Origin of the sequence: Neobacillus jeddahensis (assembly GCF_000612625.1) — a bacterium.
GTDB lineage: Bacteria > Bacillota > Bacilli > Bacillales > Cytobacillaceae > Neobacillus > Neobacillus jeddahensis.
In genome coordinates this window covers 57,672-115,342 of the sequence record NZ_CCAS010000004.1, presented here as the reverse complement: position 1 = coordinate 115,342, position 57,671 = coordinate 57,672, and the positions used below count along the sequence as shown (strand labels likewise).

Below are 57,671 nucleotides of genomic sequence, written 5' to 3'. Positions count from 1 at the left end.
ATGCCAGAGGTACTCGCAGGAATTGATTTAGTCGTTTCAAGGGCAGGAGCTACAACCATTGCCGAAATAACATCACTGGGCATTCCAAGCATCCTCGTTCCAAGTCCGTATGTGACAAATAATCATCAAGAGAAAAACGCTCGGTCATTAAGTGATAATGGTGCAGCTGAATTACTTTTAGAGAAGGACTTAAATCATAAAAGCCTAGTGAACCACATTGATCGGATTCTCTTAAATCAAGACACTTTAAAGGAAATGAAAATAAAAGCAAAAAAAATAGGTGTTCCAGATTCAGCGAGCAGACTTTATTCAGTAATGAAACAGCTTATAAACGTAAAACAAAGGTAGCCCAAATGATCTTTGAGCATAAACTGAAATAAATGTATCTTGGAAAGTAAGGTGTTAAATATGGATGCAATCGTAACAGAGTTGCAAAATTTAAATATTGGGAAGGTTAAAATGTATGAGCCGCTTCTCAATCACACCACAATTAAAATTGGTGGGCCAGCGGACCTTTTTATAGAACCCTCATCAGTGGAAAATTTAAAACAAGTAATGACGATTATTGAAAAAAATGGTATAAAATGGCGTGCGATTGGGAGAGGATCTAATCTTCTAGTCTCTGACAAAGGGATTGAAGGAGTAGTTATTAAACTAAGCACTGGCCTGAATCATCTCGAGATAAAGGATACGGAGATTACCGTTGGGAGCGGCCACTCTTTGGTCAGTCTATCCACATTAATTAGTAAAAAAGGGCTTGCGGGTCTTGAATTTGCGAGTGGTATCCCTGGATCGGTAGGCGGGGCTGTCTATATGAATGCTGGTGCTCATGGCTCCGACATAAGTAAAATATTAACAAGGGCGCATATTTTATTTGATGATGGGACGATGGAATGGCTTTCGAACGAAGAAATGGAGTTTTCATACAGGACCTCTGTCCTGCAAAAAAAACGTTCAGGAATAGTGGTAGAGGCTGTTTTTCAGCTTGCTACAGGAGATCGTGAATCAATTGTTTCACAAATGCAAAAAAACAAGGATTATCGAAAAGATACACAGCCATGGAATTTTCCCTGTGCAGGTAGTATTTTCCGAAATCCACTTCCACATTTTGCGGGAAAATTGATTGAGTCCGCGGGATTAAAAGGATACAGAATTGGTGGGGCGAAAATATCCGAAATGCATGGGAATTTTATTGTGAATGCTGGTAACGCCACTGCGCAGGATGTACTATCCTTAATTCAATATGTCAAGGATACGATTTACAATCAGTATGAAGTAAAAATGGAAACAGAGGTTGAGATAATTGGAAGAAAGTAAGCAAATAGGATAAAGCTACTAAACAATAACTAGAAATTAAACTTACTTTTCTTGTCAAAAATCCCTTACGAATGACAAATATTGTGTTATAATAACTGATATTAAAATAGGTGGCAACTAGGTAGAAAATGAATGACGGCATGAATTTTCGTGCCGTTGTTTCACTTTTCATGGTATCCATAGACATGTTTTAAGGACAAGTATATTTTTGATGTTGTTTAAGGGCAACAGCTTTACAGTTTTCGAGTTTTTAATCATTGAACTTTGAAAACTGTCTAGCTTCAGCGCAAGGGCGCTTACGCTTTTCTTTTTTGGAGGAATATTGAATGGAAAAAGGTAAAATCGTTGCTCTCGAGGATCGTATCCCAAAGTTAAAGGAGCAAAGGCGGCGAAAAGCAAACAGACGGCTTGTGCTTCTGCTTATTTTGTTTTTTTCAATGATTGTAGTTGTTGCATATTCTCAATCCCCATTGAGTCATGTAAAGTACATAACCGTTAAGGGGAATGAAGTGTATTCAACTTCTGAGCTTATTAAAGTAAGTGGTATTACTGAAAATACGAATATTTGGAAGGTAAAAAAAAGTGATATTTCTTCAAAACTTCTGAAGTTATCTCAAATCAAGAAGGCTGATATTAAGATTAATTGGCCAAACACCATTCAAATTCAAGTAAAAGAACATAAACAAGTAGCATTTCTTAAACAAGATACGAATTATTTACCGATTATGGAAAACGGAAAAATAATTAGAGATAGAAAAACGGAAATAATCCCAGGTAATTCTCCGATTCTTTTCGAATTCAAAGAAGGTGCAGTTCTTAACCTAATGGTTAAAGAGTTAGAAATTCTTCCAAGTGAAATTTTAAACTCCATTTCTGAAATTCATTATTCTCCAAAAAAAACAGATCAGTATCACATTTCCTTATTTATGAATGATGGCTTTGAAGTAAGTGCCACTTTAAGAAGTTTTGCGGAAAAGATGGTCCATTATCCTTCAATCATTAGTCAACTAGACCCCAATAAAAAGGGGATTATTGACTTGGAAGTAGGATCGTATTTTAAGGCTTTTGAACCGGAAGTGGAGGAAAATGAAGTTGAAAAAGATAAAGGTGAAGGTGAAGGGTAAGAATGTTATTTTATCCCTTGTTTTCCTTGTTCTTGGATTTATGATTGCCTTCTCCTATCATTTGACCCAAATTGAAAATCAAAATGCACCACGAAACCTGTCAGGAAATCAGTATGAAAAGACTCTGGCATTAAGAAATCAGTTAATCGCACAAGAGGAGACAAATCGAAGACTACAAAAAGAATTAACTCAAAAGCAAGAAATGGTGCAAAAAAACGAAAAAAGCCTTGCCAAGGAAGCCCAAGTTTTCCTTAACGTAGCTGAGGATGCTGAAAAATACCGGATGTTCCTTGGGAAAATGAAGGTAAAGGGAAAAGGCGTTAAGATTACACTATCAGATGGTGCATACGATCCAAAAGAAGATAATGTTAACAATTATCTAGTACATGAACAGCATGTTTTTAAAGTGGTGAATGAACTATATATTTCTGGTGCTGCAGCAGTTGCCATCAATGGTCAAAGGTTGACAAGCCGTTCGTATATTGTTTGTAACGGTCCAGTCATTACGGTTGACGGGGTTCCACATCCAGCGCCGTTTATTATTACAGCCATTGGTGAACCTGATGTACTGTCCTCTTCGTTAAATCTTTCTGGAGGAGTTAAGGATCAATTAGTCAACGATAATCTAGTTTTTACACTTGAAAGAGAAAATGAAATTGTCCTAAATCCAATCTTAGGAAGCTAATCTGTGTCCACACTATGATTATATTAAAAGGTTAGGTGAAAAATGTGGACAAGAAAAAAATAAATCTAAGTTTGACATTAATCGCAATTCTGGTTGGATTTATGATTGCGATTCAATTTCAAACGATGAAAAAGCCAGTAGAGCGAGACACAAGGGATGTTTGGCAGTTACGCGAGGCCTTACTTCAAGAAAAAGAACTTCAATCTAATTTATTAAGTGAAATTCGATCAAATGAAGAAAAACTTTCAGCCTATGAATCTAAACGAAAGCAAAGTAAGGAGCAAGCTTTAAAGGATACCCTTCAGGAATTGAAGATGGAAGCTGGGTTGACTGAGATTTCAGGTCCCGGAATCACGATACAAATAGAACCAGTTATGGAAGACGTTCAATTGGGAGCCCCGCTTACGAATGTTGTTTCCCCAGAACTACTTAAGAGATTATTGAATGAATTGAATATGTATGAAGCGAAATACGTGGCAATTGATGGACAAAGGACAATTAACACCACTGTGATTAGAGATATAAATGGGGAAACAAAAATCGATGGGCACACCCTTAAAAGTTTGCCTATTGAAATTAAAGTAGGCGTTGATGATATGAAATCTGCTGAAAAATTATCAAATCAGATGAAGGTCTCAAAAGCCGGAGATGAGTTTTTTACTGAAAGCTTAAGGCTGACGGTCTCAGGACCTAATCCAACTATCATCATTCCAGCCTATGATCATTCTATTCGTATTAAATACATGGAGCCCATAAAAGAAGGGGGCGGTTCCTAATGTGGCTGCCTGTTATGGGATTAGTAATTGGAATCATTCTCGGACTATTAACAGAAATTCGAATTCCTGAAGAATACTCTAATTATTTGTCGATTGCTGTGCTTGCCGCTTTCGACACACTTTTCGGAGGAATAAGAGCATACCTGCAAAATATTTATGATGAAAAGGTGTTTGTTTCAGGATTCTTTTTTAATATTATGCTTGCTGCAAGTTTAGCTTTTCTCGGGGTTCATCTTGGTGTAGACTTGTATTTAGCGGCAGTTTTTGCGTTTGGTGTCAGGTTGTTTCAGAATATTGCCGTCATAAGACGAATATTATTGACAAAATGGACAACAAACAAAGAAAAAATAGAAAAAAGTTGATTTTTTTAAAGGGAAATATGTAGTTGTGACGAATAATTTTATTAGATGTTACTATGAAACTTATATTGGACAAATGAATTGTTGTTCGACCTAAGGAGATTATAAGGAGGTGCCAAAGAATGAACAGCAATGAAATATATGTTAGTCTTGACATCGGTACATCCAGTGTAAAAGTAATCATTGGTGAAATGGTCAATGACTCGGGGAAAGACTCGTTAAATATAATTGGTGTAGGAAATGTAGAATCGGAAGGCTTACGTAAAGGGTCGATTGTCGACATGGACGACACCGTTCATTCTATTAAGCGGGCAATTGAGCAGGCAGAAAGAATGATTGGGATGGAAATACGCGAAGTGGTAGTTGGGATTTCCGGAAACAATATCATGCTGCAGAATTGCCACGGTATTGTCGCAGTATCTAGCCAAAACCGAGAAATTACGAATGAAGATGTGGTTCGTGTGATTGAAGCCTCCCATGTGGGCTCCATTCCACCAGAAAGAGAAAATATTGGTGTCATTCGTAAGCAATTTATTTTAGATGGTAAGGATGAAATAAATGATCCACGTGGGATGATTGGGGTTCGTTTAGAAATGGATGGAACGCTTATCACAGGTTCTAAATCCGTAATCATAAACACGCTGCGCTGTGTTGAACGGGCGGGTCTTGAAATATTAGACATTATCCTACAGCCATTGGCAGCAGGAGATTTTGCCTTATCTAAGGATGAGAAGAACCTTGGTGTTGCCCTAATTGATATTGGCGGTGGTTCAACAACTATCGCAGTGTTTGAAGAAGGGTTTTTAAAAGCCACAAGCGTGATACCAGTTGGGGGAGATCTTTTAACGAATGATCTTTCCAAGGTCTTGCACACCTCTACTGATGATGCAGAAAATATAAAGGTAAGATATGGACATGCTTTCTTTGACAATGCATCAGAAGATGAATTCTTTAGCGTTCCGATCATTGGGAGTGATCAGCATCAGCAATTTAATCAGCTCTATGTTTCTGAAATTATTGAAGCTAGGATGGAGGAAATTTTTGAACTGATTGCCAATGAATTAAAACGATTGGGAGTTATGGATTTACCAGGTGGATTTGTCTTAACTGGTGGAACAGCAAAAATGCAAGGTGTTCTGGAACTTGCCCAAGATATATTTCAAAATCCAGTACGCATTGCCTCACCAGACTATATTGGTGTAAGAGAACCTCAATATACAACTGCGGTTGGCTTAATAAAATATGCTTACAAGAATGCTAGATTGCCCGGAGGAACAATTGGGTCGTCAGCAGCTATTTCTGAGCCAATCGAAAAAAGAATGCCTAAACAACATCAACCTAAACCAAAAGTAGAAAAACATCCGGAAGATAAGATGTCAACAAAAGTAAAAAAATTCCTTGGTTACTTTTTCGAATAATCGAAAATTAATCGACGAATTAGGAGGATTTGTCATGTTAGAATTTGATACAAATTTAGATTCTCTTGCAACAATAAAAGTAATTGGAGTTGGCGGTGGGGGTAATAATGCAGTAAACCGCATGATTGAACATGGCGTCCAAGGGGTAGAATTCATCGCCGTTAATACAGATGCTCAAGCTTTAAATCTATCAAAAGCAGAAGTAAAAATGCAGATTGGTGCTAAACTAACTCGTGGATTAGGGGCAGGCGCAAATCCAGAGGTAGGTAAAAAGGCAGCTGAGGAAAGTAAGGAACAAATTGAGGAAGCATTACGTGGTGCTGATATGGTATTTGTTACCGCAGGAATGGGTGGCGGAACTGGGACTGGTGCCGCACCAGTAATAGCTCAAATTGCTCGTGACCTAGGTGCCTTAACAGTTGGTGTTGTGACTCGTCCATTTACCTTTGAAGGTAAAAAGCGTTCTAACCAAGCTTCTGGCGGTATTGGATCGATGAAAGAAGCGGTGGATACACTTATTGTTATTCCAAACGATCGTCTTCTTGAAATTGTTGATAAAAGCACGCCTATGCTAGAAGCGTTTCGTGAAGCAGATAATGTCCTACGTCAAGGTGTTCAAGGTATTTCCGATTTAATTGCAACACCTGGATTAATTAACTTAGATTTCGCTGATGTAAAAACAATCATGTCTAATAAAGGTTCTGCTTTAATGGGAATCGGAATTGCAGCTGGTGAAAACCGTGCAACCGAAGCTGCCAAAAAAGCGATTAATTCACCTTTACTTGAAACCTCAATTGATGGGGCACAAGGAGTATTGATGAATATTACAGGTGGATCTAATTTGAGTCTTTATGAGGTCCAAGAAGCAGCTGATATCGTGGCAACTGCAACAGACCAAGAAGTAAATATGATTTTTGGTTCTGTTATTAATGAAGCATTTAAAGATGAAATCATTGTAACTGTGATTGCAACTGGCTTTAATGAAGAGGTGGTACAACCGAAGGTAACTCGTCCATCATTTGGTCAAGCGAAACCATCAAGTACACCTGTTAAGAGAGAACATAAGCGTGAAGAAGCACCGCAGGAGCAACCAGTTCGTAATACAAATGTATCACAAGAGGATACATTAGATATTCCAACCTTCTTACGTAATCGCAATCGTAGAAGATAATAAACATGAAAAAGGCATAGTTCCCAAATGGGAACTATGCCTTTTTCATGTTTCCATTATTAAAATATGACAAAATCCGTTGCTTATAGTGGAAATTTCTGTTTTTTTGATTACAGAAAGTGACACACTTCCGCTAGTAAGATACGTTATACTTTTTCGTAAACAGAAGAATAGAATGATGTGTGCCTTTTCGATAGTGATAAGGAGGACGCTTACTTGACTGTATATGTAGATGTAATCTGGGCTCTTAATTGGTTATTTGATAGCCTTCTCCTTTATTTAACAGCCATTATCCTAAAAAGAAGAATACAGATATGGAGATTACTCGCTGGTGGGTTTATGGGTTCATTGATTATTTTATTATCGTTTACTCCATTAAATGTCTATTCTAATCATCCTATTTCAAAACTACTCTGTTCCATCTTTATGGTATTAATTGTTTTTGGATTTAAGCGATTCACCTTTTTCCTTAAAGCGTTAATGACGCTTTATGTTGCGACGTTTTTAATTGGTGGAGCCATTATGGGTGCTCATTTTTTTATTCAGTATGATAGTGAATTGACACTGACGGCACTAAGAGGATTTGGCGATCCGATTAGTTGGCTTTTTGTATTAATTGGGTTTCCAATTGCTTGGCACTTTTCAAGAAAAAATGTTGAAAGTATGGAGATGACCAAAATTCAGTATGAGCAAATTGTCAATGTGAGGTTGACTCTGGGAAATGAAAGTCTGCTATTTAAAGGATTGGTAGATAGTGGGAATCAGTTATATGACCCTTTATCCAAAATGCCTGTCATGTTTGTTTCCATTAAGGATCAAACAGAGGCACTCCCAGAATGGATAAACATTCTCGCTGGAGATCCAGAACCACTTATTATGGGAAGTCAAGTCGTTCCCGATGAATGGCAACATAAGCTAAGAATTATCCCAACTCGGGTAGTGGGACATGAGCACCAGCTCATCGTTGCCATCAAACCTGATCTAATCTTCATTGAGCATAATGGGACTCACTATTTATGTGATAAAGGACTTGTAGCCTTTACGTTGCAGCAGCTTTCGGCAGATGATACCTTTCAATGTATTGTTCACCCGAAAATGCTGACGGGTCCAAAGCAGCAAGGAGGTTCTGTGAAGGTAAGTTAATAATACTATACTCAGAAAAGATACAATTTAGAAGGAGGAACATACATGAAAAAATGGAGACTTCGTTTATCCTACTACTGGTATAAACTTTTAATAAAATTGGGCATAAAAACGGATGAAGTTTATTATATTGGCGGAAGCGAAGCATTACCGCCTCCTTTAAGTAAAGACGAAGAAGAGATGTTATTAAAAAAACTACCTGGCGGGGATAAAGCAGCAAGATCCATCCTAATCGAACGAAATCTTCGCCTCGTGGTCTATATTGCCCGGAAATTCGAAAATACAGGCATTAATATCGAGGACCTAATCAGTATTGGTACCATTGGATTAATTAAAGCGGTTAATACCTTTAACCCTGAGAAGAAAATAAAACTTGCTACATATGCATCTAGATGTATAGAAAATGAAATTCTCATGTACTTACGCCGAAATAATAAAATACGCTCAGAGGTTTCTTTCGATGAACCATTAAACATTGATTGGGATGGAAATGAGCTATTACTGTCGGATGTTTTAGGGACAGATGATGATATCATTACAAAGGATTTAGAAGCAAGTGTGGATAGAAAGCTGCTGACAAAAGCATTACACCAGCTTACAGACCGTGAGAAGCAGATTATGGAGCTTAGATTTGGCTTAACAAATGGAGAAGAAAAAACACAAAAGGACGTTGCCGACATGCTGGGGATCTCCCAATCTTATATTTCAAGATTAGAAAAAAGAATCATAAAAAGATTACGAAAAGAATTTAACAAAATGGTTTAGAATGTTAATAAAAATTTGCTGTTTTAGGAGTTTGGGAATAAAGGTTTTTAAACGTCAATTTTTTATAAAAAAGAAAAATTTTTCCACCACAGAAAGCCTAGAAGATTCCTGATTTAATTGCATTTTTCGACATTTATGCACGTGGCCTGGTGAGAGGGCACGTGCATATTTTTCCTTCACGGGGAGATACTGTTTTTTGTACAGCAGCTCCTGTGAGGAGGGAAAAGGATTGACTCGAAATAAAGTTGAAATTTGCGGTGTTGACACATCAAAACTTCCTGTTTTAAAGAACGAAGAAATGAGAATACTCTTCAAGCAAATGCAAGAGGGCGATATATCTGCTCGTGAAAAGCTCGTCAATGGTAATTTGCGTCTTGTATTAAGCGTTATTCAGCGATTTAACAACCGTGGCGAGTTTGTAGATGACCTGTTTCAGGTTGGCTGTATTGGACTAATGAAATCAATTGATAACTTTGATTTAGGTCAAAATGTAAAGTTTTCCACTTATGCAGTACCGATGATAATAGGAGAAATACGAAGGTATTTACGTGATAATAATCCGATTCGTGTCTCTCGTTCCTTGAGGGATATCGCCTATAAGGCACTTCAAGTTAGGGAACGATTAATGAGCGAAACCTCACGTGAACCGACTGCTGAGGAAATCGCCAAAGTATTAGAAGTGCCACATGAGGAAATTGTCTTCGCTCTAGATGCAATTCAAGATCCTGTGTCCCTGTTTGAGCCAATTTACAATGATGGCGGCGACCCAATATATGTGATGGATCAGTTAAGTGATGAAAAAAACAAAGATATTCATTGGATTGAAGAAATAGCCCTTAAAGAAGGAATGAGAAGACTTAACGAACGAGAAAAGTTAATTTTAAGGAAGCGTTTTTTTCAAGGCAAGACACAAATGGAAGTGGCAGACGAAATAGGTATATCACAAGCTCAGGTTTCGCGACTTGAAAAAGCAGCCATTAGACAAATGAATAAAAACATCCAAAGTTAAAGCTGTCCAACCGGACAGCTTTATTTTTTATAGATAATATTTCATCTCGCAACATATAGTTATGATAGTAATGTAATTGGGAGTGGTGCAGGTGGTTAAGATTTCTGAATTCCAGATAAAAGATGTTGTTAATGTATCAGATGGCAAAAGGCTTGGGAATATTGGTGATATAGAGATAAACTTATCTACAGGTAAAATTGAAGCGGTGGTTATTTCAGGAAACGGCAGGGTTCTTGGCTTTTTTGGGAAGGATGAAGAAATTGTTATTCCTTGGAAAAATATCATTAAAATTGGCCAGGATGTCATTTTAGTAAGATATAAAGGCAGTTTCGAAGGAATAAATGATGAAACCTAACCTTATCTTGTCCTTATTGCGGTGACCAATTATTCTTTTCATGGTAAACTATAGAAAAACAAAAGAGGTATTGATATGGAACCCTTTGTTTTGAACCATCCGTCTCTGTTGATCATGGAGGACTGGGTTAAACAATATCCACAATTAATTGCCGGTTTCACCACTAAAAATGGCGGAACAAGCCATGGTGATTTTGAAACACTTAACATGGGCTTTCATGTTGGCGATGTGCAGACAAATGTTTGTGAAAATAGAAAAAAAGTAGCTGAATTGCTCCATTTTCCATTGGAAAAATGGGTTGGAGCTGAGCAGACACACGATATTATCGTGAAAAAGATTACAAAAGCTGATCGCGGCAAAGGGTCTAATTCCTATGACCATTCCTTTAAAGGCACAGATGGCTTTTATACCAACGAAGAGGGGATTCTGTTAACTCTTTGCTTTGCCGACTGTGTCCCACTTTTTTTTATTGCGCCAGAAAAAAAGATGATTGGAACGGCCCATGCAGGCTGGAAGGGATCTGTTGGTCAAATCGCAAAGCAGATGATTCTGGCTTGGGGAAATGAAGGGATTTCACCGGAACAAATATTTGTCACAATTGGTCCGTCTATATGTGAAAAATGTTATATTGTAGATGATCATGTCATTAACTTTGTAGAAAAATCACTAGAAGATGGTGCAGTATTACCCTATAATTTACTTAATGAAGGTCAATATTCGTTGAATTTACCGGAATTAAACAGACAAATTCTTCTTGCTTCGGGAGTACCTGATAAAAATATCCGTCTAACGGGATTTTGTTCAAGTTGCAACCAAGAGTACTTTTTTTCTCATCGCCGTGACAAAGGCAAAACAGGAAGAATGATGAGCTTTATTGGCTGGAAGGAGACTTTGAATCGTTTATGAAAGTAGTAGAAAAACTGAAGCAAATTAATAAACAAATAGATGAGGCTTGCCTAACAGTTGATCGAAAGACCGACGAGGTGAAATTGATTGCCGTTACGAAATATGTTAGTACAGAACGAGCAATGGAGGCCCTTGAGGCTGGGATTAACGATTTAGGTGAAAATCGAGACGAAGGTCTCCTTGAAAAATGGGAGGTTTTACAGGACAAGCCTAATTGGCATTATATAGGTACACTGCAAACACGAAAGGTAAAAAACATTATTGATAAAGTTTCCTATATTCATTCATTAGATCGCCACTCACTTGCTGAAGAAATCAATAAGCGAGCAAATGGTAAAATAAAATGCCTTGTTCAGGTCAATGTCTCTGGAGAAGAATCAAAACATGGTATCCCTTTTGAAGATGCCATGGCATTTATAGAATCGTTAAGACCATATGAAAATATTAGTGTAGAAGGTTTAATGACAATGGCACCGCTGACGAATGATGAACCAATTCTTCGTGCCTGTTTTCAAAAATTAAGGGAACTTCGCGATCAAGTTCAAGACTTACATTTAGATTTTGCCCCTTGCACCGAGCTGTCGATGGGAATGTCTAATGATTTTAAGATTGCCATTGAGGAAGGGGCAACAATGATTAGAATCGGCACGGCACTTGTGGGTGAAGATGGTTAGGAGAGAAAAAAATGAAGATTAAATCAAAACTAAAGACATTCTTCTTATTAGATGATGAATATGATGATATCAATGATGAGTATGTTGAAACAGTTGAACCTGTAAAACAAAAACTACAACCAGTGAAAAGCCCTAATGTGGTCAGCTTGCAAACGGTTCAGAAGTCTTCAAGTTCGTCAAATTCATCTAAATCATCAAAGGTTATCTTGGTAGAGCCTCGTACTTATTCCGAATCAACGGAGATTGCCGACCACTTAAAAAATCATCGTGCGGTTGTTGTGAATTTGCAACGAATTGATACCGAACAAGGGCGGCAAATTGTCGACTTTTTAAGCGGAGCTGTCTATGCAATCGGCGGGGATATTCAAAAAATAGGATCTAGTATTTTTCTATGTACGCCTGACAATGTGGAGGTATCCGGGAATATTTCAGACCTTATTCCTGACCACGAAAATCAAACAACAAGGTGGTAATGATATGGCTTTCGTTTTTTACCTTTTACAACAGATAATCGGAATTTATTCGTGGGCATTAATCATTTATATATTAATGTCATGGTTTCCAAATGCAAGAGAGTCTGCGATTGGCCAATTTTTAGCGAGAATCTGTGAACCATATTTAGAGCCCTTTAGAAAGATAATTCCGTCGATTGGGATGATGGATATCTCTCCTATTGTCGCCTTTCTTGTCCTCAAATTTGCCAGCAGTGGTTTACACAGTGTGTACCTGTGGCTTTCGTAAGAATTTTAATTAGTAGGTTGTGGATTTATTTATGAACATCTATCAGCATTTTAGGCCAGAAGAACGCGATTTTATTGATCAGGCCTTACGATGGAAACGCAATGTGGAGACACAATATGTTGCTAAATTAACCGATTTTTTAGATCCTCGAGAACAACATATGTTAAAAATGATCATCGGTGAAGGTGGCGATGTAAACTTCAAACTTTTTGGAGGTAGTCTTGGGCTAGAACGAAAACGGGCATTCATTTATCCAGATTACTTGACTGCAGACAGAGATGACTTCCAAATTAGTTTGTTTGAAATCAACTATCCACAAAAGTTCGTTACGATTGAACATCGACAAGTTTTAGGGACACTTATGTCATTAGGACTTACGCGTGGGAAATTTGGAGACATTTTGATAAAAAATGGCCAGGTCCAATTTTTTGCTGCAAAAGAAATTAGTAATTATATTAGAACAAACGTTGAAACAATTGGCCGTGCCGGGGTAAAACTGGTTGAAACAAATGTGGAAAATGCAATAGCAGCCAAGGAGCTATGGGATGAACAGATGCTAACATTATCTTCCTTACGGCTTGATACGATTATTTCAGGGATATACCATATATCCAGACAAAAATCGCTTGCATTGATTCAGCATGGCCTTGTCAAGGTGAATTGGACATTAATTGAGAATCCTGCCTTTTCATGTGACCTAGGTGATATGATTTCAGTCAGAGGTCAAGGAAGAGCCAAAATTATTGAGATTGATGGTAAAACAAAAAAAGAAAAATGGCGATTATTGATTGGAAAACAAAAATAATTGCGTTTGAAGCAGGATTTTCAAAAAACTTGTCGAATATTTGCTTATACATATAGATGTACAGATTGTATGGAGGTGGCATGAATGCCGTTAACGCCGTTAGATATTCATAATAAAGAGTTTAATAAGGGATTTCGTGGATATGATGAAGATGAAGTAAATGAATTTCTTGATCAAGTCATCAAAGATTATGAATTAGTATTGAGAGAAAAAAAGGAAATGGAAGAACGCTTGAATGAGATGAAAGAGCGTTTGGGCCATTTTGTAAATATTGAAGAAACACTTAACAAATCTATCGTGATCGCCCAAGAAGCTGGTGAAGATGTCAAACGTAATGCACAAAAGGAAGCAAAGCTGATTATTAAAGAAGCTGAGAAAAATGCTGATCGAATTGTAAATGAATCCTTATCTAAAGCTAGAAAAATTGCTTTAGAAATTGAGGATTTGAAAAAGCAGTCTAAAGTATTCCGAACACGCTTCAAAATGTTGATTGAAGCACAGCTAGATATGTTGAATACAGATGATTGGGATCATTTATTAGAATATGAAGTCGATGCTACCGAGTTGAAAATTCATCAAGAAGAAGACTCCTTGGCTTGACGAAAAGTGTTTTATTAGCATATAATTTCTTAATAGTTAACAACATTGAACAATGACGATGACAGGGACAGTACAATTTTTCAAAAACTTATGGAAGCGAGTCGGGGATGGTGGAAGCCCGGTAAAGTTGAAAAATTGGAATATCACCCTCGAGTTCCGGGTCGAATCCCCTATTGGGAGAGTAGGCTCAGGCGTGTGATTCACGTTACGAATGGTAAAGAGGATGGTACTTTCCGGTACTATTTATCAGGGTGGTACCGCGGGAATAAAACCTTCTCGTCCCTATTTGGGATGAGAAGGTTTTTTTGTGTAGAAAAAAGGGACCTTCCGTCGTAAGTAAATTCACTCCATGTGGTTATAGTCATTAGCGAATGCTGGTTTTTTCAGGAAAATGGTCATACTGTTCAATATAAAGATGCAGGAGGAAGAAAAAATGGAATTTAAAGATACGTTGCTTATGCCAAAAACGGAATTTCCGATGCGTGGCAATCTTCCACAAAGAGAACCTGATATTCAGGCGAAGTGGGAAGAGATGAATATTTATCAAAAGGTCCAAGAACGGACAAAAGGTCGGCCCATGTTTATTCTACATGACGGTCCTCCATATGCGAATGGCGACATCCATATGGGTCATGCGCTTAATAAAATTTTAAAGGATATGATTGTCCGTTATAAATCCATGAGTGGCTATCATGCTCCCTATGTCCCTGGTTGGGATACACATGGTCTTCCAATTGAGCAGGCCTTAACAAACAAGGGTGTTAAACGCAAAGAAATGACCGTAGCAGAGTTCCGTGAGCTGTGTACAAAATATGCCCTTGAACAGATTAATAACCAACGTAGCCAATTTAAACGTCTTGGTGTTCGTGCGGACTGGGAAAATCCATATATTACACTGAAACCCGAATATGAAGCCCAACAAATTAAAGTTTTTGGTGAAATGGCGAAAAAAGGTTATATTTACAAGGGGAAGAAGCCAGTATATTGGTCTCCGTCTAGTGAATCTGCATTAGCAGAAGCAGAAATTGAATATCAAGATAAGAAGTCCCCATCTATTTATGTAGGCTTTAAGGTTAAAGACGGGAAGGGTATCGTAGATACTGAAACAGAGATCATCATTTGGACTACAACGCCATGGACTATTCCGGCAAACCTTGGCATCTCAGTACATCCAGATCTAACTTATGTGGTTGTTGCTGTGAATGATCATAAATACTTACTGGCTGAAGCACTTTTAGAAGCAGCAACGAAAGAAATTGGCTGGGAGGATGTAACAGTCGTCCAAAAGGTAAAAGGTAGTGAATTGGAATATATGGTGGCGTCACATCCACTTTATGGCCGTGATTCTTTAGTTATGTTAGGTGAGCACGTTACTACAGATGCGGGAACAGGATGTGTTCATACTGCCCCTGGCCATGGGGAAGATGACTTTTACATTGGTCAAAAATATGGTTTGGATGTTTTATGTCCTGTCGATGATAAAGGTGTTATGACAAGTGAAGCACCTGGATTTGAAGGCGTATTTTATGATACGGCCAATAAACAAATCGTTGAAGCCTTAGAGGCAGCTGATGCATTACTGAAATTGTCCTTTATTACGCACTCCTATCCACACGATTGGAGAACGAAAAAGCCAGTTATTTACCGTGCAACGGCCCAATGGTTTGCTTCTATTAAAGACTTCCGCGATGAACTGCTAGAAGCAGTTAAGGAAACGAAATGGGTACCGGCATGGGGAGAAACAAGACTATTTAATATGGTCAGGGACCGTGGAGATTGGTGTATTTCTCGTCAGCGGGTTTGGGGCGTACCAATTCCAGTATTTTATGCAGAAAACGGCGAAGAAATCATTAATGATGAAACAATCAATCATGTGTCAAATCTTTTCCGTGAAAATGGATCAAATATTTGGTTTGAGAGAGACGCTAAGGAGTTACTTCCGGAAGGATTTACACATCCAGGAAGTCCAAATGGTATCTTTACAAAAGAAACAGATATCATGGATGTATGGTTTGACTCTGGTTCATCACATCAAGCGGTACTGCTGGAGAGAGAAGATTTAGTCCGCCCTGCTGACCTTTATCTTGAAGGTTCAGATCAATATCGTGGCTGGTTTAACTCTTCCTTGTCAACAGCAGTGGCTGTAACAGGTAAAGCCCCATATAAAGGAGTCCTAAGCCACGGCTTTGCCCTTGATGGTGAAGGTAGAAAGATGAGTAAATCATTAGGAAATACGGTTGTTCCTGCAAAAGTAATGAATCAATTAGGTGCCGATATTTTACGCCTTTGGGTGGCTTCTGTTGATTATCAAGCCGATGTCCGTGTTTCAGATCCTATCTTGAAACAAGTGGCTGAGGTGTATCGCAAAATCCGTAATACCTTCCGTTTCTTACTTGGAAATTTAGCAGACTTTGATCCAGCAGTAAATAAGGTTGCATATGAAGATTTGCGTGAAGTGGATCAATTTATGATGGTTAAATTAAATAAACTAATTAAATACGTTCGTAATGCTTATGAAAACTATGAATTTGCAGGTATTTATCATGCAGTCAATAATTTCTGTACCCTTGATTTAAGCGCCTTTTATCTTGATTTTGCAAAGGATATCCTTTATATTGAGGCTGCTGATCAACACGAACGCCGCTCTATTCAATCTGTATTATATGATTCATTGCTGGCCTTAACAAAGTTAATGTCGCCTATTCTATCTCATACTGCAGATGAAGTTTGGAAGTTTATCCCATCTGAAACTACAGAAAGTGTTCAGTTAACCGATTTACCTGAATACGAGGAATTGGCGGGTGCCGATGCTTTAGAAGAGAAATGGACAGCATTTATGAAGCTTCGTGATGATGTATTAAAAGCACTAGAAGATGCTCGTAATCAAAAAGTAATCGGTAAATCATTAACGGCAAAAGTAACCTTGTATGTGAATGAAAATTCAAAACTCCTTTTAGATTCAATTGAAGAAAATATGAAACAGTTGTTTATCGTTTCCGGATTTGAAGTAGCGGGAGTTTATGAGCAAGCACCAGAACATGCGATCAAGCTTGAAACGGCCGCAATTGTGATTACCAAAGCAGAGGGAGAAACCTGTGAGCGCTGTTGGATCGTGACACCTGAGGTTGGTCAAGATCCAGAACATAGTACCCTTTGCCCGCGTTGTGCTGAAGTGGTAAAAGAAAACTATTCCCATTTAGCATAATGAATAAGGCTCTGTGCACCATGCACAGAGCCATTTTTTTATAATATTTCCCTTTTTCGCTAATTGTTGTAGTGGTTGTCAATTGTTTTATCGTGTCAGGTGAAAGACTACGGAGATAATAAGATAAATGACGCATAACGGAGGTAATAAATGATGAATCCCTTCCTGAACAAGCTGATTTTGGAACTCCGTACAACTAGAGATGAAATAGAGAGCGCATTACAATATAAACAAAAAAATGATTGGCTAACAGTCATCTTAGAAGAAGAGCTCAATGATATAAATGAGGCGCTTCAAAAGGCTGAAGACGGAAATTTTGGCTTGTGTGAAGTTTCTGGAGAATTTATTCCGATTGATTTATTAGCCACAATCCCTACATTAAAATCTTTAAAGGATACAGATGATATAGAGATTTTTTATAAAAAGCCGATATCTCCTTCATTTTTATGAAGTAACATTGTCGTTTCGCGAAAAAGTATGCTAAAATGCAAAAGAAGTATGTCAGGTTTAATGTGGAGGTATTTCTTAGTGTATTATTACTTAATCGCAATTTTTGTTATTTTATTAGATCAGGTTACAAAATGGTTAATCGTAAACAACATGCTCTTGGGAGAAAGTATAACGGTCATTCCTAATGTCTTGTATATCACTTCACACCGCAATCGTGGAGCGGCATGGGGAATCCTTCAAGGGCAAATGTGGCTCTTTTATGTCATTACCTTAGTTGTTATCGTAGCCATTTTGTATTATCTTTACAAGGCCGCAAAGGGGAAACCATTACTAGGAGTTGCCTTAGCCTTTATGCTCGGTGGCGCAATCGGTAATTTTATTGACCGGGTTCTGCGTCAAGAAGTGGTCGACTTTATTCATACGTATATTTTTAATTATAATTTTCCTGTCTTTAATATTGCAGATTCGGCATTAGTGGTCGGAGTGATCATGCTAATGATTCAAATGCTTCTTGATGAACGAGGAACAAAGGAGAAATCTTATGGAGAAAATGGAACACACCATTCTTGAAGAACAAAAAGGTGATCGGATTGATAAGGTCATCTCAGTATTAGACGAGGAATGGTCACGGACACAGGTCCAGCAATGGATTAAAGAAGGAAATGTTTTGGTTAATGGTCTACCAATTAAATCAAATTATAAGTGTAGCTTAAATGATCGAATTGAAATTATCATTCCAGACCCTGAAGTACTGGATGTTATCCCTGAAGAAATGAATTTAGAAATTTATTATGAGGATATAGATGTGTTGGTAGTAAATAAACCGAGAGGGATGGTGGTCCATCCAGCTCCAGGCCATTTGACAGGTACACTGGTGAATGGATTAATGGCTCACTGTACGGATTTATCCGGGATTAATGGCGTTTTACGGCCAGGAATTGTCCATCGAATTGATAAGGATACATCAGGTTTATTAATGGTAGCTAAAAACGATATGTCCCACGAGAGCCTTGTCAATCAATTGGTGAAAAAAACGGTCACACGGAAATATAAAGCGATCGTTCATGGAGTGATTCCACATGATTTTGGTACGGTGGATGCCCCATTAGGCAGGGATACAAAAGATCGTCAAAGCATGGCAGTGGTCGATAACGGAAAACACGCCGTTACCCATTTTCACGTCATAGAACGTTTTAAAGATTTTACTTATGTTGAATGTCAATTAGAGACAGGTAGAACACATCAAATTCGTGTTCATATGAAATACATTGGTTACCCACTTGCCGGTGATCCTAAATATGGGCCGAAAAAAACATTGGATATCAACGGACAAGCCTTGCATGCTGGTGTTCTTGGGTTCACACATCCTAGAACAAACGAATATTTAGAATTTGAGGCACCACTTCCGGAGGATTTCGAACAATTGCTTGATCAACTTTCAAAATAATCATTGACGTCAGTCTGAAAGTAAAGTAAGATTACTATAGTTTAATAAGCCCTTTAATTCGGTCCCGTGAGGCTGAGAAGGAAACGGTTATAGTTTATAGGCTATCTATGCCTATATCTTAAAATTAACTCGTCAACCTCTCACCAAATCGGTGAGAGGTTTTATTTTTATAAAAGAAGGTGTCATATGAATCAAAAAGCAATAGTCCTTGATGAACAAGCCATTGGCAGGGCGCTGACAAGGATTGCCCACCAAATTATTGAAAAGAATAAAGGTATCGATGATTGTATACTAGTCGGCATTCGAACAAGAGGAATTTACCTTGCTGAGCGCATAGCAGCAAAGATCGAAGATATCGAAGGTAAAACTATTCCGGTTGGTGAAATCGATATTACTCTTTACCGTGATGATTTAACAAAGAAAACCGATAACCAGGAACCATTTGTGAAAGGTTCCGATATACCAGTGAGGATTAATAATAAAAAGGTCATTCTCGTCGATGATGTACTTTATACAGGTAGAACTGTGAGAGCGGGTCTTGATGCTCTGATGGATCTAGGTCGCCCATCAACCATCCAACTAGCCGTTCTCGTTGATAGAGGTCACCGAGAACTTCCAATCAGAGCGGATTACGTCGGTAAGAATGTTCCAACCTCAAGTGATGAAAAGATTGTCGTAGAACTCGTTGAAGTGGATCAAGTCGATCAAGTTAGCATTTTTGATAACTAAATAGCGCCCTTTTTAAAGGCAGTCCTGTGAGGCTGACAAAGGGGAAAAGCCGATAAATTCGGTCTTTCTTAACCCTCTTTGCATCTTCTTGGACAAAGAGGGTTTTTTTATGACTTTCAGAGGAAAATAACACTATAGAATATATGTAGGAGAGAAAATAATGAATAACAAACCAATCTTAGATGTAAATGAGATTCCAAAACCTTCTCAATGGCTTACCTTAAGTCTGCAGCATTTGTTCTCCATGTTTGGTGCTACGATCCTGGTACCATTCCTTATCGGATTGAGTCCAGCAATGGCGCTGATCTCAAGTGGACTTGGTACAATTGCCTTTTTATTAATCACTAAATTCAAGGTGCCGGCTTACCTCGGTTCATCATTTGCCTATATTATTCCGATGAAAGCAGCATATGAAATGGGCGGGCCAAGTGCAGCGATGATGGGGACCTTCGTTGCCGGACTTGTATATGGAATTGTCGCACTCATTATTAGTAAAGCGGGTCATCGTTGGATCATGAAACTACTTCCACCGATTGTAGTTGGCCCTGTAATTATCGTGATTGGCTTGGCATTATCAGGAACAGCAGTTGGAATGGCGATGAATAATCCGGCTGGAAAGTATAGCATGCTTCATTTCTCAGCAGCACTTGTTACATTAGCAGCAACCATTATCTTCTCGATTTATGCAAAAAAAATATTAAGTATTATCCCAATATTGGCTGGAATTATTGTCGGGTATATATACTCGGTCATCATTGGCATTGTCGATTTTGCACCCGTCATGAATGCTCGTTGGTTTGAAATGCCTGAATTCATCATCCCATTCGTAAGCTATAAAGTGAAGCTGTCTTGGGATTTAGTAGCACTCATGGTTCCTGTCGCGGTTGTTACCTTGTCAGAACACATTGGTCACCAGCTAGTTCTAAGTAAAGTGGTCGGGCGAGACTACATTAAAGAACCTGGATTACATCGATCCATCCTTGGTGATGGAACAGCAACGATCATTTCAGCCCTAATTGGCGGACCGCCTAAAACGACCTATGGTGAAAATATTGGCGTATTAGCCATTACGAGAGTCTATAGTGTTTATGTTATTGCTGGAGCAGCAGTATTAGCCACTATCTTAGGATTTATTGGGAAAGTTACGGCCTTAATTCAAACCATACCAAGTCCTGTCATGGGTGGAGTATCTATACTCTTGTTTGGGATTATTGCCTCATCAGGTTTACGAATGTTAGTCGATAGCAAAATCGATTTTGCTGATAAACGTAATCTTGTCATTTCATCTGTCATTCTTGTCATTGGGATTGGTGGAGCAATCGTGAAATTACCATTTCATATCGAAGTCCAAGGAATGGCTTTGGCAGCGATCATTGGCGTATTATTAAACCTCATCTTGCCAGGAAGAGCGTCCATGGACGACAATATGTTTGAAGAAAAAGAAACAACTTCAAAAAAGAAAACTGCATAATAGAAGAAACCTTTTAAAGGAAGTCCAGAGAGGCTTATAAGGGTGTAATGCTGAAATAAGGGGATGGCTACTTCAAATAATCCTTTGTTAGGCATGGTCGATTTACACCCTGATCCATTCGGTCAGGGTGTTTTATATTCAAAAAATGGAGAGGCGGAAAGATGAATGATACGTCACTTATTAACCACAAATGAATTAAAAGTGGAAGAGATTAATCAAATCTTAGCAGATGCCAATAGCTTTAAAGCCGGACGGAAGTGGAATCCAGAAGGGCAAATGTTTACTGCAAACTTGTTTTTTGAACCAAGCACGAGAACAAAAAGTAGCTTTGAGGTGGCTGAAAGACGACTAGGGTTAGAGGTCATTCCGTTTGAAGTCCAAACATCTAGTGTCCAAAAGGGTGAGACACTTTATGATACGGTGAAAACTTTAGAATCGATTGGCGTAAAAGCAATGGTCATTCGCCATGAACAAGATCGCTATTTTGATGAATTGGTTGAGAAGGTCAACATTCCAATTATTAATGGCGGGGATGGGTGTGGTCACCATCCAACTCAATCACTGCTAGATTTATTGACAATCCAACAGGAATTTAGCGGATTTAAAGGATTGAACATTTCGATTATTGGCGATATTCGTCATAGCCGCGTGGCACGTTCAAATGCTGACGTCCTAACAAGGTTAGGCGCTAACATAACCTTTTCTGGTCCACCAGAATGGTTTGATGTGCAAAGTGGCATCAGTAGGTATAAGCCGATTGAGCGAGCCATTCTAGAAGCGGATGTAGTGATGCTCCTGCGAGTTCAGCATGAGCGGCATCAACAAAAAAGCAGCTACACGGCCAATGAGTACCATCAACAATTTGGTTTAACAATTGAAAGGGAAAAAATGATGAAGCCGGGCAGTATCATTATGCATCCTGCTCCTGTAAATAGAAATGTTGAAATAGCTGATAGTTTGGTAGAGTGCCAAAGATCTAGAATCTTTAAGCAAATGGAAAATGGAGTTTATGTCAGAATGGCGGCCATTAAGCGCTCAATTGAAAGCTTAGAAGGAGGAAATGGATATGAAACTACTTATTCAGAACGCTTGTTACATAGCATCTAATGGTGAATGGATCAACAAAGATATATTAATAGAAGATGGTGAAATTTCGAAAATAGAATCTAACCTAGACGAAGCTGTCGATCGAACAGTAGATGCCAAAGGAAAAATAGTATCACCAGGTTTTATCGACCTTCATGTCCACCTCCGTGAACCAGGTGGAGAAAAAAAAGAAACCATCGCCACTGGCACACAGGCAGCTGCAAGAGGCGGATTTACTACTATTGCCAACATGCCAAACACAAGACCGGTGCCTGACACCATAAACCATATGAACGACTTGCAAAGACGCATAAAGGAGTCAGCTCGAGTGAGAGTGCTTCCGTATGCTTCGATTACCCTGAGACAGGCGGGGCAAGAGTTAACGGATTTCAAGTCGCTTAAGGAGGCTGGGGCTTTTGCTTTTACTGATGATGGGGTTGGAGTTCAGTCCGCTGATATGATGCTTGCAGCAATGCGTAAAGCTACCGATGTCAATATGGCGATTGTTGCTCATTGCGAAGAAAATACACTTATTCATAAGGGGTGCGTCCATGATGGGTCATTTGCAAAAGACCACGGTTTAAATGGAATTCCCTCCGTTTGTGAATCTGTGCAAATTGCCCGAGATGTACTGCTAGCAGAAGCAGCAGGCTGTCATTATCATGTATGTCATGTTAGTACGAAAGAATCTGTTCGGGTGATAAGAGATGCCAAACGCGCAGGTATTAAGGTTACAGCGGAAGTAACACCGCATCATTTATTGTTGACCCAAAATGATATTCCGGGATTAGATGCAAATTACAAAATGAATCCGCCACTTCGTGATACGGAAGATCGGGCAGCTCTCATTGAAGGATTACTTGATGGAACAATAGATTTTATCGCTACCGATCATGCTCCACATACAACAGAAGAAAAACAGGAAGGCATGATATTGGCGCCCTTCGGCATCGTTGGCTTAGAATCAGCCTTTCCACTTCTTTACACTGAACTGGTTCGAAAACAAATCATCACACTTGAACAATTACTTGAATGGTTAACCGTCAAGCCTGCAAATGCCTTTGCGCTTCCATACGGAAAAATTGAAGTAGGTGCACCAGCTGACTTGGTGATCTTAAACTTAGAAGAAGAACAGGTTATTAACCCTGAAGAATTTTTATCTAAAGGCAAAAATACGCCATTTGGCGGCTGGGCATGTACGGGGTGGCCAGAGCTAACCATCGCTGCAGGGAAAATAGCTTGGGAAAAAGGATGTGTACTAGCATGAAAAAACAACTGATATTAGAAGACGGTACAATTATGATCGGTAAAGGCTTTGGCGGTGACACGGAAACCATTGGAGAAATAGTTTTTAACACAGGGATGACGGGCTATCAAGAAATCCTCTCGGACCCATCCTATTGTGGACAGATTGTTACACTAACCTATCCACTAATCGGAAACTATGGAATAAATCGTGACGATTTCGAATCTATTCATCCTGCTGTGAAAGGATTTATTGTCAAGGAAGCTACGGAGTTTCCCTCTAATTGGCGCAGTGAAATGACCATCGATGAATATTTTCAAATGAAAAAAATTCCTGGCATTATGGGGATTGATACACGGAAATTAACGAGAATTATTCGTCAATACGGTACCTTAAAGGGAGCAATCTGTGGCATCGATAAAAATCCTGACGAGGTATTACGAAAATTACATAAAGCACAACTGCCTACCAACCAAGTCAAACAGGTTTCCACGAAAAATGCTTATCCAAGCCCAGGGAGAGGAAAAAGGGTAGTGTTGGTGGATTTTGGCATGAAGCATGGAATCTTACGGGAACTCAACCAACGTGACTGTGATGTCATTGTCGTTCCCTACCACACAACTGCAGCGGAAATCCTCCACTTAAGACCGGATGGAATTATGCTTTCCAATGGCCCTGGGGATCCGAAGGATGTACCGGAAGCAATCGATATGCTTAGAGAAGTGATAGGGAAAGTTCCGTTGTTTGGGATTTGTCTTGGTCATCAATTGTTTGCCCTTGCGTGCGGGGCCAATACCGAAAAAATGAAGTTTGGCCATCGTGGTTCTAACCACCCTGTGAAAGACTTGGCTACAGGTAAAATTGCGATTACATCACAAAATCATGGCTATACAGTTGAAGCTGCTTCAATTAACAATACAAGTTTATCCATCACCCATATTGCCATTAATGATGGATCAGTAGAAGGGTTGCGACATCTAGATTATCCAGCCTTCACTGTTCAGTATCATCCTGAAGCATCCCCTGGACCAGAAGATGCGAACGGTTTATTTGATCAGTTTCTTGCGCTGATGGAAGAAAACAAACTGGAGGTTTCAGCACATGCCTAAACGTACAGATATCCACTCTATTTTAGTAATCGGCTCAGGACCCATTGTCATCGGTCAGGCGGCGGAATTTGATTATGCCGGCACCCAGGCTTGTATCGCTTTAAAAGAAGAAGGGTACCGTGTCATTCTTGTAAACTCTAACCCTGCGACCATTATGACAGATACAGAGATTGCTGATCGCGTTTATATCGAGCCATTGACAGTTGAGTTTGTAAGCCAAATCATCAGGAAAGAGCGTCCTGATGCCCTGCTTGCAACGCTCGGTGGGCAAACAGGTCTTAACCTTGCTGTTGCGCTTTCAGAGTCAGGCGTTTTGGCGGAATATGGCGTTGAAATCCTTGGCACTAAACTTTCTGCTATTAAGCAAGCAGAGGACAGGGATCTCTTCCGCAGCTTAATGAATGAGTTACAGGAACCTGTTCCAGATAGTGAGATTATCCATGAACTGGCAGAAGCCCAAGCATTTGTTGACAGGATTGGCTTTCCAGTCATTGTTCGACCTGCCTATACGTTAGGTGGAACTGGCGGAGGAATTTGTCATACGGAGGAAGAGCTTACGGAAATCGTGACAAGCGGCTTAAAGCATAGCCCTGTAAATCAATGTTTACTTGAAAAAAGTATAGCTGGTTTTAAAGAGATAGAATACGAAGTCATGCGTGATAGCAATGACACGGCGATTGTAGTCTGTAATATGGAAAACATTGATCCAGTTGGCGTCCATACAGGCGATTCCATTGTGGTTGCGCCAAGTCAGACATTGAGTGATCGAGAATATCAACTGCTGCGAAATGTATCATTAAAAATTATTCGGGCCCTAGGGATTGAAGGTGGCTGTAACGTTCAACTGGCTTTGGATCCTGCAAGCTTCCAATATTATATTATCGAAGTAAATCCACGTGTAAGTCGTTCATCGGCATTGGCATCTAAAGCGACTGGTTATCCGATTGCCAAGCTCGCTGCAAAAATCGCTGTAGGGTTAACACTTGATGAAATGATGAATCCAGTAACAGGTAAAACATACGCATGCTTTGAACCTGCACTCGATTATATCGTGACGAAAATCCCAAGATGGCCGTTTGATAAATTTGAATCAGGAAATCGTTCATTAGGTACACAAATGAAAGCAACGGGCGAAATTATGGCGATAGGCAGAACCTTTGAAGAATCATTGCTTAAAGCAATACGTTCCCTCGAAGCAGGCGTTTACCATTTTGAATTAAATGGGGCGGATGAAATTGATGATGCTTTGCTCGAGAAACGGATCCGCAAGGCCGGAGATGAACGGCTCTTTTACATTGCTGAAGGGTTAAAACGGGGCTTGAAAACCGAAACAATCCATCAATGGAGTAAAATCGATCTGTTCTTTTTGAAGAAAATGGAAGGGCTTATAGACCTAGAAACAGAACTTATTGAAAAACAGTTTGATAAAGAATTGCTACTTGAAGCCAAGCAAAAGGGCTTTACAGATAAAAAACTCGCTGAGCTCTGGCAAATGAATGAGAGTGAGCTTATTTACTTCCGTAAGCAGGCTGGGATTAACCCGGTTTATAAAATGGTTGATACCTGTGCATCAGAATTTGAATCAGCTACCCCTTATTACTATGGCACTTATGAAGAGGAAAACGAGTCGATCGTAACAGCGCGAAAAAGTGTCATGGTCCTTGGATCCGGTCCAATTCGCATCGGTCAAGGGATTGAATTTGATTATGCGACCGTCCATTCAGTAAAAGCGATTAAAGAGGCTGGCTATGAAGCGATCATTATCAACAACAATCCTGAGACCGTTTCAACCGACTTCAGTATTTCAGATAAGCTTTATTTCGAACCGCTCACCATTGAGGATGTTATGAACGTTATTGAATTGGAAAAACCGATCGGGGTTATTGTCCAATTTGGCGGACAAACAGCGATTAATCTGGCGGCAGCGCTAGAAGAAAACGGAGTGAAAATTCTTGGGACCAGTCTTGAGGATTTAGACCGAGCTGAAAATAGAGATAAATTTGAACAGGCGCTCGAACAGTTAACGATTCCACAGCCACTTGGTAAAACGGCTCTTTCAGTAGATGAAGCCATCCTGATTGCAAAAGAAATCGGCTACCCTGTTCTAGTCCGACCTTCCTATGTCCTCGGCGGCAGAGCGATGGAAATTGTTTACCATGAAAATGAACTGCTTCATTATATGGAGAATGCTGTGAAAATAAATCCTGAACACCCCGTCTTAATTGATCGTTATTTAACCGGAAAGGAAATAGAAGTCGATGCCATTTGTGATGGGGAAAATGTCTTAATCCCTGGAATTATGGAACATATTGAGCGAGCAGGGGTCCATTCTGGTGACTCGATAGCTGTGTATCCCCCACAAACTCTTTCAGAGTCTGTAAAGCAGACACTGGTGGAATATACAGAGAAATTAGCAAGGGGCTTAAAGATAATTGGATTATTAAACATCCAGTATGTTCTGGCCGGAGATCAAGTATATGTTCTTGAAGTCAATCCCCGTTCAAGCCGAACGGTCCCATTCTTAAGTAAAATCACAAACATCCCAATGGCGAAGATAGCCACTAAAGCCATTCTAGGCGTGTCCATTCTCGATCAAGGCTATATTCCTGGCCTTGTAACAGAGAAAGAGGGAGTATATGTAAAGGTTCCTGTGTTTTCCTTCGCAAAGCTTAAGAGTGTAGATATTACGCTTGGACCAGAAATGAAGTCGACAGGAGAGGTTATGGGTAAAGACCATACGCTTGAAAAAGCATTATATAAAGGATTAGTCGCTTCAGGGATGAATATTAAACAATTTGGTACGGTCCTATTTACAGTCGCTAATAAAGATAAGCAAGAAGCATTAAAACTAGCGCTCCGTTTTGCAGCGAATGGGTATCGATTAATGGCAACAAGTGGGACAGCTGCTGTTTTACAAGCTGCGGGGCTTCCAGTCAAAGTTGTTGGAAAAATTGGTGCGGAAGGCCAAACGTTGTTGGATGTCATCCATCGAGGTGAGGCACAGTTTATTATTAATACGTTAACGAAAGGGAAACAGCCTGCTCGAGATGGATTTAGGATCCGCCGCGAGGCAGTAGAAAATGGGGTGCCGTGTTTAACTTCATTGGATACCGCTGATGCTATCCTTAAAGTCATTGAATCAATGAATTTCTCAACAGAAGCGATGAATACGCTCATAAAGGAGGAGGTATTTGCATGATCCAAAAAGAACTATGCAAAATCATCAGCCAGACCGAGATCGCTACGAATATTTATGAGCTTACGGTGTCAGCACAGTTAACACGTGAAATCGTTGCACCAGGGCAATTTGTTCATCTACGAGTCGCAAGCGGAGGCGATCCTCTCTTACGCAGACCGATTAGCATCTGTTCTTATGATCGAAATAAGCTGCAGTTTACTATGATTTATCGGAAAGAAGGACACGGAACGTCATTATTAACAAAAATGGTTGCAGGGATGGAGATCGATATTCTTGGGCCGTTAGGGAACGGGTTTCCAATTGAGGAAGTTAGCAGTGGGGAAACAGCTTTGCTCGTAGGTGGTGGAATCGGAGTTCCCCCACTATATGAGCTTTCCAATCAGCTTGCTGCAAACGGGGTTCACGTGATTCACGTGCTCGGCTTTCAAACAAGGGCAGCGAGCTTTTACGAGGATAAATTTTTAGAAAATGGGGAAACATACGTTGCCACTGTCGATGGAACGTATGGCAGCAAAGGCTTTGTTACCGATATTATCAAAGATATTCAATTTGATTGTCTGTATACATGCGGACCAACGTCAATGTTACAAGCTATTGCCAAACAATATCCGGATGAAAAAGTATTTCTATCACTAGAAGAAAGAATGGGCTGTGGGATTGGTGCTTGCTTCGCCTGTGTTTGTAAACAAACAGATGATCCAACAGGAGTTTCCTATAAAAAAGTATGCAGTGATGGACCAGTTTTCCGTGCTGGGGAGGTACTAATATGAGTCGTTTAAACATCGAATTACCTGGATTAACCCTTAAAAATCCGATTATGCCAGCCTCAGGATGCTTTGGATTTGGCAAGGAATATAGTCAGTTCTATGATCTTAGTACGCTTGGGGCGATTATGATAAAAGCGACAACAGTAGAACCGAGATTCGGAAATCCAACTCCACGGGTAGCAGAAACGAATGCGGGCATGCTGAATGCGATTGGATTGCAAAATCCAGGTCTCCAAAAAGTGATGGGGGAAGAGCTTCCATGGTTAGCCCAATATGATGTGCCCATTATCGCTAATGTGGCGGGGTCCGTTGAAGAGGATTATATTACGGTTGCGAAAGAAATATCGCAAGCCCCAAATGTCCATGCACTTGAATTAAATATTTCATGTCCGAATGTAAAAACGGGCGGGATTGCCTTTGGAACGATTCCAGAGGTGGCCAGGCAATTAACCAAGAAAGTAAAGGCCATATCAGCTGTGCCGGTCTATGTGAAGCTGTCACCAAATGTAACGAATATCGTTGAAATGGCGAAAGCAGTAGAAGAAGGTGGTGCTGACGGCTTAACCATGATTAATACGCTTATCGGGATGCGCCTTGACATCAAGACAGGCAAGCCCATTCTTGCCAATCGAACAGGAGGATTATCAGGACCAGCGATTAAGCCTGTAGCGATACGGATGATTTATGAAGTGAGTCAAGCAGTAAATATTCCAATCATTGGCATGGGTGGAATTCAGACGGCTGCAGATGTTCTTGAGTTCTTTTATGCAGGTGCCAGCGCCGTTGCCGTTGGTACAGCGAATTTTGTGGATCCATTTGTTTGTCCAACGATCATTGAGGAATTACCCAATATGTTAGAAACATTAGGTTTTGAACATATCAGTGAATGTCAGGGAAGGAGTTGGAAAAAACATGAACAATTCGCTTATCATCGCGCTTGATTTCGCCAATAGCAGCGAAGTATCTCGTTTTTTGCAGTCGTTTGAAGGTCGAGAGCTTTTTGTTAAAGTGGGTATGGAGCTATTTTATCAAGAGGGGCCTGCTATTATTCAGCTTTTGAAAGATAAAGGACATCATATTTTCCTAGATTTAAAGCTCCATGATATACCGAATACTGTAAAAAGTGCCATGAAGGGTTTGGCACGACTGGAATGCGATCTTGTCAATGTTCATGCAGCTGGTGGCAAAGAGATGATGCAGGCAGCATTAGAAGGTTTGGAGGCAGGGACCACCGCAGGACGAAAGCGTCCCAAGTGTATCGCCGTCACCCAATTGACAAGTACGTCACAGGAGCAGATGAATGATGAGCAACTCATCCCGGTTAGCTTAAAGAAATCTGTTCTTCATTACGCATCCATAGCCAATCAGGCTGGCTTAGATGGGGTGGTTTGTTCAGCCTGGGAATCGCAAGCTATTCACGATCAAACTAGTAACTCCTTTTTAACCGTTTGCCCAGGGATCAGAATGGAGTCAGATCAAGTTGGAGACCAAAAACGTGTGGCAACTCCTGAATTCGCAAGACAAGCAGGCGTAAATGCTATTGTGGTGGGGCGATCGATAACGCGGTCAGCCGATCCAGTGAAAAGCTATGACCAATGGATGAATATTTGGAGGGGAATCTATCAATGAAAGAGAAATTTGCTGAACTACTTTTAGAAATCAATGCAGTAGCATTAAGACCGCAAACTCCATTTACATGGACATCAGGGTTAAGGTCCCCCATATATTGTGATAATCGTTTGACACTTTCATACCCGGCGGCTAGAAGCGAAATTGCCCAAGGGTTACAAAACCTAATTCTTGAAAACTTTCCTGAAGCAGACGTTATTGCCGGAACAGCGACAGCAGGAATTCCACATGCTGCTTGGGTTAGTGACCGGATGGAATTACCCATGTGTTATGTTCGCTCAAAAGCGAAGGGTCATGGCAAAGGCAATCAAATTGAAGGAAAAGTTGAACGAGGTCAAAAGGTTGTCGTTGTGGAAGATTTGATTTCAACTGGCGGCAGTGTTATTACCGCAGTAGAGGCTTTAAGGGAATCAGGTTGTGAAGTGCTTGGAGTGGTATCAATCTTTACATACGGATTAGAAAAAGGGAAACAGCTGCTTAAGGAGGCGGCGATTACGAGTTTCTCGCTGACCGACTTTTCAACCTTAATTGAGGTAGCGATTGTAAATGAAGTTGTCAGTGCTGAGGATCAACAAAGTTTGTTGTTATGGAGGAAGGATCCGTCTTCATGGAGTAATCAGTTCGAACAACTGCTTCAAAAATAATATGATCATGGCTGATTAAGAAGATGAACAAGGGGAGCTCAAATTTTTGAGCTCCCCTTAATCATTCACTTTTTCAATTGCAACACTAGTTCCTCATCAGGGGTAACATAAACCGTTTGCTGGTTGTCATAAATGACAAAACCTGGCTTGGCCCCACTTGGCTTTTTCACATGGCGAACCTTTGTAAAGTCGACTGGTACTGAACTTGAGTTCCGTGCTTTACTGTAATAAGCAGCTAATATGGCAGCTTCCCTAATCGTTTCATCTGAAGGTTCCTTAGTGCGGATGACCACATGGGATCCGGGAATATCCTTTGTATGAAACCAAATTTCATCCCGTGCCGCCAATTTATTTGTTAAAAAGTCATTTTGCTTATTATTTTTCCCTACGATAATCTCTGTTCCATCTGATGCAACAAAATGATCTAGCACCGGTTTAGATTGCTTGCTTTTCTTATTCCCCTTTTTCTGGCGTTCACGAATATAGCCGCCCTCGACCAATTCCTCGCGAATTTCCTGAATATCTTTAGGAGAGGCAGCTTGAACCTGCTGAATTAAATTATCAAAATAGGCAACTTCCTCACGCGCCATCTCAATTTGTTCAACGACAACAGCCACAGCATTTTTCGCCTTTTGGTATTTGGAAAAATACTTTTGAGCATTCTCCGATGGCGTTTTCCTTGGATCAAGCGGAATCACCATTGTACCGCCCAATTCATCGTAATAATTAACGACTTCAATCTCCTTCATTCCTTTTTTTGCTGCATAAAGATTGGCCGTTAATAATTCCCCATTTAGCTGAAACTGCTCTGCACGTGCGGCTTCCTTTAATGTATCTTCGAGCTTAACAATCTTCTTATCATTTTTTTCTTTTTCATTACTGATCAATCGTTCAATATCATGACCTTGCTGCTTGACCCGGTCCCGTTCGGCTTTACCGAAATAAAAGCGATCTAGCAACTCACTTAGAGTGGGAAAGGACTTCTCTTCTCCCTTAATATGTCCAAGCGGGAAAAGGTAAAACGATTCCTTTCCATTGCTCGTCATGATTGAAGGGGAGATATCACCTTCTGCTATTTTTCGAATCAGCTGGACAAACATTGAGGGGACAGTGTTGCGATTGGCTAGTCCAGATTGAAAGATTACTTCTTTCGCAAATAGTGGTGAAATCCCGGCAAACTGCTCGACTAGCTGACGGTCGAGCTTGCCACCATTAAAATCAAGCTTCTTTAGTACATCCCCTTCAACTGCCGAAAAAGGATTTTGTTTATGTTGCTCTGGTGGATAAATGTAAGGCTGACCTGGTAAAATGGCTCTGTGACTGTTTACCGCAAACGAGACATGCTTAACACTGTCAAGAATCACGTTTCGTGTTTTATCAACTAATACAATATTGCTATGTCGTCCCATAATTTCAATTATTAACTGTTTATAGCTAAGATCTCCAAGCTCGTTCCGACCTTTGATTTCTAAGATGATCATTCGGTCATTATCAACTTGATATAAATCTTCTAATATATGTCCTTCAATATGCTTCCTGAGCAGCATACAAAACATTGGTGGTTCACTTGGATTGTCGTAGGCTTCATTAGTGAGTTGAACTCGTGAATAGCTAGGGTGAGCAGATAATAGGAGCTTTTGATTGCCACCGTTTGCTCGGATCGTAAGAATTACTTCATTTTTATATGGTTGATGGACTTTATTAATTCGTCCGCCTTTTAAGGAACGAATCAGTTCATCCACCATCGCTTTTGTAAATAAACCATCAAATGACATTGTAAAACATCCTTTTCTTCTAACATATAACTTCATCCGCTAGTAACGGTCCTCGGTTAGACCCTCAATGATTGAAGCCTCACTATATTATATCCTACAATTTTAAATTCTGTCTTATTTTACTCTGCATTACATGTTCAGATAGCATTTTTTTGGACGACCCTGAATATGCTTTCTTTAGAGTATGTCTATCAAAGGGGGAAGTGAGATGGTCGGATGAAATTCCACGAAATGAAGATAGATCAGGTAGAAAAGGCCTTAGAAACCGACTTTTCTTCGGGATTATCACAAGAAGAAGTAAAGCAAAGGATCAAGGTTCAAGGGTTAAATGAATTGGAGGAAGGAGAAAAGCAATCGGCTTTACTCTTATTTTTTAGCCAATTTAAAGATTTTATGGTATTAGTGCTACTTGCAGCAACGTTAATTTCAGGCCTATTAGGCGAATATATTGATGCAATTGCGATTATTGCGATCGTCATTATTAACGGTTGTCTTGGTTTTTATCAAGAAAGACGGGCGGAGAAATCTCTCCAAGCTCTAAAGGAACTATCTGCTCCACAGGTGATGGTTCTCCGCGATGGGAAGTGGGTCAAAGCTACTTCCAAAGAAATTGTGATCGGGGATATTTTAAAGTTTGCTAGTGGTGATCGAATTGGTGCCGATGTACGAATAATTGAATCTAAAAGTTTAGAAATAGAAGAGTCTGCTCTTACTGGTGAATCTGTTCCTGTTTCCAAACATATAGAGCCCTTATCCAACCCTAATCCAGGAATTGGTGATATGGAAAATATCGCTTTTATGGGGACGATGATCACAAGGGGGAGTGGGGTAGGTGTTGTCATTGCAACAGGGATGAAAACAGCGATGGGACAAATAGCGGACTTATTACAAAATGCAGAGTCGCAGGATACCCCTTTGCAGCGCCGCTTAGAGCAGTTAGGGAAAATATTAATTACCGTTGCCCTGTTGCTGACAGTTCTCGTTGTTGCTGTTGGGGTACTGCGGGGGCATGATCTGTATGAAATGTTTTTAGCAGGTGTATCCCTTGCTGTTGCAGCTATACCTGAAGGGCTGCCAGCCATCGTTACTGTGGCCTTATCCCTAGGCGTTCAAAAAATGATCAAGAAAAATGCAATAGTTAGGAAGCTCCCAGCTGTTGAAACGCTTGGCTGCGCTTCGGTCATTTGTTCTGATAAAACAGGAACGATGACGCAAAACAAAATGACTGTTACGCACCTTTGGAGTGGCGGACATACGTGGACAGTTGATGGTGTAGGGTACCAGCCACAGGGCAAGTTTTATCGGAATGAACGAAATGTGCACCCTAAAGATGAGAAAGCGTTACAGCAAATGCTTATTTTTGGGATGTTATGCAATCATTCCGAATTAGTAATAAAAGAAGATGATTACATTCTTGATGGGGATCCCACTGAAGGGGCATTACTTGTTAGTGCGATGAAAGCTGGCTTTGATCGTCCCAAATTATTAGATGAGTTTACCATAGTTAATGAATTTCCATTTGATTCAACTAGAAAAATGATGAGTATCCATGTGAAGGATAAACAGGAGCGCCATTTTATTGTGACAAAAGGAGCACCAGATGTCATTTTAGGTATTTGTGAGTCTGTCTTATGGGACGAGCGTACACAGTACTTAAATAAAGAAGCGCAAATGAAGATTCAGGATGCCATCAATGGTCTTGCCTCTCAGGCACTTCGAACGATAGCGATTGCTTTTAAGCCAATTCCAGCCAATACCATTATTTTAAGTGATCAAGAGGCAGAGAAAAAATTAACCTTTATCGGTGTTCAAGGTATGATTGACCCACCTCGACCTGAGGTAAAAGCGGCTGTAAAAGAATGTAAAGCTGCAGGGATAAAAACAGTCATGATTACGGGAGACCATGTGATCACTGCCAAAGCGATTGCTTCCCAGCTTGGAATTTTAACGAAAAAGAGCAAGGTACTTGAAGGCAGTACATTATCTGATATGTCGGTCGAAGAACTTGAAGAAGTGGTCGATGACATTTCAGTGTTTGCTCGTGTTTCGCCGGAACATAAACTAAAAATTGTTAAGGCATTACAAAATAGAGGACATATTGTCGCAATGACAGGTGATGGAGTAAATGATGCTCCTGCTATTAAGGCGGCAGATATTGGGGTGGCAATGGGAATCACTGGCACTGATGTCGCCAAAGAAGCTTCAGCACTTGTGTTATTGGATGATAATTTTGCGACAATTAAGGCTGCCATTAAAGAGGGCAGAAACATTTATGAAAATATTCGAAAATTCGTCCGTTATTTATTAGCTTCAAATGTGGGTGAAATCTTAGTTATGTTGTTTGCGATGATATTGGCTTTACCGCTCCCACTGATTCCGATCCAAATCCTTTGGGTGAATTTAGTGACTGACGGTTTACCGGCGATGGCACTTGGGCTTGATCGACCGGAGGAAAATGTGATGAAACGTGGTCCGCGCAGTCCGAATGAAGGGGTTTTTTCCAGAGGATTAGGTTGGAAGGTGGTTTCACGGGGATTCTTAATCGGCGTTGTTACCTTATTATCCTTCATGATAGTGTACCAAAACGATCAGTCTCAACTCCCCTATGCGCAAACTGTCGCCTTTGCGACACTCGTGATGGCACAGCTTATCCATGTCTTTGATTGCCGAAGTGAAAAATCAGTTCTTTCAAGAAATCCGTTTGGAAACCCATACCTAGTTTGGGCAGTTCTTTCTTCGCTAGTATTAATGCTTGTGGTTATCTATTATCCACCGTTGCAACCGATTTTCCATACTCTCCCGATTGCTGCAAAAGATTGGCTGCTAATTGTGGGACTATCGTCTATACCAACTTTTTTATTAGCAGGATCATTTTTGTTAAGAAAAACAAAATAAAGTGTGTTATAATCCAAAAGGTAATAGAATCCCTTCTATTACCTTTTGTCTGTTTTTATATAGAAAGCCGATCATTTTTCAAAGATTGGATGTGTAAGTGATGGTTATAAGTATGACAGGCTTTGGAAGAGGAAGAAAAGAATCATCCGCCTTCTCTGTAAATGTGGAAATTAAATCAGTCAATCACCGTTTTTCTGAAATGAATATCCGCATGCCAAGACAACTATTAAAAATAGAAGATAAAATAAAAAAGAAATTAAGTGAGCATATACGCCGTGGTAGAGTTGAAGTGTATGTTGGTGTTGAAGGGGAAGGGATCGTTACCCGAAAAGTCCATATAGATTGGAAACTGGTTGAGGAATATTACCAAATCATCAACGAGGTTCAAAACAAATATGGAATTGCAGGGAATATCTCACTTCAGGATTTGCTGAATCAAACAGACCTTTTACATATTGAAGAAAGTGAAGCTGGAAATGAAGAGATTGAAAAATTAGTCTTGACTGCTGCGGAAGAGGCAGTAATTTTACTGAAACAAATGCGGATGGCTGAAGGGGAAGAGCTGAAAAAAGACTTACTAGCTATTTCTTCCCAATTAGAAGTGAACGTATTTGAACTTCAGAAATATGCCCCTCTCGTTGTCCATTCCTTTAAGGAACGTCTCACCAAAAGGATGCAGGAATTTGTAAATGGACAAGTGGATGAAACAAGGATTTTAACTGAAGTCGCTGTGTTTGCTGATAAAGCGGATATTAATGAGGAAATTACACGCTTAAAAAGCCATATTCAACAATTCTTACAAACTTTACATGATCACGAACCAATAGGTAGAAAACTTGATTTTATTGTTCAAGAGATGAACAGAGAGGCGAATACGATTGGTTCAAAAGCAAATGATTCAAATATTGCTAAAACAGTGGTTGAGATCAAAAGTTTACTAGAGAAGCTAAAGGAACAGGTGCAGAATATCGAGTAGCACTTGTTTAGAAATGGACTAACACGGTCAAAATATATTATTGATGATTGGATGAGGACCATGTCGATAAAATTAATTAATATTGGATTTGGAAATATTGTTTCCGCCAATCGTATTATTTCCATTGTCAGCCCAGAATCGGCTCCAATAAAAAGGATTATTCAAGATGCTCGGGATCGAGGCTCACTCATAGACGCTACATACGGAAGACGAACGCGTGCAGTAATTGTCATGGATAGTGACCATGTTATTTTATCTGCTGTACAACCAGAAACGGTGGCTCATCGTTTAACGGATCGTGATGAAATTATTGATGAAGGGTAGGATTTTATAACATGCAGGAAAAAGGATTGCTGATAGTACTCTCAGGGCCATCCGGGGTTGGAAAAGGGACAGTTCGAAAAGAAATTTTTTCTCATCCAGAAACAGCCTTTGAATATTCCATTTCGATGACGACCCGCTCGCCACGTGAAGGCGAAATTGATGGTGTCGATTATTTCTTTAAAACAAGAGAAGAGTTTGAACAATTAATCAAACAGGGCAAGCTATTGGAGTATGCCGAATTTGTCGATAACTATTACGGAACACCAGTTGATTATGTTCGCCAAACGTTAGATGCTGGAAAAGATGTCTTTTTAGAAATTGAAGTAAAGGGCGCTCGACAGGTCCGTGAAAAATTCCCAGAAGGTTTATTTATCTTTCTTATGCCTCCAAGCTTGACTGAACTAAAGAATCGGATTGTCACAAGAGGCACGGAAACGGAAGACATTATCCAAAATAGGATGTTATCTGCCCGTGAAGAAATTGAAATGATGGAATTATATGATTATGTAGTTGAGAATGACCAGGTAAAGCGTGCCTGCGATCGTGTAAAGGCGATTGTCACTGCTGAACATTGTCGTAGAGAACGTGTAGAACATCGTTATAAAAAATTGCTGGAGGTTGAATAATATGTTATATCCATCTATTGACTCATTATTAGAAAAAATTGATTCAAAATATTCTCTTGTGTCTGTTGCTGCTAAGCGTGCACGTGTAATGTCACAAGTAAAAGACGAAAGATTACCGAAATATGTTTCTTATAAATATGTGGGAAAAGCATTAGAAGAAATTTATAGCGGCGAACTAACTTATCGAGTTTCAAAAAAGGCTGAATCGGCTTTAGACTAGTCAAATCGTAAAAAATGATAAACATGGAAGAAGGTCTGACAAGAGGGAAATCACCTGCATGTCAGCCTTTTTTATTTTTTTTCCTAAAAGGGTTGAATATTGTCGAGATCTGATAGGAAATAGATGAAAAATTATACTCTTTCTAGCATAATAAGAAGAAAGATACCGTTATGGACGAGAAGTGGGGGATTCAAAGAAGATGAAGGATACAAACATTTTATTATGTGTAACTGGGGGTATAGCCGTTTACAAGGCAGCAGCCTTAACGAGCAAGCTTGTCCAAGCTGGGGCACATGTCAAAGTCATATTAAGTGAGTCGGCTGAAAAATTTGTTACCCCTCTAACCTTTCAAGCCTTGTCTCGTAATGAAGTATTTACTGATACCTTTGATGAAAAAAATCCGCAAGTAATCGCCCATATTAATCTTGCTGATTGGGCGGACTTGATTTTAGTTGCCCCTGCAACGGCCAATACAATTGCCAAAATAGCAGGTGGCATAGCTGATAATATGATTACGACCACATTACTTGCGGCGACCGCACCTGTGTGGATTGCTCCAGCAATGAATGTCCATATGTATGATCATCCGGCTGTCAAAAAAAATCTACGTCAATTAGCGGAGTATGGCTATCAGTTTATTGAGCCCAGTGAAGGCTACTTGGCCTGTGGCTATGTTGGAAAGGGACGACTGGAAGAGCCTGAGAAAATCGTTACGTTAATTCAAAAGTTCTTTAGCGATGAATTTCAACCACAATTAAAGGGAAAAACGGTCGTGATTACAGCAGGTCCAACAAGAGAGAAAATTGACCCCGTGCGCTTTATTTCTAATCATTCAACCGGGAAAATGGGATATTCCCTTGCCGAAGAGACGTTAAAACAGGGCGCTCATGTTGTTCTCATTTCAGGACCGGTTCAAATGATTGCTCCTGCTGGGGTAGAGCTTGTAAACGTCGAGAGCGCCGAAGAAATGTATAACGCTGTATTAAAGTATTATGATAGCGCTGATGTGGTCATCAAAACGGCTGCGGTCGCCGACTATCGCCCTAAATTCAGTTATGACCAAAAGGTGAAAAAACAAGCTGGGGATACGGCAATTGAACTAGAAAGAACGAAAGACATTTTGTATGAGTTAGGACAAAGGAAAAAGAATCAAGTACTGGTTGGCTTTGCGGCCGAGACTGAAAATTTAGATGAATACGCTAGAAAAAAATTAGTAAAGAAAAATGCTGACATAATCGTTGCAAATAATGTGAAAACAATGGGAGCGGGATTTGGAACAGATACAAACATTGTCACTCTATTCAAACATACCGGAGAGGTTACCGAACTGCCCCTAATGTCAAAAAAGGATGTTGCAAGAAAAATCATCGAAGAAATTACTTCACTTTTGAAGGATATGGATAAAAATGAAAATAGCTAGTGTGATTGTGGATGTTCCGACAAAGCAAACGGACCGGGCCTTTGATTATCTAATTCCAGAACAATGGCATGGGGTTATTCAGCCAGGGATGAGAGTAGTGGTGCCATTTGGACCGAGAAATATCCAGGGGTTTGTTACGGAGCTGAAGGCAGAATCAGACTTTAAGAAATTAAGAGAAATCATCGAGCCCATGGATCTTGTGCCCGTGTTAAATGAGGAATTACTGAGACTAGCAGACTGGTTAACAGAAAATACACTTTGCTTTAAGATTTTTGCTTTTCAAGTGATGCTCCCGGCCGCTTTAAAAGCCAAATACGAAAAAAAGGTAAAGCTTGCTGCTGGGAGAGTTATTGCTGATTTACCAGAGCAGTTGCAATCCTTTTTTGAAAATGAAGGGATGCTTGACTGGGAGGAAGCATTAAAAATGGGATTGGTTTCTCTATTGCAAAGAGAATCAGCAAAGGGACTGTTAGAAGTTATTTATGTGGTAAGGGAACGTGTCAAGAAAAAACAACGGAAATTCGTACGTCCAACGGTAACTCTAGCTGAATTAGAAGTTGAAATAAACCGTATACCCGTCAAAGCTGAAAAGCAACGACAGGTATTACGCTATTTTTCCATGCACTTCAATGAAATTGAGGTTAGTAAACTGATTGCCGATGTTAAAACCTCGGCCTCAACCGTGAAGTCACTAGTTGAGAAAAACCTGTTAACTGAATTTGAAAGGGAGGTTTATCGTGATCCCTTTGAACATCGATTATTTGAGCGAACAAAACCCTTCCCGTTAACGACATCTCAGCAAACGGCAATTGCACCAATTCTTCGTGCTATTGAATTAAATCAGCACGAGGTATTTTTACTTTATGGCGTCACTGGGAGTGGTAAGACCGAAATTTACTTACAATCCATCCAGGAAGTCATTGAAAAAGGTAAGGAAGCCATCGTTTTAGTTCCGGAAATAGCTCTCACGCCACAAATGGTTCATCGGTTTAAAGGAAGGTTTGGGGACTTAGTGGCTGTTTTACACAGCGGTTTATCAGCGGGAGAAAAATATGATGAATGGCGAAAAATTCAACGTAAGGAAGTAAAAGTAGTCGTTGGAGCAAGGTCGGCCATTTTTGCCCCATTTGAAAATATCGGCATCATTATAATAGATGAGGAACATGAGACAAGTTATAAGCAGGAAGAAATGCCTCGCTATCACGCAAAAGACGTTGCGGTAGAAAGAGCGAAAAACTTTAATTGCCCGGTGGTCCTTGGCAGTGCCACTCCTTCACTTGAGTCGTTCGCTAGAGCACAAAAAAAGGTGTATCACTTATTATCACTTTCGAATCGGATGAATAATCAAAAACTGCCTTCTGTTGACATCATTGATATGCGCGAGGAACTCCGTGAGGGCAATCGCTCCATGTTCTCCCGAAAGTTATTTGACTTGTTACAAGATCGAATTGAGAAAAAGCAACAATCCGTCTTATTTTTAAATAAGCGGGGGCACTCTTCGTTTGTGATGTGCAGGGACTGTGGCTATGTCATGAATTGTCCTAATTGCGATATCTCGCTTACCTACCATCGTGTACATGAGCAAATGAAATGCCATTATTGTGGATATGAAAGTCATGTACCAAAGCAGTGTCCTGAGTGCAATAGTGACTATATTCGCTATTTTGGGACTGGAACACAAAAGGTTGAGGAGGAACTGGGTAAGCTTCTTCCCGAGGCAAGAGTGATTCGCATGGATGTAGACACAACCGGTCGAAAAGGTTCACACGAGCGACTATTAACCGATTTTAAGGATGGAAAAGCTGATATTCTATTAGGGACGCAAATGATTGCTAAGGGGCTAGATTTTCCAAACATAACGTTAGTTGGTGTGCTTTCTGCAGATACGATGCTACATTTACCTGATTTTCGTGCTTCTGAAAAAACCTTCCAGCTATTGACCCAGGTTAGTGGACGAGCAGGACGACATCAACTTCCAGGCGAGGTGATCATCCAGACCTATACACCTGAACACTATAGCGTCGAACTTGCTAGTCATCACGATTATGACCTATTTTATCAGCGAGAAATGATGATCCGCAAAGCACATCATTACCCACCCTTTTATTATTTATCCCTTATAACGATAAGTCATGAGCAATTGATTACGGTGGTATCGGCAACAGAGAAAATAGCCAATTATGTCCGCTCCCATGTTTCGAGGGAAGCGGTTGTACTAGGACCTGCGGCCTCTCCCATCCCTAGGATTAATAATAGATATCGGTACCAATGTCTGATAAAATACAAGCGGGAACCGAACTTGACAAAAACGCTCAAAATGATCCTGGATCAATACCAAAAAGATACGAAAAGTGGCTTGCAAGTTTCAATAGATGTAAATCCGTTCATTTTAATGTAAGCTTAGACGGAATTCAGTTTATAAAAAGGTTATGATTCCGGTTTTTGGGTGAAAATGATAGGTAAAGTGAATGCAATCTTCTAACAACTTACGAGCGAGAAGTCTCAATGGTCCTGCCGTGCAAGGGCGCGGATCATAAGAATATCAACAATAGAGTTTAACATAGCTAAATAATAAAAAATGATACTGCAAACTAGTATTGGCACAATGGAGGAACGGAATTGGCAATAAGAAAGATAGTCATTCATCCTGCTGAGATTCTGGAGCAATCCTGCAAGGCAGTGGTGAAATTTGATAAGAAATTAGCAAAAATACTGGATGATATGTACGACACTATGATTGAATTCGATGGGGTTGGACTCGCTGCCCCACAAATAGGGCTAGATGCACGGATTGCCATCGTGGATATCGATGATGAATTAGGGACAATTGAAATGATTAATCCGCGTATTTTAGAAATATCTGGGGAGCAAACAGGACCAGAGGGTTGTTTAAGTTTTCCTGGACTTTTTGGTGAAGTGACCCGGCCTATATATGTTAAAATTGAAGCTTTTGACCGTAAAGGAAGAAAATACACGTTAGAAGCAGAGGATTTCTTAGCAAGGGCGATCCAACATGAACTGGATCATCTTGACGGTGTTTTATTCACAACAAAAGTATCTCGATACTTAACGGAAGATGAGTTAAAAGGAGAAGAAAGTGAATGACGAAAATTATTTTTATGGGTACCCCCGATTTTTCTGTCCCTGTCTTACAGAGAATGATAAATGATGGCTTTGAAGTCATTGGGGTCGTCACCCAACCTGATCGACCGGTGGGGAGAAAAAGAGTGTTAACCCCTCCACCTGTGAAAGTAGAGGCATTGAAACATGGAATCCCCGTTTTTCAACCTGAAAAAATTCGACAAGAAGAAGAGCTAGAGAAAATCCTGTCCCTACAACCTGATTTAATAGTGACCGCTGCTTTTGGACAAATTTTACCTAGGCAATTGTTAGAAGCTCCTAAATATGGGTGTATTAATGTCCATGCATCATTATTACCAGAGCTTCGCGGCGGTGCACCTATTCATTATGCGCTTATTCAAGGGAAAAAGAAAACAGGTGTCACCATCATGTATATGGTGGAGAAATTAGACGCTGGTGATATTTTAACAAGTGTGGAAGTTGCCATTACCGAAGAAGATAATGTTGGTACACTTCATGAAAAATTAAGTGCAGCTGGTGCGGAACTGTTATCAGAAACGTTGCCACTTTTATTGGCTGGAAAGCTCACGCCCATTCCACAAAATGCTGCAGGCGTTACATTTGCTGCTAATATTAGACGAGAACAGGAAAAGATAAACTGGGAAAAAACAGGGGAAGAAATCTATAATCACATCCGTGGATTAAATCCTTGGCCAGTGGCTTTTACTAACTTGGATGGTCAAGTTTTAAAAATATGGCAGGCTAAAAAGGTTCCTGGAACAGAAGGACAAGTACCTGGGACAATCGTAAAAATAGAATCAGATGGTTTCCTTGTGAGTACTGGTAATGATACTGCTATAAAAATAATCGAACTTCAGCCTTCTGGAAAAACAAAAATGCTAAGTGAACAATTTTTACGCGGTGCGGGTTCAAAAATCATAATAGGCAGCAGGCTGGGAGAATAAAATGACATCAACGAATAAAAATGTACGTGCCATTGCGATGGATTTACTTGTCACAATAGAGAAAAACCAATCATATAGCAATTTGCTGTTAAACAATACTATCGAAAAACATCAATTATCTCCTGTTGATGTCGGCCTATTAACCGAATTAACATATGGAACGCTGCAAAGGAAAATGGTGTTAGATTACTTTTTAAATCCATTCATTAAAGAGAATAAAAAACTAGCCAATTGGATCCATCATTTATTGAGGGTGACACTTTATCAAATGGTTTACCTCGATCGAATTCCAGATCGGGCTGCTATATACGAAGCCGTTGAAATTGCGAAAAGTCGGGGCCATAAGGGAATTGCCAGTTTGGTAAATGGTGTCCTAAGAAGTATTCAAAGGCAGGGACTTCCTTCTTTGAATGATATTTCTGATCCAATCGAAAGATTATCCATTGAAACAAGTCATCCGCAATGGCTAGTCACTCGGTGGGTCAATCAATTTGGCTATGAAAAAACAAAAGAAATGTGCGAGATAAACTTAACAGCACCTTTGCAGACAGCCAGAGTCAATCTTACAAAAATTTCTCGTGATGAATGTGTCACTGTTTTGGAAGAGGATGGTTACCAAATAGAGAAGAGTCCGATCATTCCTGAGGCGATCAGGTCGCTTAAAGGAAATTTGGCCTCTACCATTGCCTTTAAGTATGGGATGTTTACGATTCAGGATGAAAGTTCGATGCTGGCAACCTATGCTTTGGGGGCAATGCCTAACGAATACGTACTAGACGCATGTGCTGCACCAGGAGGGAAAAGCACGCATATTGCAGAAAAAATGAACAATACTGGTGAAGTAATCTCGGTTGATCTACATCAGCATAAGGTAAGGTTAATCAATGAGAATGCCAAGCGCTTAGGCTTAGAAAATATCATAACAAGTGTATCTGACTCGCGACATATACAGGAAAAGTTCAAGACTGAATCCTTTGATCGAATTCTTCTTGATGCTCCATGCTCTGGACTTGGCGTCATGAGAAGAAAACCTGACATGAAGTATACAAAAACCGAGAATGATTTAGCACGTTTAAGTTCTATTCAGCAAGACCTATTAACATCGGTTACCCCATTATTGAAAAAAGGGGGTACACTTGTCTATAGTACATGCACGGTCGATAAAGAGGAAAATGAACTCACCGTTAAGACATTTTTAGAGAATCATCCAGAGTTTGTAGGAGATCCAACGTTTAAAAATAGAATGCCAGAAGCAATTCAACCATTAATTACGGGATACGATTTGCAAATATTCCCACAGGATTTTGGCTCTGACGGATTTTACATTGCTGTTTTAAAAAAAGCATAATCGCCTTGAACAGGCCTTTGAGCTAGACAATTGAAAGAAGGTGTAACAGTTGGAACAATTAAACACAACTGAGAAGAAAACAACATTAGACATAGAGAAAAGATCGATTTATTCATTGGAGCTTCACACTTTAAAGGAATGGCTGTCAGAGAATGGTGAGAAGCCTTTTAGGGCGGAGCAGATTTTTGATTGGCTTTATAAAAAAAGAGTGACCACATTTCCGGACATGAGCAATCTATCGAAAGAATTAAGAGATAAATTAGATCAACAATTTCAAATTACGACACTTAATACGGTCATTCAACAAACGTCAACGGATGGAACCATTAAATTTTTGTTTGAGTTAAAGGACGGTTACTCCATCGAAACAGTCTTAATGCGACACGATTATGGAAATTCTGTGTGTGTGACCACACAAGTGGGCTGTCGGATTGGCTGTACCTTCTGTGCTTCTACACTTGGGGGATTAAAGCGACACTTAGAAGCAGGGGAAATTGTGGCTCAAGTTGTGAAAGTACAACAGGCCCTTGATGAGACAGATGAGCGGGTAGACTCTGTGGTCATCATGGGAATTGGTGAACCGTTTGATAACTACGATAATATGTTAGCTTTTTTGAAAATCATTAATCATGATAAAGCACTTAATATCGGAGCTCGCCATATTACGGTTTCAACAAGTGGAATCGTTCCAAAAATATATCAATTTGCTGATGAAAATACCCAAATCAACTTTGCTATTTCCTTACATGCCCCAAATACAGAATTGCGTTCAAAATTAATGCCAATTAACAAGGCATATAAACTTGATGACTTAATGAAAGCAGTACGGTATTATATCGATAAGACAGGAAGAAGAATTAGCTTCGAATATGGTCTTTTCGGTGGGGTAAATGATTCTACCGAACACGCCGAGGAGTTAGCTAGTTTATTACAAGGAATCAAGTGCCATGTAAATCTTATTCCAGTTAATTATGTTCCAGAAAGGGATTATGTCAGAACTCCCAGGGACAAAATTTTTGCTTTTGAAAAAACATTGAAAAAACGTGGAGTTAATGTAACGATTCGCCGAGAGCACGGTCATGATATTGATGCAGCATGTGGACAACTTCGTGCAAAGGAGCGGAAAGAGGAGACGAGGTGACAAGTAGTGAGGGATATTTTTCAAACCGATCAAGGAAGAGTTCGCCAAAATAACGAAGATAGCGGCGGCATATTTATCAATCGTGACGGACACCGCCTTGCCATTGTTGCAGATGGTATGGGCGGCCACCGTGCCGGTGATGTGGCAAGCAATATGACAGTATCTCACTTACAGCGTAAATGGGAAGAGACTGAAGGAATTCACACAGCTGATCAAGCAGAAGCCTGGTTGAAGGCGAGCATTGTGGATGTGAATAAATTGTTATTCAATCATGCGCAAAATAATCCAGAATGCGAGGGAATGGGCACAACCCTTGAAGCTGTCATTGCAACGGAGAATTTTACTACTATTGCCCATGTAGGCGACAGCCGCTGCTATATTTTAAATGAAGCGGGCTTCCAACAATTAACAGATGATCATACGCTTGTTAATGAATTAGTACGAAATGGTCAAATTTCCAAAGAGGATGCCCAGTATCATCCAAGAAAAAATTGGATTTTACATGCCTTAGGGACGGAACTAGATGTAAAAATGGATTTGAAAACAATCATGTTTGAAGAAGGAGATTTTCTCTTATTATGTTCTGATGGGCTATCGAATAAAGTGACTGATTTGGAAATGGTTGAAATCCTTCAAAATGAGGAACCACTGGAACGAAAAGCTGAGATCCTGATAAAGATGGCGAATGATAATGGTGGAGAAGACAACATTACCCTCATCATACTAGAGTTTAATGATGTAAATGAAAGAGGGTGATGTTAGATGATGATTGGAAAAAGATTAAGTGATCGCTATAAAATATTGGAGATGATTGGTGGAGGCGGCATGGCAAATGTCTACCTTGCCCATGATATGATCCTTGATCGTGATGTAGCGGTGAAAATGCTTCGCCTTGATTTTGCTAATGATGAGGAATTTATCCGCAGATTCCGTCGTGAAGCTCAATCGGCGACAAGCCTTGCCCATCCAAATATTGTGAACATTTTTGATGTGGGTGAGGAAGGTGATCTTTATTATATTGTGATGGAATTTATTGATGGACAAACCTTAAAGCAATACATACAGCAAAACTCGCCATTAAAAGTTGAAGATGCCATAGGAATTATGAGACAGCTGACTTCTGCTATTTCAAATGCCCATCAAAACCATATTATTCATCGTGATATCAAACCACATAATATTTTAGTCGACCACGATGGTAATGTGAAAATTACTGATTTTGGGATTGCTATGGCATTAAGTGCAACAAGCATTACCCAGACCAATTCTGTTCTAGGCTCTGTTCATTATTTATCACCTGAACAGGCTAGAGGCGGAATGGCGACCAAGAAGTCTGATATCTATTCATTAGGGATTGTCATGTTCGAATTACTCACAGGTAGGCTGCCGTTCTCTGGAGAGTCAGCCGTATCGATTGCTTTAAAACACCTGCAATCAGAAACACCTTCAGTAAGAAGGTGGAATCCTACTATTCCACAAAGTGTCGAAAATATTGTCTTAAAGGCAACGGCTAAGGATCCATTTCATCGCTATAAAAGTGTAGATGAAATGGAGGAGGATTTACAATCTGCGCTTGATCTTGAGCGAATGAATGAGCCCAAGTTTGTGGTACCCATTGATAATGAAGCAACGAAGGCGATTCCTGTAATTACCGATCATCAGCCGTTAAAAAATTTGGATGAAACCTTAGTCCATAGTAACGAAAAAACAGTTAATAGTCAGAAAGAGGCTTCGAAAAAAAACAAGAAAAAAGGAAAAAATGGTGATAAGAAGCGGAAAAAATGGCCGATCGTGTTGCTATCTACCTTTCTTGTTCTAGCTATTCTTGGAATACTAGCAGTGACTATGTTACCTGGATTATTAGCGGCGAAGGATGTTAAAATCCCTGATATAAGCGGCATGAGCGAAGATGCGGCAGTGTCTGCATTAAAATCGAATGGATTAGCAGCTGGAGAGAAAATAAAAATAACGGATGAAAAGGTGAAAAAGGGAGCAATCATCAAAACAAGTCCGGAAATTGGCAGCACTGTAAAGGAAAACTCAAAGGTTACCCTTTATATCAGTACCGGGAAAGAAAAATATGAACTTTCTAAGTATGTAGGAATGCAATATGAAGATGTGATTCGATTATTAGAAGATCAAGACTTTAAGGAAATTAAGAAAACAGAAATAACAGATGACAGTGAGCCAGGCACGATCATTAGTCAATCACCTGCGGAAGGTGAAAAGGTCATTCCTGAGGAGACTGTGTTAGAGTTTGAAGTCAGTAAAGGGCCAGAAAAAATTATACTAAAGGATTTATCCCAATACAGTTTAAAAAGCGCCCAAGATTATGCGTCATTAGTTGGCTTGACAGTTCAGGTGACGGAAGAGAAATTTGATGAAACAATCCCTTCGGGTATGGTTATTTCGCAATCACCAAACCCTGGAACGGAATTAACCAAGGGTGACAAAGTATCAGTTGTTATTTCAAAGGGGCAAGAACCGCCAAAAAAAGTTACCCGAGATATTACCATTCCTTTTGAACCTATGGTTCCCGGTGAGCCAGGTCAGAAGCAGGAGGTAATAATCTATATTGAGGATATGAATCATAGTATGACGGAACCTGCTGAGACCTTCACGATTACAGAAAATACTCCTAAAAAAATAGAGCTTATGATTGCTTACGGGAAAAAAGCAGGTTACAGAGTTTTTGTCGATACAGAGGTTGTTGCCGAAGAAACCATTAATTATGATGATGTTGAATAAAGGAAAATCACCGAATGGCAAGGAGTGTGGCTATGCCTGAAGGAAAAATTGTCAAAGCATTAAGCGGTTTTTATTATGTTCTTGAAAATGACAAGTTAATCCAATGTCGAGGAAGAGGGGTGTTCCGGAAGAACAAAGTAACCCCGCTTGTTGGTGATGAAGTCGTTTTCCAAGCTGAAAATGATTTAGAAGGTTATATATTAGAAGTGAAAGAGCGAAAAAATGAATTGGTTCGTCCGCCGATTGCCAATGTGGATCAAGCAATACTTGTTTTTTCTGCAGTGGAACCAGATTTTAGCACCGTGCTTTTGGATCGTTTTCTCGTTTTAGTTGAATTTAATCATATTGAACCATTAATTTGTATTACCAAAATGGATCTCACAAATAAGGATCAAAAGCAGAAAATTGCTGAATATGCAGACCAATACAAAGCTGCTAGTTATGAAGTAATCCTTACCTCATCAGAAACAGAAGATGGGATTGAACAATTAAATCCACATGTCGAGAATAAAATTTCTGTTTTTGCCGGCCAATCGGGCGTAGGGAAATCATCGCTCTTGAATGTCTTAAGACCAGATCTGGAATTGAAAACAAATGATATATCTTCCCACCTTGGGCGTGGGAAGCATACGACAAGACATGTTGAACTGATAAAGATTGGGAATGGACTGATTGCTGATACTCCAGGATTTAGTTCGCTTGAGTTCACCAATATTGAAGCAGAAGATTTAACAGGTTGTTTTCCAGAAATTCAACGGGCAAGTGAAAATTGTAAATTTCGGGGCTGTTTACATGTGACGGAACCAAAATGTGGTGTAAAAGCAGCCCTTGAATCTGGTGAGATCCCATCGTATCGCTACGAACATTATGTGGATTTTCTCCAGGAAATTAAAGATAGAAAGCCGAGGTATTAATATGGTGAAAATAGCACCTTCGATTCTTTCAGCTGATTTTTCAAAATTAGGGGAAGAAATTCTGGCAGTTGAACAAGGGGGAGCAGACTTTATTCATATCGATGTCATGGACGGTCATTTTGTTCCAAATATTACAATTGGTCCACTAATCGTGGATGCCGTTCGTCCAATTACGAAACTTCCGCTTGATGTGCATTTGATGATTGAAAACCCTGATCAATATATTGAGGCTTTTGCGAAAGCAGGTGCCGATTATATAACGGTTCATGTGGAAGCATGCCGCCATCTGCACAGAACAATCCAGAATATTAAATCGTTTGGAGTGAAAGCAGGGGTCGTATTAAATCCGGCTACCCCAGTAGAATCAATTCAGCATATCATCGCTGACATTGACATGGTGTTATTAATGTCAGTCAACCCTGGCTTTGGAGGTCAATCATTTATTCCTGAGGTTCTTCCCAAAATAAAACAAGTAAAAGAAATGGCGGATCAAAAAGGGATCGCAATTGAAATTGAAATTGACGGCGGGGTTAATCCTGAGACAGCAAAACTTTGCACGGAAGCAGGAGCAACCGTTCTTGTCGCAGGTTCTGCTATTTACAATCAAGATAATTATGCGAAGGCTATTTCGCAAATTAGAGAGTAAAGCTGGCTATCATAGCTAGCTTTTTCTTTAGCCGATTGGAAAGCTTTCCTATCAGGCATAAGTGCACTAAGGAGAGCTTCGGAGCATAGGCACCGCAGTCGAAAAGCTGTGCTTTTCGACGAACTACGCCTCTGTCTTCGCCCATAGGGGCTCGCCAGTCGACGAGTTTTCTTTATCATAAAGGAGTCAAGACAATGATTATAAATATTCTAGCAGGAGGCCCCGAAGAACTGCTTCCTGATTTGACGAGCTATAAAGAGGATGACTCAATTTGGGTTGGAGTGGATCGGGGGGTTTTCCATCTTTTAAGAAGAAATATAAAGCCCCAAATAGCCTTTGGTGATTTTGATTCTGTGACAGAGGAAGAATTAAGCTTCATCGAGAAGCAAGTTTCTGAAATGAATCGCTATAAACCAGAAAAGGATGAAACAGACATGGAGCTTGCCCTTGACTGGGCATTAGAGCAGAAACCGAACGTAATTCGCATATTTGGGGCAACAGGCGGCAGACTCGATCATTTCTTAGCTAATATCCATCTTTTGGTAAATCCGCTTAAAAAAAATCATCCAACCACCGTTTATTTAATTGATTGTACCAACATCGTCTTTTTAAAGGCGCCAGGCAGCTATACAATAGAAAAAATGGAGGGAAAAAAATATTTATCCTTTGTCCCACTTACGTTAGAAGTAAGTAATATCACGCTAGAAGGCTTTAAATTCCCACTTAAAAACCGGCATATTTCTCTCGGGTCCACACTATGTATTAGTAATGAACTTATTAGTGATTATGGTACTTTTTCATTTTCCGAAGGCATATTAATAGTGATAAGAAGTAATGATTAATATGCATTTCAACAAGGTACTGTTTTCGTTCGTTTGAATAGGATGTAGGGGCGTGCGAAAAAAGTTGCGTTTAATAGCTGTGGGAGATTTGTGAGGAGGGACAGTATGAAATTTTATACAATTAAACTGCCGAAATTTTTAGGCGGACTTGTCCGAGCGATGATTGGAGCATTTAAAAAGAACGATTAGAGAAAGATACTTAGTGGATAAGACAAATAATCTTTTGGCACCCGAAGATGGGTGCTTTTATTTTGGACTTTTTGGAAACAATAAATGAAGCGGGTAAAACTGGAAACTTCCATCATCAAAGTGTTCCGCAAAAGATTTTTGGAGAAATTGTTTTTTTGTTCACTACTATGAAGGATGTTTTCAAAAAGAAAGAGCACCCCATTAGGATGCTCAACCCTTATTATACTCGTTCAACTTTACCTGATCTAAGCGCTCTTGCAGAAACCCAAACGCGTTTAGGTTTTCCATCAACAAGAATACGAACTTTTTGTAGGTTAGCACCCCATGTGCGCTTATTAGCGTTCATAGCGTGAGAACGTGCGTTACCAGTTGTTGTTTTCTTTCCAGTTACTACACATTTACGTGGCATATGATTTCCCTCCTTAACTACCAAAAGCTTAAAACAGCTGTATTTTAGATGTTCATCTGGTTATAGAAAATTATGAAAGCAAATTTTCTAGTCATGAGATACTTTAATAATTTATCATACAACTTAAGTGAATGCAATACTTGTATCCAAACCTTTCAAGAAAAAAACCTTGACATAGGTATTTAGTAAATGCTCATATTATAACAGGCAAGTATGGCTTTCAATATTGGATTGACTATAGTAAAATGACTGTAGTCAAGGCGCAATTTTTCAGGAGGGGGAACGATCCATGTCCATCGAATTAAAAACAAAGTACGGACAAATTGATATTTCAAACGAAGTAATCGCTACGATTGCTGGAGGAGCCGCTGTTGAATGTTATGGAATCGTCGGTATGGCCTCAAAGAATCAAATTAAAGATGGTATTACTGAAATACTAAGAAAAGAAAACTTTACTCGCGGTGTGATTGTGCGCCAAGAAAATGAGGCATTACATATTGATATGTACATTATTGTTAGCTATGGAACGAAAATTTCCGAAATTGCCCACAACGTGCAATCAAAGGTTAAATACACCCTCGATAAGACTGTTGGACTTGCCGTTGACTCGGTTAATATTTACGTTCAGGGAGTTCGTGTGACGAACCCGTAATGAGGAGGAAAGTTTGTGTCAATAACAGCATTAGATGGAAAACGTTTTGCTGAGATGGTAATCCAAGGTGCCAATCATTTGTCGGCAAATGCCAAAATGGTTGATGCGTTAAACGTTTTTCCTGTGCCCGACGGTGATACTGGAACAAATATGAATTTATCTATGACCTCCGGGGCTAAGGAAGTAAAAAATAATGTCCAGGAACATATTGGTAAGGTCGGAATCGCCCTATCCAAAGGCTTGTTAATGGGAGCCCGTGGAAATTCAGGTGTCATTCTCTCACAATTGTTCCGTGGATTTTCAAAAGCAGTGGAAGCAAAAGCAAAAATTACTGGTAAAGATTTCGTGCAAGCTTTAGAAGCAGGGGTAGAAACAGCCTATAAAGCAGTCATGAAGCCTGTTGAAGGGACTATATTAACAGTAGCAAAGGATTCTGCTAAAAGAGGAGTTCAAGCTGCCCAAAAATCAGATGATATCGTTGTTATTATGGAAGAAGTATTAAAAGAAGCAAAGTTATCACTTAAACGTACGCCAGACCTGCTTCCTGTGTTAAAAGAAGTTGGTGTTGTCGACAGTGGTGGTCAAGGGCTTGTCTTTGTATATGAAGGCTTTCTTGCAGTATTAAAGGGAGAAGCACTTCCAGTGTCGTCTGATTTACTTCCATCAATGACGGAAATGGTTAATGCAGAGCACTATAATAATGTCCAAGGTCATATTAATACTGAGGATATAGTCTTCGGTTATTGTACTGAATTTATGGTTAGATTTGAAGCGGAGAAGACCTCGGGCCATCCTTTCGATGAAAGCGTGTTTCGGAATGACCTAAGTAGATTAGGTGACTCTCTCTTAGTAATCGCGGATGAAGATGTTGTTAAGGTGCATATTCATTCAGAACAGCCTGGAGAAGTGTTGACATATGGCCAGAAGTACGGCAATTTGATCAATATGAAAATTGAGAATATGCGACAGCAGCATACAAATATTGTCGGCGAGTTACATATTGCCCCATTATCAAACCAGGAGCAAACTCCAAAAGTACTTGCAGATTATGGAATTGTCACAGTGTCTATGGGTTCTGGTATAGCGGACTTATTCAAGAGTATTGGTGCGCATGCCGTTATTGAGGGTGGACAAACGATGAATCCGAGTACGGAAGATATCGTAAAGGCCGTAAAAGAAGTTCATGCTAAAAAGGTATTTATTTTACCAAATAATAAAAATATTATTATGGCAGCGGAACAGGCTAAAGATGTAGCAGACGAGGAAATTTACGTTATACCATCAAAAACAGTACCACAAGGTCTTTCAGCATTACTTGCCTTCAATCCATCGGCGGATGTTGATGCTAACGAAGCAGCAATGAAAGAGGCCTTACAACATGTGAAGACAGGCCAAATTACTTTTGCTGTCCGAGATACCTCCATTGATGGTTTAGAAATTGAAAAAGACGATTTCATGGGTATTTCTGAGGGCAAAATTGTTGTGAAGAACAAGGATAAAGGTCAAGTGGCTAAAGATTTGTTAACAAATATGCTTGATGCTGATGCTGAAATCTTAACCATTATCTACGGTGAAGATGTTACAGCAGAGGAAGTAAGCGAACTTACTCAATTCATAGAACAAAATTTTGAAGATGTGGAAATTGAAATTCATAATGGTGGACAGCCATTATATTCATTTATCTTTTCAATTGAATAAGGAACAGCTAAAATAGAAGGGGGGCCAATCGGTCACACCCTTCTTTTTTGTTTGCAATTGGGTAGAGTAATAAAACTTATTAAATAGAGCGGTAGAAAAGTTTGATTTTCAATGGGGAGAGAAAGCCTGTGAAATATAGAAGTGTATTTGATATTATTGGTCCGGTTATGATTGGACCATCGAGCTCGCATACTGCTGGAGCTGCAAGAATTGGAAGAGTCGCCAGAAGTTTATTCGGAAGAGAACCTAAATGGGCGAATATTTCTTTGTACGGTTCATTTGCAAAAACGTACAAGGGGCACGGAACAGATGTGGCCCTTGTTGGTGGACTATTAGATTTTGATACTGATGATGTAAGAATTATCAATGCGATAGATATTGCCAAGGATAAAGGAATGAAACTTCGCTTTATCGAAGAAGACGCCGTGACAGATCATCCGAATACGGCGAGAGTTATTATTGGTGATCATAATGGTGAACTGGAATTAGTAGGGATTTCCATTGGCGGTGGCAAAATTGAAATTATCGAATTAAACGGCTTTGAACTAAAGTTGTCTGGGAATCATCCCGCCATCCTCGTTGTTCACAATGATCGTTTCGGTGCAATAGCTAGTGTCGCTAACACACTAGCTAAATACGAGCTTAATATTGGTCATATGGAGGTCGCTCGTAAAGAAATAGGCAAAATGGCGTTAATGACAATAGAAGTAGACCAAAATATTGATGATAAAATTCTGATTGAACTTGAGCAGCTGCCAAACATTTTAAAAGTAACAAAAATAGTCGATTAATAAGAAAAGCAGAAGTCAAGTACAGGAACTTGAAAGTAAAAAGGGGGAAGGTCTGTGTTTCGAAATGTCGCTGAATTAGTGGAATTAGCTATCAGTCAAAATAAAAAGATTTCCGAAATTATGATTGAACAAGAAGTGACCGTGACAGGTCGTACGAGAGAAGAAGTACTAGCCTTTATGGATCGTAACCTAGCGGTAATGGAACAAGCAGTAGAAAAAGGTATAAAAGGCGTGACATCACACTCGGGATTAACAGGTGGTGATGCCGTTCTTATGCAAAAATATATTGAAAAGGGTAATTTTTTATCAGGAGAAACAATTCTTGATGCGGTTAGTAAGGCGGTTGCAACCAATGAAGTGAATGCGGCAATGGGGACAATTTGTGCAACACCGACTGCTGGATCTGCAGGCGTTGTTCCCGGAACCTTGTTCGCTGTTCAAAAAAAGCTAAATCCCACAAGAGAACAAATGATTTCATTTTTGTTTACAGCTGGTGCGTTCGGATTTGTTGTTGCCAATAATGCGTCAATCTCAGGTGCAGCAGGAGGCTGTCAAGCTGAGGTTGGTTCTGCTGCAGGGATGGCAGCAGCTGCGATTGTGGAATTGGCAGGAGGTACGCCAGTGCAATGTGCGGAGGCAATGGCAATCACGTTAAAGAATATGCTTGGGTTAGTATGTGATCCTGTTGCAGGTCTTGTGGAGGTTCCTTGCGTAAAACGAAACGCGATGGGAGCAGCCAATGCCATGGTGGCAGCTGATATGGCATTAGCTGGCATTACAAGCCGTATTCCGTGTGACGAAGTAATCGACGCTATGTATAAAATTGGTCAAACGATGCCAACAGCATTAAAAGAAACCGCGCAGGGAGGGTTGGCGGCTACACCGACAGGTCGGGAACTTGAAGCCAAGATCTTCGGTATTCCGCTCAAAGAAAAGTGATGTCAAATCTAAACCAAGCAATAACAGTTTTAAGGGGAATTGGAGAAGAAACGGCAGAATCGTTTGCGGAAATGAAAATTTTTACGATTCAGGATTTATTGGAATATTTCCCCTATCGGTATGATGACTACTCGCTAAAAGATTTAACTGAAGTAAAGCATGAGGAGAAAGTAACAGTAGAGGGGAAGGTTCATAGTGAGCCTTCTCTTGTCTATTATGGTCGGAAGAAATCCAAGCTTTCCATCCGCCTTTTCGTTGGTGCCTATTTGATTAAGGTGGTCTTCTTTAACCAAGCCTATTTAAAAAATAAAATCATGATCAATGAAACGATTACCGTAACAGGGAAATGGGATGCCCATCGCCAAACCATTACTGCAAATGAAATGCAAATAGGACAAAATAAGAAAACGACCGATTTTGAACCAGTTTACGCTTTAAGGGGAAAAATAACTACAAAGGGCATGCGGAAATTTATCCATCTGGCTTTTGAACAATTTGGACATTTAATTGAAGAGACTCTTCCAATCTCTTTTTTAAAAAAGTACCGCCTTCTTAATAAATCAGCTGCCATTAAAATCATGCATTTTCCAAACAGTCCTGACGAAGTGAAGCAGGCAAGACGGCGTTTTGTTTATGAGGAATTTCTAGTGTTTCAATTGAAGATGCAAGCATTAAGAAAGTTTGAACGTGAACATTCTCCTGGTATTAACCAAAACTATGATAAATCGAAAGTGATGAATTTTATCGAAGGCCTCCCCTTTCCGTTAACCAATGCCCAAGACAGAGTTGTAAACGAAGTGCTCGTCGAACTGAAATCCCCCTTCCGTATGAATCGCCTCTTGCAAGGTGATGTAGGTTCAGGGAAAACCGTTGTCGCTGCGATTGGGTTGTATGCCAGTGTAACAGCGGGCTACCAAGGAGCGCTAATGGTCCCAACTGAAATCTTGGCAGAGCAGCATGCCGAATCCTTAATAAGCTTATTAGCCTCTTTTGGTGTTAATTGCCAGCTTTTGACAAGTTCTGTAAAAGGAAAACGACGGCGGGAAATCCTTCAAGATTTAGCCGAGGGAAAAGTGGATATTCTAATCGGTACCCATGCTCTCATTCAGGATGAGGTTACTTTTAAAAAATTGGGTTTTGTCATAACGGACGAACAGCATCGTTTTGGTGTGGAGCAGCGGCGAGTTTTAAGGGAAAAGGGAGAAAATCCTGATGTGCTCTTTATGACCGCAACGCCGATTCCACGAACACTTGCCATTACCGTTTTTGGTGAAATGGATGTCTCGATCATCGACGAGATGCCTGCTGGTAGAAAATCAATTGAAACCTATTGGGCTAAACCAGAAATGCTTGAACGTGTGCTGGCGTTTGTCGAAAAAGAATTGGTAAAGGGGCATCAGGCCTATGTGATTTGTCCGTTAATTGAGGAATCTGAGAAGCTCGATGTTCAAAATGCCATCGATGTGCATACTACCTTAAGTCATTTTTTCCAAAATCGATATAAAGTGGGATTAATGCACGGCCGCTTATCCTCTGAGGAAAAGGATAATGTAATGAAGGCTTTCAGTTCAAATGAGGTTCAGGTTCTTGTTTCTACAACAGTTGTAGAGGTAGGGGTGAATGTCCCTAATGCCACCATGATGGTGATTTATGATGCGGAACGATTTGGACTCTCACAGCTGCATCAGCTGCGTGGCCGGGTTGGCCGGGGGAGCGATCAATCCTACTGTATATTGCTGGCAAGTCCAAAATCAGAGGTAGGCCAAGAGCGAATGAGAATTATGACGGAAACGAATGATGGGTTCGTTTTAAGTGAAAAGGATCTTGAGCTTAGAGGACCTGGGGACTTCTTTGGGAAAAAACAAAGTGGGGTTCCGATCTTTAAGGTGGCGGATATGGTCCATGATTACCGAGCACTTGAAACCGCCAGGAGTGATGCAGCAATGCTAATCCAGTCAGAAACATTTTGGAAGGATACAGAATTTCATTATCTAAGAATGCAGCTTGAACAATCAGGGGTTATGGAGGGTGAAAAGTTAGATTAACCCTTTTTTAGTCAATCACGACCGCTCCTTTATAAAGGAGTGGACCCTTTGTTCACCGTATTGTAACGGAAAACTTCCGTTATTCTAATAAAATTTATTCTTGCAATCTGCTTTTTTAAATTTTATACTACTCTTAGTACCTAGTCATAAGATCTCGGACGGTGTGAAAATGATGAGAAGAACGAAAAAGGAACGGC

At 39.9% G+C, this 57,671-nt stretch carries 57 protein-coding genes and 1 other annotated feature (2 of these 58 cut by a window edge); of the genes, 55 read left to right on the top strand and 2 right to left on the bottom strand.

Translation table 11 applies throughout. The features are described 5' to 3' along the window. The 32 genes from murG to pyrE all read left to right on the top strand — a co-directional run. Window positions 1-348, top strand: partial view of an undecaprenyldiphospho-muramoylpentapeptide beta-N-acetylglucosaminyltransferase gene (gene murG, locus TY15_RS03095; protein ID WP_040204858.1) — the 3' end only. The gene continues 756 nt to the left of window position 1, outside the view; only the last 348 of its 1,104 coding nucleotides appear in the window; its start codon lies beyond the left edge, outside the window; it ends in the stop codon at window positions 346-348. A gap of 60 nt (window positions 349-408) precedes the next feature. After that, complete coding sequence (gene murB, locus TY15_RS03090) at window positions 409-1,317, top strand: UDP-N-acetylmuramate dehydrogenase (RefSeq protein ID WP_040204861.1); 909 nt, start codon at window positions 409-411, stop codon at window positions 1,315-1,317. Window positions 1,318-1,643: 326 nt separating this feature from the next. Then, a complete protein-coding gene (locus TY15_RS03085) occupies window positions 1,644-2,441 on the top strand; it encodes a cell division protein FtsQ/DivIB (protein ID WP_040204863.1) in 798 nt (265 codons plus the stop codon). Continuing rightward, window positions 2,404-3,126, top strand: coding sequence for a DUF881 domain-containing protein (locus TY15_RS03080; protein ID WP_040204865.1), 723 nt, complete (start codon window positions 2,404-2,406; stop codon window positions 3,124-3,126). The genes TY15_RS03085 and TY15_RS03080 overlap by 38 nt, the downstream gene beginning before the upstream one ends. A 44-nt stretch (window positions 3,127-3,170) precedes the next feature. Beyond that, entirely contained in the window at window positions 3,171-3,902 is a 732-nt protein-coding gene (locus TY15_RS03075) for a DUF881 domain-containing protein (RefSeq protein WP_040204866.1), read from the top strand. Then, window positions 3,902-4,264, top strand: a complete 363-nt coding sequence (locus TY15_RS03070; protein ID WP_040204868.1) for a small basic family protein — start codon at window positions 3,902-3,904, stop codon at window positions 4,262-4,264. The genes TY15_RS03075 and TY15_RS03070 overlap by 1 nt, the downstream gene beginning before the upstream one ends. A gap of 119 nt (window positions 4,265-4,383) precedes the next feature. Continuing rightward, the gene (gene ftsA, locus TY15_RS03065) at window positions 4,384-5,679 is read left to right on the top strand and encodes a cell division protein FtsA (RefSeq protein ID WP_040204870.1); all 1,296 of its coding nucleotides are present in this window, start codon (window positions 4,384-4,386) and stop codon (window positions 5,677-5,679) included. A 34-nt stretch (window positions 5,680-5,713) separates the two neighbouring features. Next, window positions 5,714-6,850, top strand: coding sequence for a cell division protein FtsZ (ftsZ, locus tag TY15_RS03060; protein ID WP_040204872.1), 1,137 nt, complete (start codon window positions 5,714-5,716; stop codon window positions 6,848-6,850). A 216-nt stretch (window positions 6,851-7,066) separates the two neighbouring features. After that, window positions 7,067-7,993, top strand: coding sequence for a sigma-E processing peptidase SpoIIGA (gene spoIIGA, locus TY15_RS03055; protein WP_040204873.1), 927 nt, complete (start codon window positions 7,067-7,069; stop codon window positions 7,991-7,993). A 45-nt stretch (window positions 7,994-8,038) separates the two neighbouring features. Further along, a complete protein-coding gene (gene sigE / locus TY15_RS03050) occupies window positions 8,039-8,758 on the top strand; it encodes an RNA polymerase sporulation sigma factor SigE (protein ID WP_040204875.1) in 720 nt (239 codons plus the stop codon). Window positions 8,759-8,987: 229 nt separating this feature from the next. After that, on the top strand, window positions 8,988-9,767 hold the full coding sequence (gene sigG, locus TY15_RS03045; RefSeq protein WP_040204876.1) for an RNA polymerase sporulation sigma factor SigG: 780 nt from the start codon (window positions 8,988-8,990) through the stop codon (window positions 9,765-9,767). Window positions 9,768-9,858: 91 nt separating this feature from the next. Then, entirely contained in the window at window positions 9,859-10,122 is a 264-nt protein-coding gene (locus TY15_RS03040) for a YlmC/YmxH family sporulation protein (protein WP_040204877.1), read from the top strand. 75 nt (window positions 10,123-10,197) lie between these two features. Further along, window positions 10,198-11,028 carry a peptidoglycan editing factor PgeF gene (pgeF, locus tag TY15_RS03035; RefSeq protein WP_040204880.1) on the top strand — a complete coding sequence of 277 codons (831 nt, stop codon included), beginning with the start codon at window positions 10,198-10,200 and terminating at the stop codon, window positions 11,026-11,028. After that, entirely contained in the window at window positions 11,025-11,702 is a 678-nt protein-coding gene (locus TY15_RS03030) for a YggS family pyridoxal phosphate-dependent enzyme (RefSeq protein WP_040204881.1), read from the top strand. The genes pgeF and TY15_RS03030 overlap by 4 nt, the downstream gene beginning before the upstream one ends. A gap of 11 nt (window positions 11,703-11,713) precedes the next feature. Beyond that, window positions 11,714-12,175 (top strand): cell division protein SepF, encoded by a 462-nt coding sequence (locus tag TY15_RS03025; RefSeq protein WP_040204884.1) that lies wholly within the window; start codon window positions 11,714-11,716, stop codon window positions 12,173-12,175. A gap of 4 nt (window positions 12,176-12,179) precedes the next feature. After that, the gene (locus tag TY15_RS03020; RefSeq protein ID WP_040204886.1) at window positions 12,180-12,443 is read left to right on the top strand and encodes a YggT family protein; all 264 of its coding nucleotides are present in this window, start codon (window positions 12,180-12,182) and stop codon (window positions 12,441-12,443) included. Window positions 12,444-12,474: 31 nt separating this feature from the next. Continuing rightward, on the top strand, window positions 12,475-13,248 hold the full coding sequence (locus TY15_RS03015; RefSeq protein ID WP_040204888.1) for a YlmH family RNA-binding protein: 774 nt from the start codon (window positions 12,475-12,477) through the stop codon (window positions 13,246-13,248). Between the two features lie 84 nt (window positions 13,249-13,332). Continuing rightward, window positions 13,333-13,848 (top strand): DivIVA domain-containing protein, encoded by a 516-nt coding sequence (locus tag TY15_RS03010; protein ID WP_040204889.1) that lies wholly within the window; start codon window positions 13,333-13,335, stop codon window positions 13,846-13,848. Between the two features lie 49 nt (window positions 13,849-13,897). Continuing rightward, window positions 13,898-14,135, top strand: a binding site (T-box leader). Between the two features lie 146 nt (window positions 14,136-14,281). Beyond that, entirely contained in the window at window positions 14,282-17,053 is a 2,772-nt protein-coding gene (ileS, locus tag TY15_RS03005; protein ID WP_040204890.1) for an isoleucine--tRNA ligase, read from the top strand. 150 nt (window positions 17,054-17,203) lie between these two features. Then, the gene (locus TY15_RS03000) at window positions 17,204-17,503 is read left to right on the top strand and encodes a hypothetical protein (protein ID WP_052353685.1); all 300 of its coding nucleotides are present in this window, start codon (window positions 17,204-17,206) and stop codon (window positions 17,501-17,503) included. A 78-nt stretch (window positions 17,504-17,581) separates the two neighbouring features. Continuing rightward, entirely contained in the window at window positions 17,582-18,073 is a 492-nt protein-coding gene (gene lspA, locus TY15_RS02995; RefSeq protein ID WP_040204892.1) for a signal peptidase II, read from the top strand. Next, window positions 18,045-18,950, top strand: coding sequence for an RluA family pseudouridine synthase (locus TY15_RS02990; RefSeq protein WP_040204893.1), 906 nt, complete (start codon window positions 18,045-18,047; stop codon window positions 18,948-18,950). The genes lspA and TY15_RS02990 overlap by 29 nt, the downstream gene beginning before the upstream one ends. A 186-nt stretch (window positions 18,951-19,136) precedes the next feature. After that, entirely contained in the window at window positions 19,137-19,679 is a 543-nt protein-coding gene (gene pyrR / locus TY15_RS02985) for a bifunctional pyr operon transcriptional regulator/uracil phosphoribosyltransferase PyrR (RefSeq protein WP_040204894.1), read from the top strand. A 160-nt stretch (window positions 19,680-19,839) separates the two neighbouring features. Further along, on the top strand, window positions 19,840-21,150 hold the full coding sequence (locus tag TY15_RS02980; RefSeq protein WP_040204896.1) for a solute carrier family 23 protein: 1,311 nt from the start codon (window positions 19,840-19,842) through the stop codon (window positions 21,148-21,150). Between the two features lie 168 nt (window positions 21,151-21,318). Continuing rightward, the gene (locus tag TY15_RS02975; RefSeq protein ID WP_040204928.1) at window positions 21,319-22,257 is read left to right on the top strand and encodes an aspartate carbamoyltransferase catalytic subunit; all 939 of its coding nucleotides are present in this window, start codon (window positions 21,319-21,321) and stop codon (window positions 22,255-22,257) included. Then, on the top strand, window positions 22,217-23,503 hold the full coding sequence (locus TY15_RS02970) for a dihydroorotase (protein ID WP_040204897.1): 1,287 nt from the start codon (window positions 22,217-22,219) through the stop codon (window positions 23,501-23,503). The genes TY15_RS02975 and TY15_RS02970 overlap by 41 nt, the downstream gene beginning before the upstream one ends. After that, a complete protein-coding gene (locus tag TY15_RS02965) occupies window positions 23,500-24,591 on the top strand; it encodes a carbamoyl phosphate synthase small subunit (protein WP_040204899.1) in 1,092 nt (363 codons plus the stop codon). The genes TY15_RS02970 and TY15_RS02965 overlap by 4 nt, the downstream gene beginning before the upstream one ends. Beyond that, window positions 24,584-27,790: a carbamoyl-phosphate synthase large subunit gene (carB, locus tag TY15_RS02960; protein WP_040204900.1), complete on the top strand. Its 3,207-nt coding sequence runs from the start codon at window positions 24,584-24,586 to the stop codon at window positions 27,788-27,790. The genes TY15_RS02965 and carB overlap by 8 nt, the downstream gene beginning before the upstream one ends. After that, a complete protein-coding gene (locus tag TY15_RS02955) occupies window positions 27,787-28,560 on the top strand; it encodes a dihydroorotate dehydrogenase electron transfer subunit (RefSeq protein WP_040204902.1) in 774 nt (257 codons plus the stop codon). The genes carB and TY15_RS02955 overlap by 4 nt, the downstream gene beginning before the upstream one ends. Continuing rightward, on the top strand, window positions 28,557-29,498 hold the full coding sequence (locus TY15_RS02950; protein WP_040204903.1) for a dihydroorotate dehydrogenase: 942 nt from the start codon (window positions 28,557-28,559) through the stop codon (window positions 29,496-29,498). Before TY15_RS02955 ends, TY15_RS02950 begins: the two co-directional genes overlap by 4 nt. Continuing rightward, the gene (pyrF, locus tag TY15_RS02945; protein WP_040204904.1) at window positions 29,470-30,186 is read left to right on the top strand and encodes an orotidine-5'-phosphate decarboxylase; all 717 of its coding nucleotides are present in this window, start codon (window positions 29,470-29,472) and stop codon (window positions 30,184-30,186) included. Before TY15_RS02950 ends, pyrF begins: the two co-directional genes overlap by 29 nt. Further along, on the top strand, window positions 30,183-30,830 hold the full coding sequence (gene pyrE / locus TY15_RS02940) for an orotate phosphoribosyltransferase (RefSeq protein ID WP_040204905.1): 648 nt from the start codon (window positions 30,183-30,185) through the stop codon (window positions 30,828-30,830). Before pyrF ends, pyrE begins: the two co-directional genes overlap by 4 nt. 65 nt (window positions 30,831-30,895) lie before the next feature. On the opposite strand, the gene TY15_RS02935 is transcribed toward pyrE, so the two are convergent. After that, window positions 30,896-32,605 (bottom strand): Rqc2 family fibronectin-binding protein, encoded by a 1,710-nt coding sequence (locus TY15_RS02935; RefSeq protein WP_040204906.1) that lies wholly within the window; start codon window positions 32,603-32,605, stop codon window positions 30,896-30,898. Window positions 32,606-32,821: 216 nt separating this feature from the next. Here TY15_RS02935 and TY15_RS02930 point away from each other — a divergent pair, with 216 nt between their 5' ends. The 17 genes from TY15_RS02930 to spoVM all read left to right on the top strand — a co-directional run bounded on the left by TY15_RS02930 (window position 32,822) and on the right by spoVM (window position 50,940). Further along, the gene (locus tag TY15_RS02930; RefSeq protein WP_040204908.1) at window positions 32,822-35,500 is read left to right on the top strand and encodes a calcium-translocating P-type ATPase, SERCA-type; all 2,679 of its coding nucleotides are present in this window, start codon (window positions 32,822-32,824) and stop codon (window positions 35,498-35,500) included. 100 nt (window positions 35,501-35,600) lie between these two features. After that, on the top strand, window positions 35,601-36,476 hold the full coding sequence (locus tag TY15_RS02925) for a YicC/YloC family endoribonuclease (protein ID WP_040204910.1): 876 nt from the start codon (window positions 35,601-35,603) through the stop codon (window positions 36,474-36,476). A gap of 60 nt (window positions 36,477-36,536) precedes the next feature. Continuing rightward, complete coding sequence (remA, locus tag TY15_RS02920) at window positions 36,537-36,800, top strand: extracellular matrix/biofilm regulator RemA (RefSeq protein WP_040204912.1); 264 nt, start codon at window positions 36,537-36,539, stop codon at window positions 36,798-36,800. An 11-nt stretch (window positions 36,801-36,811) separates the two neighbouring features. Beyond that, window positions 36,812-37,426, top strand: coding sequence for a guanylate kinase (gene gmk, locus TY15_RS02915; RefSeq protein ID WP_040204914.1), 615 nt, complete (start codon window positions 36,812-36,814; stop codon window positions 37,424-37,426). A 1-nt stretch (window position 37,427) separates the two neighbouring features. Further along, window positions 37,428-37,646: a DNA-directed RNA polymerase subunit omega gene (gene rpoZ, locus TY15_RS02910; RefSeq protein ID WP_040204915.1), complete on the top strand. Its 219-nt coding sequence runs from the start codon at window positions 37,428-37,430 to the stop codon at window positions 37,644-37,646. A gap of 199 nt (window positions 37,647-37,845) precedes the next feature. Then, a complete protein-coding gene (gene coaBC / locus TY15_RS02905) occupies window positions 37,846-39,066 on the top strand; it encodes a bifunctional phosphopantothenoylcysteine decarboxylase/phosphopantothenate--cysteine ligase CoaBC (protein WP_040204917.1) in 1,221 nt (406 codons plus the stop codon). Beyond that, the gene (priA, locus tag TY15_RS02900; protein WP_040204918.1) at window positions 39,053-41,464 is read left to right on the top strand and encodes a primosomal protein N'; all 2,412 of its coding nucleotides are present in this window, start codon (window positions 39,053-39,055) and stop codon (window positions 41,462-41,464) included. Before coaBC ends, priA begins: the two co-directional genes overlap by 14 nt. A 221-nt stretch (window positions 41,465-41,685) precedes the next feature. After that, window positions 41,686-42,171, top strand: a complete 486-nt coding sequence (def, locus tag TY15_RS02895) for a peptide deformylase (protein WP_040204920.1) — start codon at window positions 41,686-41,688, stop codon at window positions 42,169-42,171. Beyond that, window positions 42,168-43,112, top strand: a complete 945-nt coding sequence (gene fmt / locus TY15_RS02890; protein WP_040204921.1) for a methionyl-tRNA formyltransferase — start codon at window positions 42,168-42,170, stop codon at window positions 43,110-43,112. The genes def and fmt overlap by 4 nt, the downstream gene beginning before the upstream one ends. A 1-nt stretch (window position 43,113) precedes the next feature. Beyond that, entirely contained in the window at window positions 43,114-44,460 is a 1,347-nt protein-coding gene (gene rsmB, locus TY15_RS02885) for a 16S rRNA (cytosine(967)-C(5))-methyltransferase RsmB (protein WP_040204923.1), read from the top strand. 49 nt (window positions 44,461-44,509) lie between these two features. Continuing rightward, on the top strand, window positions 44,510-45,601 hold the full coding sequence (gene rlmN, locus TY15_RS02880; RefSeq protein WP_040204924.1) for a dual-specificity RNA methyltransferase RlmN: 1,092 nt from the start codon (window positions 44,510-44,512) through the stop codon (window positions 45,599-45,601). A 6-nt stretch (window positions 45,602-45,607) separates the two neighbouring features. Then, window positions 45,608-46,357 carry a Stp1/IreP family PP2C-type Ser/Thr phosphatase gene (locus TY15_RS02875; protein WP_042374046.1) on the top strand — a complete coding sequence of 250 codons (750 nt, stop codon included), beginning with the start codon at window positions 45,608-45,610 and terminating at the stop codon, window positions 46,355-46,357. Window positions 46,358-46,363: 6 nt separating this feature from the next. After that, window positions 46,364-48,349, top strand: coding sequence for a Stk1 family PASTA domain-containing Ser/Thr kinase (gene pknB / locus TY15_RS02870; protein WP_040204933.1), 1,986 nt, complete (start codon window positions 46,364-46,366; stop codon window positions 48,347-48,349). Between the two features lie 32 nt (window positions 48,350-48,381). Beyond that, window positions 48,382-49,263, top strand: a complete 882-nt coding sequence (gene rsgA / locus TY15_RS02865; RefSeq protein ID WP_040204935.1) for a ribosome small subunit-dependent GTPase A — start codon at window positions 48,382-48,384, stop codon at window positions 49,261-49,263. 1 nt (window position 49,264) lies between these two features. Continuing rightward, entirely contained in the window at window positions 49,265-49,909 is a 645-nt protein-coding gene (rpe, locus tag TY15_RS02860) for a ribulose-phosphate 3-epimerase (protein WP_040204938.1), read from the top strand. Between the two features lie 194 nt (window positions 49,910-50,103). Next, entirely contained in the window at window positions 50,104-50,751 is a 648-nt protein-coding gene (locus TY15_RS02855) for a thiamine diphosphokinase (RefSeq protein WP_040204940.1), read from the top strand. A gap of 105 nt (window positions 50,752-50,856) precedes the next feature. Then, window positions 50,857-50,940, top strand: coding sequence for a stage V sporulation protein SpoVM (spoVM, locus tag TY15_RS02850; protein ID WP_040204942.1), 84 nt, complete (start codon window positions 50,857-50,859; stop codon window positions 50,938-50,940). 220 nt (window positions 50,941-51,160) lie between these two features. Here the strand turns inward: spoVM and rpmB are convergent, their stop codons facing one another. Continuing rightward, on the bottom strand, window positions 51,161-51,349 hold the full coding sequence (gene rpmB / locus TY15_RS02845; protein WP_007087786.1) for a 50S ribosomal protein L28: 189 nt from the start codon (window positions 51,347-51,349) through the stop codon (window positions 51,161-51,163). 289 nt (window positions 51,350-51,638) lie between these two features. On the opposite strand from rpmB, the gene TY15_RS02840 reads away from it, so the two are divergent. From TY15_RS02840 to fapR, 6 genes are all read left to right on the top strand, one after another. Continuing rightward, on the top strand, window positions 51,639-52,001 hold the full coding sequence (locus TY15_RS02840) for an Asp23/Gls24 family envelope stress response protein (protein WP_040204944.1): 363 nt from the start codon (window positions 51,639-51,641) through the stop codon (window positions 51,999-52,001). A 15-nt stretch (window positions 52,002-52,016) separates the two neighbouring features. Then, a complete protein-coding gene (locus tag TY15_RS02835) occupies window positions 52,017-53,699 on the top strand; it encodes a DAK2 domain-containing protein (RefSeq protein WP_040204945.1) in 1,683 nt (560 codons plus the stop codon). A 128-nt stretch (window positions 53,700-53,827) separates the two neighbouring features. Next, on the top strand, window positions 53,828-54,490 hold the full coding sequence (gene sdaAB, locus TY15_RS02830; protein ID WP_040204946.1) for an L-serine ammonia-lyase, iron-sulfur-dependent subunit beta: 663 nt from the start codon (window positions 53,828-53,830) through the stop codon (window positions 54,488-54,490). A gap of 54 nt (window positions 54,491-54,544) precedes the next feature. Then, complete coding sequence (gene sdaAA, locus TY15_RS02825) at window positions 54,545-55,429, top strand: L-serine ammonia-lyase, iron-sulfur-dependent, subunit alpha (protein ID WP_040204948.1); 885 nt, start codon at window positions 54,545-54,547, stop codon at window positions 55,427-55,429. Next, the gene (gene recG / locus TY15_RS02820; RefSeq protein WP_096911843.1) at window positions 55,426-57,474 is read left to right on the top strand and encodes an ATP-dependent DNA helicase RecG; all 2,049 of its coding nucleotides are present in this window, start codon (window positions 55,426-55,428) and stop codon (window positions 57,472-57,474) included. The genes sdaAA and recG overlap by 4 nt, the downstream gene beginning before the upstream one ends. Window positions 57,475-57,646: 172 nt before the next feature. Then, window positions 57,647-57,671 carry the beginning of a transcription factor FapR gene (gene fapR / locus TY15_RS02815; protein ID WP_040204951.1) on the top strand. The gene runs 542 nt beyond the window's last position, so only the first 25 of its 567 coding nucleotides appear in the window; it begins with the start codon at window positions 57,647-57,649; its stop codon lies beyond the right edge, outside the window.

Excerpts from the sequence above, each read along its gene's own strand:
- TY15_RS02840 (WP_040204944.1), top strand. The coding sequence starts at position 51,639 with ATGTCCATCGAATTAAAAACAAAGTACGGACAAATTGATATTTCAAAC.
- TY15_RS02930 (WP_040204908.1), top strand. The coding sequence starts at position 32,822 with ATGAAATTCCACGAAATGAAGATAGATCAGGTAGAAAAGGCCTTAGAA.
- spoVM (WP_040204942.1), top strand. The coding sequence starts at position 50,857 with ATGAAATTTTATACAATTAAACTGCCGAAATTTTTAGGCGGACTTGTC.
- pyrE (WP_040204905.1), top strand. The coding sequence starts at position 30,183 with ATGAAAGAGAAATTTGCTGAACTACTTTTAGAAATCAATGCAGTAGCA.
- TY15_RS03020 (WP_040204886.1), top strand. The coding sequence starts at position 12,180 with ATGGCTTTCGTTTTTTACCTTTTACAACAGATAATCGGAATTTATTCG.
- pyrF (WP_040204904.1), top strand. The coding sequence starts at position 29,470 with ATGAACAATTCGCTTATCATCGCGCTTGATTTCGCCAATAGCAGCGAA.
- rpe (WP_040204938.1), top strand. The coding sequence starts at position 49,265 with ATGGTGAAAATAGCACCTTCGATTCTTTCAGCTGATTTTTCAAAATTA.
- rpmB (WP_007087786.1), bottom strand. The coding sequence starts at position 51,349 with ATGCCACGTAAATGTGTAGTAACTGGAAAGAAAACAACAACTGGTAAC.
- TY15_RS03030 (WP_040204881.1), top strand. The coding sequence starts at position 11,025 with ATGAAAGTAGTAGAAAAACTGAAGCAAATTAATAAACAAATAGATGAG.
- pyrR (WP_040204894.1), top strand. The coding sequence starts at position 19,137 with ATGAATCAAAAAGCAATAGTCCTTGATGAACAAGCCATTGGCAGGGCG.
- TY15_RS02980 (WP_040204896.1), top strand. The coding sequence starts at position 19,840 with ATGAATAACAAACCAATCTTAGATGTAAATGAGATTCCAAAACCTTCT.
- TY15_RS03070 (WP_040204868.1), top strand. The coding sequence starts at position 3,902 with ATGTGGCTGCCTGTTATGGGATTAGTAATTGGAATCATTCTCGGACTA.
- TY15_RS02990 (WP_040204893.1), top strand. The coding sequence starts at position 18,045 with ATGGAGAAAATGGAACACACCATTCTTGAAGAACAAAAAGGTGATCGG.
- ileS (WP_040204890.1), top strand. The coding sequence starts at position 14,282 with ATGGAATTTAAAGATACGTTGCTTATGCCAAAAACGGAATTTCCGATG.
- TY15_RS03080 (WP_040204865.1), top strand. The coding sequence starts at position 2,404 with ATGAAGTTGAAAAAGATAAAGGTGAAGGTGAAGGGTAAGAATGTTATT.
- coaBC (WP_040204917.1), top strand. The coding sequence starts at position 37,846 with ATGAAGGATACAAACATTTTATTATGTGTAACTGGGGGTATAGCCGTT.
- TY15_RS02935 (WP_040204906.1), bottom strand. The coding sequence starts at position 32,605 with ATGTCATTTGATGGTTTATTTACAAAAGCGATGGTGGATGAACTGATT.
- gmk (WP_040204914.1), top strand. The coding sequence starts at position 36,812 with ATGCAGGAAAAAGGATTGCTGATAGTACTCTCAGGGCCATCCGGGGTT.
- murB (WP_040204861.1), top strand. The coding sequence starts at position 409 with ATGGATGCAATCGTAACAGAGTTGCAAAATTTAAATATTGGGAAGGTT.
- rsmB (WP_040204923.1), top strand. The coding sequence starts at position 43,114 with ATGACATCAACGAATAAAAATGTACGTGCCATTGCGATGGATTTACTT.
- rsgA (WP_040204935.1), top strand. The coding sequence starts at position 48,382 with ATGCCTGAAGGAAAAATTGTCAAAGCATTAAGCGGTTTTTATTATGTT.
- TY15_RS03025 (WP_040204884.1), top strand. The coding sequence starts at position 11,714 with ATGAAGATTAAATCAAAACTAAAGACATTCTTCTTATTAGATGATGAA.
- pgeF (WP_040204880.1), top strand. The coding sequence starts at position 10,198 with ATGGAACCCTTTGTTTTGAACCATCCGTCTCTGTTGATCATGGAGGAC.
- TY15_RS03015 (WP_040204888.1), top strand. The coding sequence starts at position 12,475 with ATGAACATCTATCAGCATTTTAGGCCAGAAGAACGCGATTTTATTGAT.
- TY15_RS02955 (WP_040204902.1), top strand. The coding sequence starts at position 27,787 with ATGATCCAAAAAGAACTATGCAAAATCATCAGCCAGACCGAGATCGCT.
- pknB (WP_040204933.1), top strand. The coding sequence starts at position 46,364 with ATGATGATTGGAAAAAGATTAAGTGATCGCTATAAAATATTGGAGATG.
- ftsA (WP_040204870.1), top strand. The coding sequence starts at position 4,384 with ATGAACAGCAATGAAATATATGTTAGTCTTGACATCGGTACATCCAGT.
- TY15_RS03085 (WP_040204863.1), top strand. The coding sequence starts at position 1,644 with ATGGAAAAAGGTAAAATCGTTGCTCTCGAGGATCGTATCCCAAAGTTA.
- TY15_RS02970 (WP_040204897.1), top strand. The coding sequence starts at position 22,217 with ATGAAACTACTTATTCAGAACGCTTGTTACATAGCATCTAATGGTGAA.
- sigE (WP_040204875.1), top strand. The coding sequence starts at position 8,039 with ATGAAAAAATGGAGACTTCGTTTATCCTACTACTGGTATAAACTTTTA.
- remA (WP_040204912.1), top strand. The coding sequence starts at position 36,537 with ATGTCGATAAAATTAATTAATATTGGATTTGGAAATATTGTTTCCGCC.
- TY15_RS02925 (WP_040204910.1), top strand. The coding sequence starts at position 35,601 with ATGGTTATAAGTATGACAGGCTTTGGAAGAGGAAGAAAAGAATCATCC.
- carB (WP_040204900.1), top strand. The coding sequence starts at position 24,584 with ATGCCTAAACGTACAGATATCCACTCTATTTTAGTAATCGGCTCAGGA.
- TY15_RS02950 (WP_040204903.1), top strand. The coding sequence starts at position 28,557 with ATGAGTCGTTTAAACATCGAATTACCTGGATTAACCCTTAAAAATCCG.
- TY15_RS02965 (WP_040204899.1), top strand. The coding sequence starts at position 23,500 with ATGAAAAAACAACTGATATTAGAAGACGGTACAATTATGATCGGTAAA.
- TY15_RS03010 (WP_040204889.1), top strand. The coding sequence starts at position 13,333 with ATGCCGTTAACGCCGTTAGATATTCATAATAAAGAGTTTAATAAGGGA.
- fmt (WP_040204921.1), top strand. The coding sequence starts at position 42,168 with ATGACGAAAATTATTTTTATGGGTACCCCCGATTTTTCTGTCCCTGTC.
- TY15_RS02855 (WP_040204940.1), top strand. The coding sequence starts at position 50,104 with ATGATTATAAATATTCTAGCAGGAGGCCCCGAAGAACTGCTTCCTGAT.
- ftsZ (WP_040204872.1), top strand. The coding sequence starts at position 5,714 with ATGTTAGAATTTGATACAAATTTAGATTCTCTTGCAACAATAAAAGTA.
- priA (WP_040204918.1), top strand. The coding sequence starts at position 39,053 with ATGAAAATAGCTAGTGTGATTGTGGATGTTCCGACAAAGCAAACGGAC.
- TY15_RS03000 (WP_052353685.1), top strand. The coding sequence starts at position 17,204 with ATGATGAATCCCTTCCTGAACAAGCTGATTTTGGAACTCCGTACAACT.
- rpoZ (WP_040204915.1), top strand. The coding sequence starts at position 37,428 with ATGTTATATCCATCTATTGACTCATTATTAGAAAAAATTGATTCAAAA.